Origin of the sequence: Staphylococcus pragensis (assembly GCF_004785665.1) — a bacterium.
Taxonomy (GTDB): Bacteria; Bacillota; Bacilli; order Staphylococcales; family Staphylococcaceae; genus Staphylococcus; species Staphylococcus pragensis.
In genome coordinates, this window is record NZ_SRPJ01000009.1 from 1 (window position 1) to 57,671 (window position 57,671).

Here is a 57,671-nt window from a genome sequence, read left to right on the forward strand (position 1 = left end):
TCGCTCGACTTGCATGTATTAGGCACGCCGCCAGCGTTCATCCTGAGCCAGGATCAAACTCTCCATAAAAAATTTATGATGTTTGATTAGCTCATAAAACTAAATAGTGTTTGTAACTTAAAGTTACATTTATTGGAATTAACGTTGACATATTGTCATTCAGTTTTCAATGTTCATTTCTTCAACACAAGAATTAATTATACTCGCTATTGATATAAAAGTCAACAACTTTTTAAAATTATTTTTTGTGATTTTTAATGTTCGTTGATTTGTTTCGCTCAACAAATACATACTATACAGGCTTTTCCGCGTTTTAACAACGGTAAAAATTACACTTTCAACATCTTTCTAACGAAGATTATCTTTATTTAACGAACATTTTTGAATAAATTTCGTTTATTAATACGTTTATTAGGAGAAAAAAGACTTATTACCCTATTTATCTATTCTACAAACGCACAATACACAAACTTTAAAAAATTTACATTTTCTTATAAAAAAATTAAAAACCGTTATTTAAGTCGTTATCATAATGAATAAAGTGGCTCTTTCTCTTCATTATGACACTCTTAATAACGGTTTAAGAATTTACATTTCTGTTCTACCAGCGATTGCTTTAGATAACGTAACTTCGTCTGCGTACTCTAAGTCTCCGCCTACTGATAATCCTTGAGCTAATCTTGTCACTTTTATGCCTATAGGTTTAACCAACCTTGAAATATACATCGCTGTTGATTCACCTTCTAAGTTAGGATTCATCGCTAATATTAGCTCTTTAACCTCTTCATCTTTAAGTCTTTCGATAAGAGTAGGGATATTGATATCTTCAGGTCCTATTCCATCCATAGGAGAAATAGAACCATGTAATACATGATAAAGTCCTCTGTATTCTCTCATTTTTTCCATTGCGATCACATCTTTATCGTCTTCTACGACGCATATAACTGATCGGTCTCTTTGTTTATCTTCACAAATGTAACAAGGGTCATTCTCAGTAATATGACCACAAACACTACAATAGGTAAGTTCTCGTTTAACATCTACTAAGGCTTTAGCAAATTGAACTACGTCATCTTCTTTCATATCTAATGCATGAAATGCCAGACGTTGAGCCGTCTTAGGACCAATGCCTGGCAATTTCATGAAACTATCTATAAGTTTAGATATAGGTTCAGGATAATGCATCTATACTTACATTCCTGGAATGTTTAAGCCTTGAGTATGCTTACCTAAACGTTCTTGTGTTAAATCATCTGCTTTGTTCATAGCCTCGTTTGTAGCAGCTAATACTAAATCTTGTAACATTTCGATGTCATCTGGATCTACAGCTTCTTCTTTAATTTCAACGTCTACAACTTCTTTATGACCAGTAACTGTTACAGCTACCATACCGCCACCAGCTGTACCTACAATACGTTCTTCTTTAAGTTTTTCTTGTTCTTGAGCCATTTTCTTTTGCATTTTTTGCATTTGTTTCATCATTTGTTGCATATTTCCGCCACCGCGCATAATATCATTTCCTCCTTAAATGTATCGACATTTTTATTAGTTTATAATTTATTATACATGCGTTTATTATCATTGTCATGTATCACTGTTTTAACTATTTTTACCGTTATTAATTAAGATTTCTGGTTATTGTTTAATACTTTTCTTCTATATAATTAGTCATCAATTAAATGGACGGTTTCTTCACCAAACAAGTCACGAGCTTTTTGAGCCACATCCGTTTCTGGTTCTTGTTGTGGTGTATTCGTTGATGTTTCATTATGTTCAGATTGTTTACGATTATTAATGTATTCAGAACGCACTCTCATCCATTGATCGGATGGAACACCTACTACTTCTACATTTTTATTGATAATATTTCTAACTACATTTTCAATATTACTACGTTTTTCTTCATCTCTATTAACAATTTCACAATGAATTTCTTCTTCAAACTGAATAAGGACACGTTTAGCACTGGCTGCCACTGGTACAGAATTTTGTAATAAGCTGACTAATGATTTTTTATCGTTACTTTTAGCGTAATCAATTACTTCTTGCCAATGTTTTTTTAATAACTGAATATCTTCTTTATTAGCCTCATCTAAAACTTTAGCGATTTGAGTCATAGAGAAAGGATTTTTATTTGCACGTTTTCCTCTAGTAGTCGCTTGAGTTGAGTTCGTTTTATTACTTGGCTGTGTGATACCTTGAGCTTTTAACGTTTTTAATTCATTTTCAAGTTGTTCCATTCTTTGTAACAACACTTCATTATGAGGTTCTGAAGCTACTTGAGTTGTAGCTACGTTTTGGACATTTTCTGGTTGGTTTTTTATCATTTCAGCAATTTTCACCAATAAAACCTCAAAATGCACATTCTGGTTAACACTAAAACGAATTGAAACTAACGTATCATTAATAATATCAATTAAATGGTATAACGTTTCTAAATCGAAACGAATTAAGGCATCATATCCCGCTTCACTTTCAACCGTTTTATTCATAATCGTATCACGTACGAAATAAATCATATCATTAATGAGACGGTTAACTTCTTTACCTTCTGCGATAAAACGATGATAACGTGCAAAAGCTTCTTTCACATTGCCATCAACCACTTCTTTAAATAAATCATTTAAGGCCGCTTCATCCACGCTGCCTGTCACGTCTAATACGTCTTGCAGTGTGAGATGCTCGTCACCAAATGCAATGGCTTGATCCATAATACTTAATGCATCACGCATACCACCTTCAGAAGCTTTGGCAATAAATTCAAGCGCAGCGTCATCATATTGCAATTCCTGTTCTTCAGCCACAAAGCGTAATCGATCTACAATTTGTTCAGTACCTATTGCTTTAAAGTCAAAACGTTGTGCACGTGAAATAATAGTTGGAGGAATTTTATGAGGTTCTGTTGTCGCTAATATAAAAATTGCGTGTGCTGGAGGCTCTTCAAGTGTTTTTAATAATGCGTTAAAGGCCCCAGTCGTCAGCATATGTACCTCGTCAATAATATACACTTTATATTTTGATTCACTAGGTGCGTATTTTACTTTATCTCTAATATTTCTAATCTCATCTACACCATTATTACTGGCCGCGTCGATTTCGATAACATCTCCATTTGTGCCTTGTGTAATCCCTTTACATATCGCACATTCATTACACGGCTCCCCATCGTGAGGGTTTAAACAATTAATTGCTTTGGCAAATACTTTGGCGATACTTGTTTTACCTGTACCTCTCGGACCACTAAATATATAGGCATGCGATTGCTTTCCTTTTGAAATAGCATTGCGTAACGTTTTCGTTACATGTTCTTGACCTACGACGTCTTCGAAACTTTGAGGTCTAAACATTCGATATAAAGCTTGATAATTCACATTCGCACCTCCGTTAACAATTACGTTATATTATATCATGCCTTACTTTCCTAGATTCAACTCAATTTTATATTATATCTGCATTACGCACTGTCCCATGTGGATAATCATTTAACTGATCCCATAAGAACTTCACACGCAATTGATCTTGTTCTGTATCTTTCGAGAAAATATGGTGCACATCGGCCGGCTCATATCCCATCTTTTCAAAATAATTCGGACTACATCCCACTATTATTGTAGTGTAATGTTGCGATTTAGCGCGTTCTTCAATAGCTTGAACTAACGCTTTACCTAACCCTTGATTTTGGATACGTTCATCTACAATGAGAGAAACGAGTTCTAAAGCCTTATATTTGTTATCCTCTGTAACAAGGTTAACTTCACTTAACATAATGTGACCGATAATTTCTCCATTTTCATTTTTAGCAATCACTTCTAACTCGTAGTTGTATGTTTCCGCTTGACGTAAGCGTGCTACAAGCTGACGTTGTGCTGCGCCATTTTGAATCGTATGTTGATTATAACTATCTTCAATTTTATCGAGTGTTGCAGCATAGTCCATTTCAGTTAACGTGCTTAAATAGATTTGCATTCGTTATCCCCCTATTTATGTATCTTTCACACTTCTCTATTTTTGAAAAGGTCCCCAATGTTGATAAAAGCCAATGCCTATTTACTTCACATATAAATATGATACTTCTTTATTCTATACAAAAAAGAGGTGACTTTAAATTAAAGTCACCTCAGACTGTATCCAAACCCTTTCACTCTTTGTCAGCTAATGCATGCCTAGGTCATTTACGCATGTTAAATTCCCGTCGTTATGCATTGCGCTTCCTCAATTGCTAAGGGCTTTCTTTCAGTCTTTTCTTATATAATTAATATATCAATAAACCTCAATCAAAATTAATTAAAGTCACCTACAGGTTAATTATATATCTATGTATAAATTGTTAATTGTAAATATAAAAAACCGCGCACCTTCGAATCGAGTGTGTATCATAAACGTTACCGAAGTCGATAGCTAAATCTCGGCTACCCTACGGCACATATGAGGATCCACTTAATGCTGCTTCCGTCAGGACCTGACATGGTTCATGGGTTCATATTGCATAGGACCGAAATCTTCAAACACCTCGTGCTTCGGGCAGACTTCACAAAGACACACCCTCAACGAAGGAATTAAGTCTCGCATAAAGCGGATTTCGAGTACAGGGAACCGCTACCTCCCCACCTAGCACGGTAAGTTTTATAATACTATAAATAATCCTTTAAATGCAAGTATAATGTTCCAAAGAATCTTGCACTCTTAATATAAACTTCTCTCACACTTCTATGACGCCTTTTATTTGGTATACCTTCTTGAAAATTCATTAAATTTAAATTCTGTTGCTAAGTGTTTGGACACATTGTATTGAAATTGCGTTGTGTCTTTTAAATAAACAATACTTCTTACCGTCGCCGTGTAAGGAGGCTGCACTTTTCCAAAAACATCGTATTCCCATTTAGTAAATGGCTCGAACGTAATCGATTTATTGGAATAACTAATTTCTAAATCTAATTCCGCTTCCAAATAATGATAAATTGAGTCTTGTGCTACTTGATCAGTAATAGATGGAACAATCGATGTTAAGAAATAATCTTCATCTAGAATCTTTACTATATCATTCACGCTACGACTTCTAATAATATGAATAAGCGGTTGATTCTGCTTTAAATTGAGTTGTTTCTTAACATGTGGCACATCATCCGCTTCAACCACTTCATTAAGAAGCACTTGCGTCGTATGCTTCAATCCTAATTCTTCTTTCACTTCTTTGAAACTAATGAGATTCGAGAAAGGAAATTCCGTCATGCCTTGATCGATAACGATAGAACCTTTGCCTCTAATCTTTTGAATCATCCCATCATTTGCTAACAGTTCCAGTGCTTTCCTCACTGTTTCACGCGAAGCATGATATTTTTCAACTAATTCATGCTCGGAAGGTAACTGATCACCGTAGCTATAGGTACCCTCGAAGATACCTTGTTTTAATTCATCATAAATCGTTATAAATTTTTGCTGTGCCATATTTTCTCCACCAGTCTGCTTAGCCAATGATTATGACTGCTCAACTACAATTGCGCCAAACGGTGATATTTCACCGTTTTCCACTGTGCCATTTTGAATCACAATATCTCCATTTGTATCGATTTCATCTGGTAGTTTAACTGCTTCTTTTGAAAAGTTAGCAATCACTAGCCAAGATTGATTGTGATAATTACGACGATAAATAAATAATTGAGGGTGTTCCATATACATTGGCTCAATATCGCCATAAGTAATAATATCATGTTCATGACGTAGGGTGATAAGTTGACGATACATTTGTAAAATAGAATGTTCATCTTCCATGGCATCTTCAACGTTCACTTCATTAACATTATGAGGTATGTCTATCCATGGCGTACCCGTTGTGAAACCAGCATGTTGACTTGAAGTCCATTGGATTGGAGTACGTGAATTGTCGCGTGATTTTTGTCCTAAAATAGTTAAAATTTCTTCTTCGTCTATGCCTTTATGCTTTAAATTTTCATAAGCATTTAAAGACTCGACATCGCGATATTGTTGAATAGAATCAAAGTGTGGATCGGTCATACCAATTTCTTCACCTTGGTAAATGTATGGTGTGCCTTGCAACATGTGAAGCGCAATTGCTAACATTTTAGCACTAGCTTGGCGATTCTCTTCAGTTGAATCATCCCCGAAACGTGATACTACACGAGGTTGGTCATGGTTGCACCAAAAGATGGCGTTCCAACCGCCACCTTTATTAATGCCCACTTGCCATTCCATAAGAATCTCTTTTAATTTCAGAAAATCTAATTTCGCATTCGTCCATTTTTCTCCATCTACGTAATCCACTTTCAAATGATGGAAATTAAATACACTACTTAATTCTTGGCGTTTAGGTTGCGTGTACTTAATACAATTATCAATCGTTGTAGATGACATTTCTCCTACTGTCATCATATCTTTATCTCCAAATGTATGACGATTGAGTTCATGAAGATACTCATGAACGCGTGGGCCATCTGTGTAAAATTCTTTACCTATCTTTGGTGAATCTTTAAATTCACCTTTAGATATCAGATTGATAACATCAAAACGGAAACCATCTACACCAAAGTCAATCCAATGATTAACGATATCATATAACGCTTTGCGGACAGTTTCATTATCCCAATTTAAATCTGCTTGTGTAACATCGAATAAATGTAAATAATATTCGTCTGTGTGTTCATCATATTGCCAAGCATTACCACCAAATTTAGATTCCCAATTAGTCGGTGGTCCATCTTGAGATGGTCTGAAGAAATAAAAATCACGGTATGGATTATCTTTTGAACTAATTGCCTCTTTAAACCACTGATGTTCAGTAGATGTATGATTAATCACTATGTCCATCATTACTTTCAAATCACGTTGATGGGCTTCTTTAACTAATGTTTCGAAATCTTCTATCGTGCCAAATTGTTCATTGATTTTTAAATAATTACTAATATCATATCCATTATCGTTCATAGGTGATTCATAAATTGGCGTTAACCAAATATAATCTACCCCTAGATATTGTAGATAGTCTAATTTTTCAATAATGCCATTTAAATCCCCTTGGCCGTTGCCAGTAGTATCATTGAATGATTTAGGATAAATTTGATAAACTACTGATTTTTTCCAGTCTTGTTGAGCCATTTTCATTCCACCTTTATATATAGTAAATAGGATTAAAACGAAAAGACGTCCAAGTACTTATAAAATGATACGTGAACGTCTTTATTGTTGTTAATTACCCTTATTTTGTTTCGTCAGGATTTTCAACCATTTTCTTAGCTTTAATCGTAGTAAACCTTGAGAAAATGATCGTTAAAATTGCTGGGACTATAACAGCAAGCAATGTGATTGGAATATAAAGATACCAGTATTCACTTTTAATTGAGATGAATGCTGGAACACCGCCAACGCCTACGTTTCCTAGTACTCTATTTGCACCGATAATTGCGCCTAAAACGCCTGAAGTACAAATTGCAGCGAAGAACGGTACTTTAAGTGGTAAGTTTACTCCAAACATTGCGGGTTCTGTTACGCCTAAAAATGCTGACACACCTGACGTTAACGCTAAACCTTCTTCTTTCGCCATTTTACGACGTTTATAAATAAACCATGCGCCAAATGCAGCTGAACCTTGGCAAATATTAGAAATAGCAACGATTGGCCATAAGTATGTACCACCTAATTTACTTCCCATTAATTGGAAATCAACTGCTAAGAACATATGATGTAGACCTGTGATAACAAGTGGTGCATAGAAGAAACCATAAATTGCGCCACCTAACCAACCGGCATGTTCAAAGACAAATTGAATCGCACCAGTAATTGCAGTTCCAATGGCTAAAGCAATCGGTCCAATAATGATGAACGCTAAGAATCCAGTGATTAATAATGCTACTGGACCTACCACGAGCATTTTAATAGAATCATGTACGACCTTGTTAAGCGCTTTTTCAATGAGTGAAAGTACATAAGCTGCGATTAATACTGGTAATACTTGTCCTTGATAGTTTAACTGTTTGATCTCTAAACCGAAGAGATTCCAAGTTGGGATGTGCCCTTTCGCAATATCATATTGTGATACTAATTGTGGATGCATTAAAATCAAGCCAAGTACTAAACCTAAGATAGGACTACCGCCGAAGACTTTCATACTACTCCAACCAATTAATGCTGGTAAGAAAATAAATGCGGTACTCGCGATAACATTGATAATATTTGAGATATCTCCTAATTGTGGGAACTGTTCTACTAGTGGTTTAGAACCAAATAGATTTTCCATTGTTAAAAGGTTATTAATTCCCATAAGAAGCCCGGCAGTAACTAAAGCAGGTAAGATAGGAATAAAGATGTCTCCTAATAATTTAATCAATCTTTGTACTGGGTTACCTTTTTTAGCTGCAACTGCTTTCGCTTCATCTTTTGAGGCTTCTTCAGCACCTGTTTCTTTTATAAATTGTTGATATACTTCGTCTACTGTTCCTGGACCAATTACAATTTGGTATTGATTATCCGCTTTAAATTGGCCTTTTACTAACGTATTGTCATCTAAAGCTTCTTTATTAACTTTATTATCGTCTTTTAATACTAAACGCAAACGAGTTACACAATGGGTTGCAGCATCAACATTTTCTTTGCCACCAATTGCTTTAACGATGTCTTGTACATCTTGTCTTTTGACAGCCACGCCTTTCACTCCCTTATCTTTAATACATAAAGTATAACTTGTCTAGACAATTTTTGTAAAGGCTTACATTAAGTGTGATATTTTTTAAAATAGGATATTATTAGTACTGTTTTTACCAATAGTATGCAAAAAAAGACAAGTACTCAATGTAGATTGAGTACTTGTCTTTTTATATTTATTAGTCTTGGATTTTAATTATAATGGCGGAGGAAGAGGGATTCGAACCCCCGCGGCCCGTTAAGGCCCTGTCGGTTTTCAAGACCGATCCCTTCAGCCGGACTTGGGTATTCCTCCAATGAACACAATAACTATCTTATAACATGGTTCATTGGAAGTCAAACATTTTCTTTACTGTATTAAAACTTTTTTAATTATTTCTTTACAAATGAATTCTATTACATGGTCAAAAACAAATGTTTACACCAGCACTTTTTGTTGTAAATAACTATCGACTGACTTAGCAACCGCACGTCCTTCTTTAATTGCCCATACAACTAAACTTTGACCTCGACGTGCATCTCCAGCCGCAAAAATCTTGTCTTGATTTGTACGATAGTCTTTATCATTTGCTACAATTCTATTAAATTTAGTAGCAATATCAAATTCTCTTGGCACTGTAGGTTCAATACCTTCAAATCCAATCGAAAGTAAGACTAAGTCGGCTGGCCAATGTCTTTCAGTACCATCCACAACTACCATGCCTTCAGGCGTTTCTTCTAATATTTGAGTATAAACTCCGCGGATATTACCAATATGATCCACGTCATAACGCATAGTCTGAACGCCATAAGCACGTGGTTCTCTGCCGAAACGTGTTTCATATTCTTTATGCGCATAATCCATTTTGAAGACAGGTAAAGGAAGTGGCCATGATGTATTAGTTTTAAATGTAATTTCTTCTGGTGCTTTAGTATATTTGTTAAATTGTACAATCGACTTACAATTTTCACGTAATGCAGTTGCTACACAATCGGCGCCTGTATCTCCGCACCAATAATGATGACATTTTTATCTTTTGCCGTAATAGTGGCCTCTTTAATTTCACCATTGAGCAGCTGTGTTTGTTCTGTAAGATAATCCATCGCAAAGTGAATGCCTTGTCCCATACGTCCTTCTAAAGGTAAATCGCGTGCTTTTTGAGCACCTGTGCATAAGATAATCGCATCAAATTGCGCTTCTAACTCGTCTTTTGATACATCTACCCCTATGTTCACATTCGTTTTAAATTTTATGCCCGCTTCTTCCATTAAGGCAATACGTCGACGTACAACATCTTTATCTAACTTCATGTTAGGTATGCCATACATGAGTAATCCACCGGGCTCAGTAGCTTTTTCGAACACTGTAACTTGATAGCCTATATAATTAAGTTCTTCAGCGGCCGCGAGTCCAGCCGGACCACTCCCTACAATAGCTACTTTTTGAGGTTTACGTTCTTTTGGATATTTTGGTTTGACCCATCCATGTTCAAACGCTTCATCTATAATTGTACGTTCAATCCCTTTAATTGCAATGGAATCACGGTTAATCTTCATTACACAAGAGTTCTCACATGGAGCCGGACAAACGCGTCCAGTGAAATCTGGAAAATTATTCGTTTCACTTAAACGTTCGTATGCCCCTTTAAAATCTTGATGATACACTAAATCATTCCACTCCGGAATATAGTTACCAATAGGACACCCGATCGTTTCTCGACCAAAAGGAAGACCCGTTTGACAAAAAGGCGTTCCACAATCCATACAACGTGCGCCCTGTATTGAGGCTTCTTCACGTGAAAAGCGCTGTTGAAATGCATCGTGATTTTTTAATCGATCAACAAGCGACAATTCGGATAACGACTGTTTCTCATATTTCATAAACCCTTTAAACTCGCCCATAATTGCTCTTCCTCTCTTTAATAAATAACTGCCGGTTGTAAGTTCTGATCAATTGAAGTACCTTCATCGTAGAAGGCAGCCAATTTCGCTTCCTCTTGTGGCAAACGACGACCTTGTAACTCGATTTTTTGCATCATTAACTCGTAATCTTTTGGAATGACTTTGACTACTTTATCGGCTACATGTTCAAAATCTTGTAAAATAGCCGCTGCTTTAGTGCTTTGAGTAAAGTGATAATGTTCTTCTAACATCGTTTTCAATAAGTTTCTTTCTTCGTCATGACTGATTTTCTTAAAGGCTAATGTCGGCAATGCGTTAACGCGTTTGAATGTCTCAATATCACTTGGGAAAATGTAGCAGACGCCACCGCTCATACCTTGTCCAAAGTTCTTACCAACATCTCCTAGTATGATGACATGGCCCCCAGTCATGTATTCCAAGCCATGGTCGCCAATACCTTCAACTACAACGTCTACACCACTATTACGGATACAGAAACGTTCACCAGCTTTACCATTAATATAGGCTTTACCTTGTGAAGCACCATAGAAACTAACATTCCCTGCAATAATTTCGTTCTCTCGGGCTTTATTAGGTGCTTTTACAAAAACAGTACCACCTGATAGCCCTTTACCTACATAGTCATTTGCATCACCAGTGTGATGAATCAATAATCCTTTAGGGGCAAAGGCTGCCAAGCTTTGACCCGCATGACCTGTTGTTTCACCGATAATTGTATGTTCTGGTAAACCTTTACTACCGTGCTGTTGAGTAATATAACTACCTGTGATAACGCCCACATCACGTTGTTCATTATTTACAACATAATGTCCCTTAAATGCTTCTCCATTTTCAATACTTTGTTTAGCATCTTTATATAGATAATTTAAATCGAAACCAATATCTAAATGATGGTCTTGAGCGATTTGTTTCGAGTTTGGTCCATCTACTAAATGTAATAATTTAGTGACATCGAGTGATGCAGCTTTAGATTTGAAATGAATCTCACTAGAACGTTGTAATAAATCTGTTCGTCCCACTAAATCTTCGACCTTTTTCAAACCAAGAGAAGCTAAAACTTCTCTAAGTTCTTCTGCAATAAAATGCATAAAGTTGACTACATGGTCAGCTTTACCTCTGAATAAAGCTCTTAGGTCTTGGTTCTGAGTTGCAATACCTACCGGGCATGTATCGTTATGACATACGCGCATCATGATACAACCTAAAACGACAAGTGGTGCAGTAGCAAATCCAAATTCTTCTGCGCCTAATGCACAAGCTAAGGCTACATCTCTACCCGTTAGTAATTTACCATCTGTTTCTAAACGTACACGACTGCGCAAATCATTTAACTTCAATGTTTGATGTGTTTCAGCTAACCCTAGCTCCCACGGTAAACCAGCATGTTGAATACTTGTCTTAGGAGACGCACCAGTTCCACCATCATATCCACTTACTACAATTTTATCTGCAAATGCTTTAGCTACCCCTGAAGCAATCGTTCCGATGCCTGTCTTAGATACAAGCTTCACGGCAATATCCGCTTCTTTATTCGCATTCTTCAAATCGTGAATTAATTGTGCTAAGTCTTCAATCGAGTAAATATCATGGTGTGGGGGTGGTGAAATCAACCCGATTCCTGGCGTTGATCCACGTGTTTCAGCAATCCATGGGTAAACTTTAGTGCCTGGCAATTGGCCACCTTCACCTGGTTTAGCACCTTGGGCTACTTTAATTTGTAATTCTTTCGCATGTTGTAAGTAATCACTTGTAACACCGAAACGTCCAGAGGCTACTTGTTTAATCGCACTTGATAAATAACTACCATCCTCTTGAATTTCATAGCGTTTAGGGTTCTCTCCACCTTCACCACTATTACTTTTTCCGCCTAATCGGTTCATAGCTTTCGCTAATGTTTGATGCGCTTCTTCAGAAATTGAGCCATAACTCATTGCTCCTGTATTAAAACGTTTAACGATAGATTCTACAGATTCCACTTCACTAATAGGAATAGAAGGTTGCGTCTTAAATTCTAATAAGTCGCGTAGGTGATCCTTTCTGTTGTCATGAACTGCATTTGAAAAAGCTTTAAACTGTTCGTAATTATTCTCACGACACGCATGTTGTAACAAATGAATCGTTGTCGGATTAAACACATGATGTTGGCCTTGCTGACGCCATTGGAAAAGGCTTCCTGAGTCTAAATATTCACTATGACTACTTTGACGTGCTTTATTTTCTTCATCAATTTGTTCAATACTCAAGCCTGATAATTTAGATTGTGTTCCTGTAAAATAAGCATCAATGACTTCTTGAGAAAGACCTACTGCTTCAAAAATTTGAGCACCTTGATAACTTTGAACAGTAGAAATACCCATTTTAGCCATGACTTTAATGACACCTTCAGATAAAACATTCGTATAGGTTTCTACATTTTCAGAGATAGTACCTGTAAGATGTCCATTCTCCGATAAGTGCGCAATCGTTTGTTGTGCTAAATATGGAATCACCGCATTGGCACCATAGCCTAGTAAACAAGCGACATGATGAACTTCACGTGTTTCACCAGATAAAGCGACTAAACTCGTATTCATACGTAAATCTTCTCTAATCAATAGTTGATGAATATGGCTGATTGCTAATAACATTGGTATCGCATAACGTTGACCTTCAACTTCTGTTTTACTCTCTGTTTCAATGAGATAACTATCATCAAGAACTAGAATCGTGTAACCTTCACGTGTTGCTTGAATGGCGGCTTTACCTAAACGTTGTAATGCCTCTTCAAGACTACCATGATATAACGTTGATAAATGTTTCACGTCAAACTTGCTTTGTTTAATCTTCTCTAATTGACTCAACGTCAACACAGGTTTAGATAATTGAATGCGATTAAGCACAGAAGGATTCGGTTGTAATAAGTTTCCTTCTCCTCCTAAATAAGAAAGTTCACTTGTGACTATCTTTTCACGATACGCATCAATTGGCGGATTAGTTACTTGTGCAAACAATTGCTTAAAGTAATTAAATAATGATTCAGGGCGCTCATTTAGTACTGCGAGTGGTGAATCATAGCCCATCGCACCAATTGGATCCTTTTTGCCTGCCACTAACGCAGTCATATATTTATAAATATCTTCTTTAGTATAACCAAACTGTTTTTGTAATCGAAATAGTGTAGATGGTTCTAATAAACGACGGTGATACTTTACATCATCCAACCCTAAATCAACTTTATAATTTTCAAGCCATGTTTGATATGGGTGCTGACTCGCTATACGTGCTTTCAACTCGTTATTATCGATGACTTTATTAGCTTTGAAATCTACAAGTAGCAATTTTCCTGGATTTAATTGTCCTTTAAAAGCAACATTTTCCTCAGGCACATCGATGACACCCACTTCAGAAGAAAATACAATAAAGTTATCTTTAGTGATCGTGTAACGACCAGGACGTAAACCATTACGGTCAGTTAGCGCACCAATTTTATCACCATTACAGAATGAGATCATTGTCGGTCCATCCCATGGCTCCATTAAATAACTATAGAATTCATAAAACGCACGCACATTTTTATCGTTTGCTTTGTTATATAACCATGGTTCTGGAATTAACAACATTGCTACTTCTTTAGGTTCCATTGCTAATGTTAAGAATTCTAACGCATTATCTACAATGGCTGAGTCACTACCATCCTCATCCACAATCTTTTGAATTTTATAACTTTCTTCTCCAAACAATGTATGAATTAATTTGCGTTGACGCGCACGCATCCAATTGACATTGCCTTTTATCGTATTAATTTCTCCATTATGCATCAACATACGGTTCGGATGGGCACGTTTCCAACTTGGAAATGTATTCGTACTAAATCTTGAATGAACTAACCCTAGCTTTGATTTATAATCTTCATTATTTAGATCTAAATAAAACTTTTTAATTTGATCTGAACGCAGCCATCCTTTATACACAATCGTTTTATGAGATAAACTTGTGAAATAAAGTGTTAACTTTTGTGATTCTGCGTATTGTTCAATTTGCTTTCTTGCTAGGAAAAGCTGTTTCACAGCTGTTTTATGTGAGTTTAAATTGATAAAGATTTGTTGAATATAAGGCATAGTTGCCACAACATGCGGGGCAATAGCTTGAGTATCAACGGGTACATCTCTATAGCCGATAACACTTAGACCTTCTTGATCAATAATTTGATTAAATATTGTTTCATGTGATGTGCCAGCAATTTTTTGATTAGAGAAAAAAAGACCTACCGCATATTCCCCTTCATTAAGTAAGTCAAAGTCGCTATATTTTTTGAAAAATTCAAACGGAATTTCTGTCATAATACCTGCACCATCTCCAGTAACTCCGTCTGCCCCAACGCCCCCACGATGATCTAATCGTCGCAACATTTCTAAAGACTTTTCAATAATGTCATGAGACCTTACATTATTCATATTGGCGTAAAAACCGATACCACATGCATCATGTTCCTCACGGAAATCATACAACCCTCTTTTTAATCTATGTTCAAACACGATGCCCACTCCTTTTGAGAATTTTCAGAAAATTTACTGTTAATAATAATTAATATAATGTAAAATATTTATCTGAACAATATATTAATTAGATGATACCGTTCTAAAAATAGATGAATGATACCACGATAATAAGCACTATTGAAAGCGAGGGAACGTGTTGGAGATTAAACAACTTAAATATTTCGTTGAAGTCGCAAAACGTGAACATATTTCTGAAGCAGCTTTAGAGTTGAATATTGCTCAATCTGCTATAAGTAGACAAATTACCTTATTAGAGCAGGAGTTACAAGTGACCCTATTTAATAGACAAGGACGTAATATCCATCTAACCTCTCAGGGCAAAGCTTTATTAACTCAAGCTACTCAAATTTTAGGACAATTAGATGAAACTGTTGCCCTTTTCCAAAAAGAAAAACTTAAAAATGCACATATTATTAATGTCGGATTTGAAGAAAGTTATATTTCGAAGATGATTACGTCTCTCATTCAATCATTTGAGCAAAATTATGAGAGCATGGTGATGCCATCATTAATGACAACATCAGAAATTATAGAGAAGGTTCATACAGGGGCATTAGATATAGGATTAGTTGAGATAACTCCAGAATTACAACAAGATAGACGTTTATCATTGAAACCTTTATTTGAAGAAACATATCATATATATGTGCCAAAAGATGATGCGGTGGCCTTAGCAACTCAGCCACCTCTCTCTCAATTTGAGAAACACGAGTTATATACATTGACGTCGCTTGCCCCTAGCATAGAGCGTAAATTAAAAAACACTTTAAAAACGTCTCCTATTATTGTAGGAACAGAATTATTAGCGCAATACTTATTAAAGCAAAGACGAGGATATGTCATAGTTCCTGACTATGTAACGCTTAATAATGCTAATCAAGACATATATAATATTTCGCTAGCCCATACAGAGCTAAAACGTTCATTTTGCGCTATCTCAAAAAAAGATAATAAGAAAATAGATGTGCTTAATTTACTGAATTTAATACAACAACTATTAAGTAAAATATCAACCTATCATTAAAGATTAGCCTTAAATAAAGGTATGTTCATCAACCAGAACTGAAGCTGATTAAAAATCTGTAAATCAAAATAGTTACTATTTGAACAATCTTTTATGGAGGCGTATAATCACTCTGTCATAATAAAGGATAGAAATAAAAAATGAACGAGGTTTATGATTTATGAATATAAAGAAACAAACACCATTACAACGGCGCGTTCTTAATTGGATAACGCTTATCATCACTATTGTAATGATAGCTTTGTTTGTCTTTACATTTTTTAACGCGTCTTTTTATCACACACCTATCGGTAAAATCACGCAAGTTGAAACAAGCAAAGCACAAAAAATAACAGACGAACAACACAACTCTGACTTAAAATACAAACAGCATTTAACATTAACCATACTCAACGGTCAATTTAAAAATGCGACCACAACTATTGATAACACATATGTAAAATCTCAAGCAGATACTGAACATTTCAGTAAAAATGACAAAGTATTATTGCATATTCAAAAAAGTCCTAAAGATGCGACCATATTAGAGAAAAAGCGCGATAGTCTGACTGTCGCTATTGTAGGCATTTTTATCATAACGTTGCTTCTAGTAGGAAGACACGTGGGACTTCAATCCATCTTATCATTAATATTTAATACGATTGCAATCATTTCAGCGATAGCAATTCATAACGCACTGACATCTACAAATTTATTTTTATTAATGAGTATTGCGGTCATTCTTTCTACAATCGTTACATTGTTATTAGTGACCGGTTGGCACATGCGTACATGGATTACAGCACTTAGTACGTTATTAGGTACATTTTTATGTATCGGTATTACAGAATTAGTGATTCAACTTACGGGTGGTTCGGGCATAAAATATGAAACAATGAGCTTTTTAACCTTACCTCCTAAAGATGTATTTATGGCTTCCGTATTGATCGGCTCATTAGGCGCTGTTATGGATGTAGCCATTACTATCTCTAGTGGTATGTATGAAATCGTTCAGCGTACACCTGACATCACTACATCTCGTTTAGCATTAGCAGGGCGTAATATCGGCCAAGATATCATGGGGACAATGACCAATATTTTACTTTTCTCTTATTTATCCGGCAGTTTAGCCATGTTTTTAATTTATTTAAAAAATGCTAATACGTTTACCTATACGATTTCAATGAATTGGTCGTTAGAAATAGCCCGCGCGCTAACGGGAGGCATCGGTATAGTATTAACGATTCCAATCACTATTGGCCTTATGGTGCTATGGGTTAAAAGAAGGGGTGTGATGACACGATGAATGCAATTTTTATACTCGCACTTATCTTATTTGCACTAATGATTATCTTCGGAGGTAAAAAAGGGGTAGTTTCTTACTTAACACTGTTTTTAAACTTTATTATTTTAATCATTAGTATTGTGTTCATTATGTTTGGTACCCCTATTTATTTAGTCTCATTCATTTTTTGCCTTATTATAGCAGCTTGCAATCTATTTATTTTAAATAGTTATAATACTAAGACAAAAGCTGCATTTATAGGTACCATTGCTACCACTATTATTTTAATTATCGGTATCTATTTATCGGTTAAACTAGGTCACTTACAAGGTTTTGCGACTGAGCAACAAGATGAAACGTATATTTTTTCAATGAATATTGGCATTGATATGGTCCAATTTTCAGTATTCACTATCATTCTTGCAGTTATTGCTGCAGTTATCGATTTAACGATTACCATCAGTTCACCGATCTATGAACTCAATGCTACGAATCCTAACTTAACTCGTAAGGAATTATTTCAATCAGGTATGCGTGTAGGTCGAGAAATTCTTGCTACTTCGGCAAATACGATTTATTTAGCATTCTTTGGCGGTCAGCTAACTTTATTCTTCTGGTTCTTCCAACTTCATTACTCGTTTGGACATATTATTAACTCGAAGATTTTCGCCCAAGAATTCATTTCTATTTTATTGGGTGGCATTGCCGTAGCCCTCAGTATTCCAATTACAGCGTGGATAACCGCGATGTTGATTAAACACCCTAAGTTTAATCATTCATCATCTTCTGATACGTCTTCTCTTGAAAATGAAGCACCAATTGAACGTGATTAAGATATACAAACGTAAGCATCCTACCATTCTCAAACATTGTAGTGACGCTTACGTTTTATTTATTTTATAGCTCATGATATAGACTGGCCTACCTTCTAAAGAAGCATCACCAGTATAATTGTATCCTGCGTTCTCATATAACCTCATTGCTTTATGATTGTCAGTATTGACTGTAAGTACAATTTCATTCATGATTGGAAATTCTTGTTCGATGAAATGAGGTAATGCGTCAATAATTGATTTTCCAATACCCTGGCCTCTATGTTTCGCATCCACACTAAAAGAACGAAAGAATATCGCCTGGGGATTATCACTATACGGGATAACACCACGACCTTCATGCAAAGTGAAATACGCCACACATCTGTCATTTTGCGTAACAATAATTGGATGCCTTTCACTATCCTCTTGAGCTAATTCAATATTATGCAATGGAGTTTTTGTAAATTTTCTATCTTCCTTAAGTACTTCAAATGATTCAATCCATTTAATATCATTATTTGTAAAACGTCGAATTTGCATTTTTCTCCTACTTTCTTGTCGAAAATGTTTCAATCCATTTAATTACAGCAGGTGCTATTAATGACGTATCAGCTTTATCAAACCACTTAATATCAGTGATTTCATTATCAATTGTCACTTGATCCCAATCAATATCTACGTTAACTTTAAAGCCATTCAATTCAGTTAACATATCGGGTTGAGGATAAGCCTCTCCTACAACTGTACCTATATAAGTGAAATCACTTTGTGATAAGTCTAAACTTAGTTCTTCCCTTACCTCTCTTTGAATAGCATCAAGTAAGGTTTCACCTTCATCAATCTTGCCTCCAGGAAAATAATACTTCTCTCTGTTACGTACTTGCACTAATAAAATTTTGTCCTCTGTTTCTTCAACTAGACACACACATTTAATCATAGGATATTATTCCTCCATTTATAGCTTTACACTTCAAAAAAATAACACAATTTAGTATGATGTTAACATATAATAGTAAAGAAGGTCGGGACAAAAGCGCTTAGGATTTGAGCAGAACCGAACGGTGAGCAAAATTGTTTCTCAAATTTTGTCGAATCGTGAGAGTGTCTGCCGAAAATTCTGCTTTCGGGACGCCGTTAAGCGATTTCCCAGAGCCTCAAAGCTTTTATCCAGATTCTAACGTTTCGGAGGGTATTATTCATGGCAAAAAAATCAAAAACTGCACGTTTATCTAGCTTAGTTAGTACAGCTGGCTTTATCGTTGATGGTTATAAAGGTATTAAATTTAATGCTAAAAATAAAAACTTAGTTTATTTATCTTTAGGATTAAGTGCATTTGGTACATTACTTGATTTCATCGTTTCAATGAGATCACCATATAAATTCCGTAAAGTAACGGCATTTGGTTCATTCATCATTAACGTTACACGTTTAGCTTCAAGCTTCAGAAAAGTTAAAGAAGACTACAATTTCCAATAATAATAAAAGGCTAGCCATACTCAAAAGTTCAACATTGAACTCACGTATGACTAGCCTTTCTATTTATATATTAATGGATAAATTTATAATTACGTACTTGATATGCTGGAATAGTACGATACGTAACAATTCCTGGGCCTGCACTATAGTTCATTTCTGATACTAAAATGCTACCATTACTATTTACTCTTTCCACAAAAGCCACGTGTCCATAATAACCAGCATCTGATTGTGCGATAGCACCTACTGCTGGGCTATAATCAACTCTGTATCCATCTCTTGCTGCTGCATTATCCCAGTTATTAGCGTTCCACCAATATGTACTAATTCCTCTACCTACAGCTGCACGACGATTAAATACATGCCATGTACATTGACCCCAATCATATAAATTACTGTGATGATATGTTGGAGAATTATAACTTGATTGTGACGGTGTTACACTTCTAGTACTTGTATTTTGAGCACTTACTGGTGCTGTACCACTTACTTTTAATTGTTGCCCTGGATAAATGAAGAAGTTATTTAATCCATTTAATCGCATAATATGTTGATACGTTGTGTTATAACGTGATGCAATTAATGATAACGAATCTCCATAACGTACTGTATATGTACTAGTTGATCTATTAGCGTTTGAAGATGAATTGTTATTGTTTGTATATGTATGCGTTGCTGCCGAACCTGAAACTTTTAACTTTTGGCCTGGGAATATCAAGAAACTATTAAGACCATTTAAGTCCATAATATGACGATAAGTCGTACCATAGCGACTAGCAATTAATGATAAACTATCCCCTGCTTTTACAGTATATGTACTTCCTGAATTGCTTTGATATGATTGATTTGAATAATGATTCGTAGATGCAGAGCCAGAAACTTTTAATACTTGGTTTGGAAAGATTAAGTTTGAAGATAAACCATTTAGTGATTTTAGTTTAGCTATTGTAATACCGTAACGATGTGAAATTGACCATACTGATTCTCCACTACGAACTGTATGGGTTGTCGATGCTTCAGCTTGATGTCCGAAGAACGTTGAGCTTAAAGCCCCTGTTCCTATAATAGCTGTCGCAAGATATTTTTTATTCATGAAATAATGCCTCCTTAAATATACGTGAGTTATTTATTCATTAATATTTCGAAACTGAATTAAACGCTTTTGTATTTAATATTTTAATCATTTTAATCCGAACGAGTAGTTTACGTATATTAAATTAATACAAATTGACATAATATTCCATTTCATTTTGATTACAGATGTATGAATTTTTAGTGCGATATATATAAAATGTAAATTTTATATATTATTACGCGTTTTAAAATTTACATTTATACGATAATGTAAAAGACCAATTAAGAATATGAATACTTAATTGGCCTTCCAAACTGATTATCTTTATTTAGTTAAGCTATCTTCAATTTCTTTAATTTCTTTTTGTGATAAATTAACGGCTTTTTCTCCGTCTTTAGTATCTTTTTTCAATGCTTCTTGTGCTTCTTTACCATGATATAACTCTACAATTTTCTTAATTGTTTTATTATCTTTATCTTTAGAGTTCACCGCAACAATGTTGATGTAAGGTTTTACTGAGTCTGAAGAAGATTTTTCTAAATAAATTGGATCTTTCTTAGCATCTAATCCAGCTTTAGTCGCTACCCCATTATTGATAACTGAGATATCTACATCATCTAATGCACGTGCAGTTTGTTGTGCATCAACTGCTTTAATTTTTAAATGTTTTGGATTGTCTTTAATATCTTTTGTTGTGCCACTTAAACCGAAGTTGTCTTTAAGTTTTAATAATCCAGCTGATTCTAATAATTTTAAAGCTCGAGCTTGGTTAGACACATCATTTGGAATAGTGACTTCTGCGCCATCTTTAACATCTTTGATATCTTTAACTTTTTTAGAATAAACGCCTAATGGTGCTAATACAGTTGTACTAATTGCATCAATTTTTGTGTCTTTATGTGCTTTTTTATATTCATTTAAGAATGCGAAATGTTGGAATGCGTTCATATCAATGTCCCCATCACTTAACGCTTTATTGGGCACATTATAGTCTGAGAAGTGTTTGATTTCGACATCGATACCATCTTTTTTAGCTAATTCTTTTACCTTTTCCCAAGCAGCAGTATCATTAGAAGCAACCCCAATCGTTACTTTCTTATCGTTGCCGCCTCCGCCACATGCCGCTAAGACAATTAACGACGCTAATAATAATCCGATAATTTTTTTCATCTGAAAATGCCTCCCTAATTAAAAAATATATATTTAAATAACTAATTTCTTCGAATAACTCTAGAAATAAAGTTACCTAATGATTGAATAATTTGGACGATAATCACTAAAACTACTACTGTAATAATGATGACAAGTGTATCGAAACGTTGATAACCGTACACTAAAGCTAAGTCACCAATACCGCCACCTCCGACAGCTCCAGCCATCGCCGTACTACCAATTAATCCAATAATGGCAGTAGTAATCGCTAAAACGAGTGAGCCTAATGCTTCAGGTAATAAGAAGTGACGGATAATTTGAAACGGTGAAGCTCCCATTGCTTTTGCCGCTTCAATAATACCGTCATCTACTTCTAGTAATGAATTCTCTACTAATCTTGCTATGTAAGGTGCAACGTATACTGTTAGTGGCACAATCGCTGCAGTCGTTCCAATCGATGTACCTACTAACAATTTAGTAAATGGTACAATCGCGATTAATAAAATAATAAATGGAATAGATCTTAAAACATTAATAACTGGATTAAGAATTTGGTGAATAATGACATTTGGCCATATCCCATTTTTTCGTGTAACAACTAATAAAATCCCTAATGGTATACCAATTAACGCACCAATAATCAGTGCGACTGTCACCATATATAACGTTTCGTATAGTGCTTGAAGTAATTGAGATGAATCTATACTTGAACCAAACACCTAACGCACCTCCTCAAATTGAATATGATGTGCATTAAAGTAATCCTCAATCTTATCTCGTTGAAAATGTTGGTCATGTTCAAAACGTAACCACAAATAACACACCGTTTCATCTTGAATATCCGACATAGATGAAAATAAAATCGTCACATTAACCTGATATTGACGAATAAGTTCATTCACTAAAGGTTGTTCAATTTGTTGTTTATCTAAAAACAATTGATAATCTGTGTAATGGTTATCTGCACGTTTAAATGATTTGCGTAACGCTTTCGATGGCTCAGTACTAATTACTGTAGAGACAAAGCTTTTAGCTGTCTTCGTTTTAGGATGGCTAAATACATCTTTAACTGTACCAAGCTCTACTACTTTACCTTGTTCCATCACAGCTACACGATTACAAACTTTTTGAATCACACTCATTTCATGAGTAATCATCATAATTGTGACACCGAAAGTTTGATTTACATTTTTTAATAATTGGAGAATTGAACTCGTAGTTGCAGGGTCTAACGCACTTGTTGCTTCATCACACAATAAAATTTTAGGATTTGTGACGAGTGCTCTCGCAATAGCTACACGTTGTTTTTGACCACCTGATAGTTCATCGGGGAATTGATTCTTTTTGTCGGCTAAACCAACGAACTCTAACATTTCTTCTACCTTTTCTTTAATTTCCGCCTTACTTTTATGACTTAAAATAAGTGGCATTGCAACATTTTTAAAGACTGTTTTAGAATTTAATAAATTAAAGTGTTGGAATATCATACCGATATCTTTTTTTACTTTACGAAGATCTTTTTCACTATATGTATTGATTTCGTGGCCATCTACAATCACTTGGCCTTCTGTAGTATGTTCAAGTTGGTTTACTAATCGAACGAGCGTACTTTTACCAGCGCCACTGTACCCAATGACACCGAATATGTCATTTTTATTTATTTTGAAAGACACATCTTTCAAAGCATGTATTGTTTCTCGCTTTTTCCGAAAAACTTTATTCACATTTCGAAATTCAATCAAACATCTTCACCCTCATCTAATTCTGATTATACATATAAGAATAATTGAATTATAGGGGATACTCAATTAAGCGTCAATACAGTTTTTTAAAAAATTAAAAAATTCTGAAATTTTTAGTGTTTATTTACTTATATAGTAATTTTTAACAATTTTCAATATTAATTGATAAAAAAATAACGAATGCCCTCCGGTGGCGCATTCGTTATTCACTATTCTTTATATCATCAATTTCTATCTACTTACGCGTTTAAAGTATCAATAGCTTGTTTTAAGTCTTCAACTAAATCATCTGTATCTTCAATACCAATAGATAAACGTACTAATCCGTCTGTAATACCTTCTTTAGCACGAACATCAGCTGGGATTGACGCATGTGTCATTAAAGCTGGTACAGAAATTAAACTTTCAACAGCACCCAGACTTTCCGCTAATGTGAAGTAAGTTGTTTTATGGATTAATTGTTTCGCAGCTTCTGTATCTTTCACTTCAAATGCGATAACACCAGTATGACCACTTGATTGTGCTGCATGAATATCATGATTTAAGTGATCTTTAATGCTTGGATGGAAGACTTGTTGTACGGCTGGATGATTTTGTAACATTTCAACGATACCTTCAACGTTACGGTTAATTTGATCCATACGTAAACCTAATGTTTTAATACCTCGAATTAATAAATAACTATCTTGTGGTCCAAGCACGCCACCAGTTGAATTTGAAATAAACGCTAAACGCTCGCCTAACTCATCATCAGCAGTAGCAACTAAACCTGCAACTACGTCACTATGTCCACCTAAATATTTTGTTGCTGAATGTAAGACAATATCGATACCGAAATCTAATGGATTTTGGTAATAAGGTGTCATAAATGTATTATCTACGACAGAAATTAAATGATGCTCTTTCGCAATTTCTGCAGTACGTTTAATATCTGTTACACGTAATAAAGGGTTTGAAGGTGTTTCTACATATAACATTTTAGTTTCTGGTTTAATATAGTCTTTAACCGTTTCAATGTGAGTCGTATCCACGAAATCAACATCGATGCCATAACGTGTGAACACTTTTGTTAATGCACGATAAGTACCACCATACACATCAGAATTTAAGATAATGTGGTCGCCTTTATCTAATAACATAATAACTGCGCTAATCGCCGCCATACCTGAACCAAATGCGAAACCATGTTTACCGTTCTCTAAGTTCGCGATTAAACTTTCTAATGATGTACGCGTAGGATTCGCAGTACGAGAATATTCATAACCTTGTCTTAAATCACCGATATCATCTTGTAAATACGTACTTGTTTGATAAATTGGCGTTGTTACTGCGCCAGTATAGTCATCTGTCGTATGTCCACCATGAATCATTTGTGTTTTTTTCTTCATTTTATTTATCTCCTTTGTATTCAAATATTTTTTTCGACATATAGCGATCGCTTCCATCTGGGAAAATGGTTACAATAACACCTTTATCGATTTGATTTTTAATCTCTAACGCGCCTTGTAACGCAGCGCCTGAAGAACTTCCTACAAGTAAGCCTTCTTGTTTCGCCAACAGTTTCACATTTTCAAAACCATCTTTATCACTCACGGTAATAATGTTATCCACTAACGATCGATCTAAGAAGACGGGCCATTTCTCAGAACCAATACCTTCAATATCATGTGCATGCGCTTCACCGCCATTAAGCACTGAGCCTTCAGGTTCAACGATGACATTCTTTACATCGAACTGTTTCATATGTTGTGCGACGCCAGTGAACGTACCGCCTGAGCCAGCACCTGCCACAAAGTAATCAATGTGCGGTAAAGCATCTGTAAGTTGTTTACCTAGCGAATGTGTATAAGCAGCTGGATTATGTTCTGTTTCGAACTGGTTCATATAAACAGCGCCTGCATCTTCGGCATAAGCTCGTGCCTCTTGTTGCGCACCAATCATCCCGTTTTCTCTCGGCGTACGCTTAATATCTGCACCAAACGCGCGCATAATTGAAATCTTCTCTTCTGAAAAGCCTTCCGGAGCGAAAATAACGCATGTTAAATTGTAGCGATTAGCCGCAATTGCTAATCCAATACCTGTGTTTCCTGCTGTTGCCTCTACAATAGTATCGCCTTCATGAAGTCGTCCTTCTTTGATAGCTGTTTCTACTAAATATTTACCTAAGCGATCTTTCACGCTACCACCAGGATTAAATTGTTCCAATTTAGCATAAATCTGAACGTTGTCATCACTAAAACTTTCTAATAATACTAGTGGTGTTTGTCCTATTAAATCATATGCAATCATGTTGAGTATCCAGTACGTTGATAACCGTCTGAATATAACCTACTTTCTTTTAATAATATTCATTTCCAAAATTTTTACAATCTACAATTCTTACTTAACCACTATGGATTATACGCTATCCTTAGCATTAATGCAAAAAGCTAAATTATATATTAACTAAAAAATTAGACTATTTACTATTACTAATTAATAACTATCGTTCCTATTAACAATCGTGTTACGATTAATGTAATAAACACACAAAGGGCGTATATTTTATAACTAATATGACACAAAGGAGAATTTACTTATGCCTTCAAAAGCAGATTTATCTTTATCCGTATTTTCAAATGAAAATTACAAAAAATTAACTTATACGAATAGTAATTTTAGAAATGCTATGTATGATGAATTGGAAGTGAATAAAAGTCGCTTTAAAAATTGTAATTTCAGCGAAGGTATCTTTAAAAATATCAATACTATTTCTAATTCTAAATTGATAAATTGTGACTTTAGTAGCAGTATCTTTGTAAATACTAATTTCTTCAAAACATTAATTAATAAAATTGATTATAGTGTGACGACGTTTGATGACAGTCAATTCAATTCTTTAACAATAGAGCATACTTACTTTAAAGACTGTAGTTTACGTAATGTAACATTTAAAGATGTCGTGTTTAAAAAAGTAATTTTTGAGAATGTTGCATTAGATTTATGTCATCTTGATAATGTAAAAATGAAAGATTGTACATTTATCAATGTATCAATTAATAATTCTGCTATTCCTGAAAAAGTGATGAATGAATTGCGTAAGCAAGATGTCACTTTTGAAAATATGTAATTCCTTATTTTTGAAATTAAATACAATCCTCTCTTGCCATGTTTTAAATACATCATTTAAAGGAATAATGATTTAGGTATTTAAAACGAGGAGGAATCACTATGTCAGTACATGCAGATGAACATTATGAAGAATTTGAACCTAGTGGCATATCTAGAGAAGAATTAATGGAACTAGATGAATTAAAAGAACTAGTGGAAAAATTTAAAAATAATAGTGACGATCAACAATTAAAAGAACGTATTAATGACGAATTTAGTAAATGGAAAATGTATGTCAAAGATCAATATAAACCTGAAGACACAACTGATAAAGAAAGACTTTCTAATATAGCAGATAAAGTCCATAGTGATATTAATGCAGGATTTGAGTATAACGATGGTGAAAAAGTTTATGATTTCTTAGAAGCTTCTTACCAAAGAGGTAAAGAAGATTTAGTGTACGGACGTACGCTTATCCTTTTCTCAGAAGAAAAAATAATTCATCGTGCAATGACATTCTTTGATTCTACAGAAGAAAATCATGAATTAGTATTATTTATTAACTCTAAAAACATTGAAATCAGTAAAGAAATCATGTCAGATGACTATGTGCATGGTTTAGAAATAGAACGTGACTATTTAGACACTTTATTCAAATAAAAAATGAGGTTGAACTCCTATAAATTTGTAGGAATCAACCTCATTTTTATATATATTAAAATAACTGTACGATAAACACTAATATGATAACAACTGGCATAATATATTTAATTAAGAAATACCATGGCGCAAAGAATTTGAACTTATCGCGTCCAAAGCTTTCTTTTAAAGTATCTTTATCTAATAATTGACCAACTACAAGCGTCGTACCTAAGGCGCCCAATGGCATTAATATATTTGATACGAGAAAGTCCATGTTATCAAAAATAGTACCTGCGCCAAACTTCAATCCACTTAAACTACCGAATGAAAGTGTCGCTGGAATACTTATAATAAATACGAGAATACTTGCCACAAATGCAACTGATTTACGCTTAGTATTATCATTTTTAGTAAAATTAGAAACATTAAGTTCTAATAATGAAATAGATGACGTTAAGGCTGCAAATAAAAACAGGATTAAAAAGATAAAATAAAATACTGTTCCAAAGCCCATTTGGCTAAACACTAGAGGTAACACTTTAAATAATAACCCTGGACCTTCTTGAGGCGCATAGCCAAATGTTTTTAATGCTGGGAAAATTGCTAATCCTGCTAATACTGACACTAAAATATTCATAATAACGATTGAAATCGCAGACGATTTAATTGTCATTGCTTTAGGGGCATAACTCGCATATGTAATCATTCCTGTCGTACCTAAAGATAGCGTGAAGAACGATTGACCTAGTGCGAAAAGCACACCTTTCATAGAAATATCTTCCATTCTAGGTTGTAAGATATAGCGCACGCCGTCTAGCGCACCGTCTAAAGTTAAAGATTTTACTACTACAATAATTAAAAAGATAAACAATAGCGGCATCATTACTTTTGACGCTTTTTCTAAACCTTTTTCAACACCCATCATCACTATAATCATAGTCAACAGAATAAAAATACCTTGTCCCAATACTGTTAACCAAGGATTGCTAATAATTTTTTCAAAGTTAATTTGAGTGAGTGACGCTTTTTCAATAGATAGCATTTGTAAGATGACATTACCAATATAAATAATAATCCAGCCACCGATAACGCTATAAAATCCAAATAAAATAAATACAGCTAAATTACCGTTCCAACCAATGATATTTAGCCATTTCTTACCAGTTAATTTGCTATATATTTGAGTAGTATAAGTTCTTCCCATCTTACCTACTGTAAATTCCATAATTAATAGTGGGAATCCTACAAATATCGTAAATAATAAAAATAAGAGTAGAAAAGCTCCACCACCGTAAATCCCTGCCATATAAGGAAACTTCCACATTGCGCCTAGCCCGATTGCGGATCCAGCGCTTGCTAAAATAAATCCAGTTGAAGTCTTCCATTGCGATTGGCTACTCATTTTACCAACTCCCTTTAACGCGTTAAAGTGTTTATGCACTTAAGTACTACTCTATCACGTCTAGTTAAAGAGTGCAATATACATATATTTTTTATTTATTACTCTATATAGTAACATTTGTATAAAAGAGTCTATAAAGGAGGATTATTTATGTCTTTACTTCATGAAAATATTAAAGCTAATTATTGGAAAGGAAAAGAGGCCGTTGGTGGTCATGTATTATTTGAGGACAATGGTTTCAAATTTACTGCGCACGCTTTGAATATTCAAAAAGAGTCAGTATTTGTGTCTTATGACAATATAAAAGAAGTAAAACCATATAGAAGCCTAGGTATTATTCCTAATGGAGTAAAAGTAATTGATAAAGACGATAATGAACATAAATTAGTAGTCTACCAACAAAAAAATGTTATTCAATTTCTTAACGATACGAAAGCTTAATATATTTAAGAGTGGGACAGAATTCATTACGAACATATTGTCCCACTCTCTTATTCCTAAAGATAGAAGTATTTAACTCACACTTCTTTATACCTTCTACTACTTTTTATCCATTAAAATCATATGCGATGGCTTGTCCTTCAGTGACTTCTTGAATACTTAGACTTTCAATATGGTCAATATTAATATAATGTACTTGCGTATCATTTTTTAGAAATAAATAGGCAAGTTCGTCGAATTCATCAATTAAACGTTGCACACATGTATCATAATCTGGCCCATGTTGAAATGTTTTAAATTCAGTATATGATTTCCCAGAAACTGTTGTATATGTTAATAGAAAAGTACGTTTCATCTTATTCCTCCATTAATTTATGCATTAAAGAATTCAATGATATCAGCTTCTACTTTGTCACTACCATCACCGTGGGTCATCAAATGCTTACATAATGGGTGGCACATTAATTCTTTATCTTCACTCTTAATGTGTTGATAAATGTATTTGGCACCATCTTGATAAGATGCTTCATCTTTACCGCCGTATAAAATTCTTGCTGGTAATTCAATGTTGCTCAAATTTTCTGTTATACCAGTAATAAAGTTTTTAAATGTCGTAATATGAGGTTGATATGCTTGAATACTTTCTAATTGTTGTTGCGATGTTTCTTCGTCGAAATTCAATAATTCGTTCATACGTTGACCGTAGCGTTCCATACGCCATGCAATACCCGCTTCTTCTTTCTCACTTGGCGCAGACATCACTGCGATTTTATCCACTTTAACTGTTTCAGCTAATTTCAATGTAAATAAACCACCTAACGATACGCCAGTGACATAAATCGTTTCAAAGCCCTCATTTTTTAAAAATTGATACGCTTCTTGAACATCATTCCACCAATCGTTAATCGTAAATTGAGTGAATTCATTTAAAGGTAAACCATGCCCACTATAATTAGGTGCATAGCACGTATAACCTGCTTCGTTAAGTACGGTCGCCAAATGTTTAACATCACGAATCGTGCCTGTAAAAGAATGTAATAATAATACTGCTTCTTCTCGTGTCCCTTTAAGATGGATGGGACGTGGTGATTTTACTTTCATTCTAACTCCCCCTAATCAAATGCAAATTAAGTTTTATTAACACTGCCCGCAGGCTTAAATCTAAAAATGTGTTAGTCTACCCATTCCTTATAATGATTTCGAATTTCTTGAGCCAATGCTTGACCTTGTTGATAACCTGTATTACCAATATTTAAGATATTATTTGGATTATAAATATTATCTCCAATTTCTGCTTGGCTATCACTATCAGGACTTATCACTAAGACTTGGCTGTGTGCGCTTAACTTTTCAGCATCATCATAAGCGCTTGGCATCATACTTAAGCCATCAGCTAACGGTGCTAGAATAATAATCGACTTAGCGCCTTCCGCTAGCATCGCATTGGTTGGTGAAATCATGCCACCATCAATCCAGTCATTGTCATTCAAACGAATGTGTGGCCAAATACCAGGCACAGCACCACTCGCTGTGACCGCTTCTTCCAGCGTTATGCCACTTTGCGAATTAAATGTACCAGTTACTCCAGTTTTAGCATTAATCGCAGTAATTTCCAAATTATCTTTCCACTCAACATCACCTAAACGTTGGCGAATCGCTTGTTTACGCTCATTTAAATCTACTTTAGAAGGACGCGTATACACAATATCGCCCATCATTTGTCCGACTTTCTCAGCATCATCGCGTCCTACGATAAAGGCATTTTGCCATAAACGATAAACATCAGACGACATAGAAGCACGATCATTCTCATCACGTCGCTCATCTAATTCATAATAATAATCCTTCATATCATAACCATTCGCCAACACAGCTCCCACAAATGAGCCAGCTGACGTACCTATGATCTTATCCGCTTTATTTAATTTGATACCATTATCTATTAACCCTGCTAACACGCCAGCTTCCCAAGCGATACCCGTAATACCGCCTCCGCCTAATACTAATGTACGTTCATTTGTCATTGATATCTCTCCTTTATTTAACGACGTTGAACAACCTTTCTTTTAGCTCTTGGAAAATTAAGATAAAACAATGGAACAACCATTAAAAACAACGCTATCCATAGCACACCTAACGACACACCGCCCACGACATCCGTAATATAATGAGCATGGAAATATAGACGACAACCTAAAATGCCCATCCATATTATGATAGTAAGCACACTGCTTATGATTCTTATAGCCATCACCTTAATCATAGGCAAGATGACGATAAGTAAAGCTAAGGCTAATAATGTACTCGCATTTGAGTGTCCACTTGGAAACGAATAGCCATGATCCCTCATTAAATGATTATATGGACGTGGTCTTTCAATCAGTTGTTTAATCAAATAATTCATTAACGTGCCTGTATAGATACTCAATATGAGCCATATCGAAACTTTATAATTTTTAAATAATAAAATAAGCGCTAAAAATGCAGTTATGTACATGACCGATTTCACTTCGCCAATTTCAGCGCAAAAAGTCATAAAGTCCTGCCAAAGATTGTCTCCAAATTGTCTTTGAGGTTCTCCAAATCGTTCAGTGAGCCAATGTAGTGAACCTAAGTCAATGTTTTGAACAAACAATGTATTCATGCTCACATTTATCGCTAAAAATATAAAAATAATTAACCCAATCATGAACATAGGTACCGTTATCGCAGATGTAAATTCTTTCTTTTGTCTCGTCATGCCACTTTCACCAGTTCCTAATTTCATATATTTCCTTGTGTAAATTGTACACTAATTCGCTCTATTTAGCTTATAAAACAAATAACAGGACAGAAATCCATCTCGTTTCGAAAGATTCTTATCCTGTTTATGCACGTTATTATTTATTTTTGGAGTGTTTTTTCTAAATTATCATCTAATTTAAAGACAATCACGCGTTCTCCAGTGATTGTACTCAAGTCACTATGAAAGCTATTCACGCTCACGCCTGTAATATCTAATATTAATTGCATTAAATCATCTTGTCCGGATTCAACAAGTTCAGAACGTGTACGCTTAATATTAAGTAAGCCTTCTTGTGTTTCACATACACGGTATTCTGCTGGAGTTAAGACACCTTGTAAATTGACGATAATCATATCTCTTAAAATATCTGTTTTAACTGAAAGCGAACCTCTCCCAAGAAAGTCCTTTTCCCACTGAGTGATTGCTTTACTAATTTCCGCTTCATACGCACCTTTAGTTTTAGCCATGGTTAATCCTAACTCTCCTATTGATTGATTAACCTTATTTTATCACTTTTTCGTGAAAAACCGAACTCCCTACCAGTCTTTCCAACTGCCATCTTCATCGATACTTGCTAGACGTACCCAACGATGATCTACTTTCTGCTTAAATTTAATATTATTCTCAAGTAACGCTTCAATATAACTATCAGGCGCTTGAATGACCACTAATAAACGAATCGGAGAATGATAAATTTTATTATCCGCTGCCATCACCGATTGCCATGGTAAGCCCGCTAACAAGTCACTTGAATTACCTTGCATGATGCCAACGCCTGACGTTACAGATTGTGTTGTTTTATTCCCACTTCCATAAAAATGAGGTGCTACCGTTGAAGCGTAATATTGTAAATTAATCCATTGCGCAACTAGCGCTGGGCCAGAAATAATCGTATTAAGAATCTGACCGTCTGCATCCTTTTTCCAATCGTAATTATGTAAAAATGCACGACCTTCTAAATTGGTACCTTCTGTGATACTACGTTGCCCAATAATAAACTCTGCATTACGAGCAAGACCCCATTCTGGACGGATTTCACTCCAGTCACTCGCATAGCGACGCGCTTCCGCAATCGGATTTTTCACTTTGCCTTGATCTAAACTAGGTAAGTTAGCTAAACGTTCAGTATTGGCTTTATAACTTACACGTGGCATCGCTTCTTCTAACATATCAAATGCTTTTTGAGCTGACGCTGTTAACTCTGGCATATAAATATATTCTAATTCGTCTACAGACGTTTTATGTTCTGCTGCAATAAATACCGTTTCTTCCGGAATATGAATACCTTCTGCTTTTAAGCTTTGACGCACATGCGGTAAGTTACACATCATCGCAAGTAACTTAGCATTAAAGCCACTTGATGCCCCACCACAAGCACCACATTCTAATGAAGCGTGGTATGGGTTATTGTTCGATTCACTGCCGTGTCCACCTAAAACGACAAGTGGCGCGAAATCAGTGGTTAAATCCATAAGTTGTAATGCTTGTCTCGTGAAAGCGACTTGTTCTTCTTCAGTGAAGCCAATTGGTAAATCGCTATATACTTCATGTTCACGATTGATTGTTAACTTAGCTTCTGGCTTCTTCAACCAATTCTTCGTGAAGTTACGAACAAAGTTGCGTGTGCTCTTTGGTATCAGCGTGCTTGCTAATGTATTCAAACTTAAGAATGGGCCACTTAATTCTGGTAAAAGTAAACTTGGTAGCACGTTATGTTTCATCAATTTAAATGTGTAAAACATTGATGTGACTGAATGTTGCTGTTGATTATACGTATTTAAAGCATGTCGATCTGCGTATTCTTTAATTGTATATGCAGGTGGTACCATGACTGGCAATGAATTATGACTAAATTGTTCATCTAATACTTCTTTACGAATCGGTAAGCCGAAGAATCCTGCGATACCAATTGTTTCAAATGGACCTTCGCTTTCTAAGTGACGACGAAATGGTTCAGAACGTACGTCAATACAGAATGCTAATTGAACTTGCGTTTGTGGTGTATCTTGTTTCGTCGATTTATCATAAATACTATCTACTAATTCACGTTCATGTGTTTCTTCCCATGCTTCAAGCCATAATTTTTTAAAATAAAGCGGATTAAAATCATGTGCAAATCTCAAATGAGCAATTTGTTCTTCAATCGACATCGCTGCCCATTCATCAATAGACATTTCACCATAATACAACCATTTACTCACTAATTCTTTAATACGTCTTTCCACATTTAAGACTGCCGGGCGACTCATTTTTTCAGTATCTAAAAAGATACATTCCATTGTTAAACGAATCGCAAGATATTGTGTGAGTAAGTCTTCTTCGTGTTCATTCTGTTCTGCGCGATAATACATCATTCCTGCCCATCCAGGCAATGATAGGAAATGTCCTGTTAAATAGAATTCGCGTTCATCTTCTGCGATATCCAAATGATTTAATGCCATAACAAGTGCTTCTCTATAGTCATGAGGCAAGGTTTTAATCATTTTGCGTTGTGTTTTCGTCAACATAGGATCATGTTGAGCTAAGTGTAACCATGCCACATAGAATCCTTCTTCACGTTTAGGCATTGTCCAACTTGATTGGAAATTATCAAGATAAAGTTTTGACCACTTGATAATATGTGTATTTAGCTCATCCATTAGGGATTCGCCTTTAGCATTAAAGGCATTGGCACTTTTAGAACGCGCATATTTAAATGGTTCATTCTCAAAGACGCCTTTAAGTTTGGATACTTCCAGTTTTAAGTATGCTTCTTTCGTGATTAAATCTTGCGGTACATCTTGTATGCGCATTGCATTTTTGCAATAAGTGTCGATATGTTGTTGAGGTACAGTTGTCTCGTATGTACGCACAGCTTGTTTGACTTCTTCTTCAACGATAGATTGGTCTATCTCGCCCTTTTCCAAAGCAGTCATCACAGAGGCGTGGCTAGGGTATAAATCAATATCTCGTACGTGTTTAAACCACTGTGCGACTTGGTCGAAGGTTTGATGTTCCATTTCTTCCCAAGGGTTGCGTGCTGCAAAAATTGAGATAGGTGAAAGTGGCGTTATCACACGACGTGCTGATTTAACTGTTTCATCTATATTATGTTTGGTAATAGTCATGTCAGGTTTCACCTCTTATAAATATTTCTTCAAATAGTTAGGATGGCTTTCGACGGATTTAAATTTAGCTTCACCGATCTTAATGAGCCATAAATAAACTTTGGCAAAAGCAGTCGATGTACGACGGCGTGCGACCCAAATACTGAAGACACTACCTAATACTAGAATTGCGATACAAAGAATGGCACTGAATAATGGTGGATGAGATGGCACCATGTAAACACTATCTAAAATGTCCACAAATACTTGATGTGTGATGACATAAACGAATGCTACGATAACGAGCATAGCAATACCGATAATACGTCCCATAACGCCTCGATTTAATGCTACCATTTGGTTCCAAGATACAGATAATGACCAAGCTAAAATGAATGCACTAATTAAAGTGTAAGCATTGTGCTTACTTGTCATGAAAAAGATAATTGCAATAATAATCGCAAGTGCGCGTCCTAATACTGTCCAAGCATATGAGCGCTTAACGTTAGGCGGCGTAGGAATGTTAAAGCGTTTCACAATTGAACCTGATTGTAAGAATAAAGTTGCTTTAAATACACCGTGTAAAATTAAGTGAATAATCGCAGCTGAATAAACACCTAGCGCACATTGCACAAGCATAAAGCCCATTTGGCTCATCGTAGAACCTACGAGTTGGCGTTTATAGTCTACATGGACCAAACTAATTCCTGAACCAATTAATACGGAAATACTTGAGATAATTAGCAATACTGTTAACGCAATATGGTTATCAAATACTGGTGAAAAACGAGTTAAAATAATACCACCAGCGTTTACAATACCTGCATGCATAATGGCAGATACAGGTGTCGGCGCTACTACTGATTCAATTAACCAACTTTGGAATGGATATTGCGCTGCTGGAATAATGACGGCAAGCACAAGCAATAAGTCTATTAGCAACTTCATGCCATAACCTATTGCGAAATCGTAATTTTGCGTTGGATTAATCGCCCATTCTCCAGTTCCTACATACAATAAGATCACTGCTAATAATAAAGCGAGCCAACCGATAATAAATGAACGCGCAGAAACTTTGGCTGCCTCTGCAGGCACTTTCCATGAGCGGTTAAGACGAATCAATTGAGTTAAGCAAAATAACGTAAGTCCCCAACATAATGTCATTAATCGTAAATCATTACTTAGCCAACCAATTGAAGCAAATACTGTCGTAAAGGTGTAGAGTGTGAAATATTTACGATAGTTACGATCTCCTAGTAAATAACGCATTGAGAACTTTTGAATGATAAATCCTAAGGCTAATACAAAAGCACCTACTAACCAAGCAAGTTTATCTAATGCAAATATGCCTACCACTTCTCTATCTTGAATGGTAATTAAACCAATCACTCCTACGATGACAGGTAATAAGAGTAAAATTAAATGTAAACGTATGTATTGTACAGGGACCGAAGGAATTAAAAAAATCAGTCCACTTAGCACTGCAATGACAAGCGTTATAAAAAATAATGTTAATAATAAACTTGAACTTAACATTGCTAATCCTCCATTTTTCAAACTAATTTAATATTTAAATTTATATACGAAAATACCTGCAACAGACTAGTTTGGTTCCTATCATTTAAGGTTTCAACTAACTATCGCAGGCTTCTTTAGAACTCATTTGAATATATTATAAATGTTTTTTATAAGCTACCTTCTGATTATGTATATAAGACTATCTAGTGTTATCTATTATTTTAATTTAGTCTTTTAGAATTTGTGGTTGTGCCGATAATTTCTATATAACATATTTCTTATCCTTCAATTAAACAATGGATGTATTATAGTATGAAACATCCTTGCATAATTGCTTGATAAAGACTTATGTAAAAAAATTCGCGTAATACCTACAATATATGAAAATAATACCTAAATGTCAAACATTTATCGTGGCTAGGCTGAGTAATATTAAGGTTTTGACGTTATTGATGAATATAATAGAGTGTAAACCTTAAATTCTTAAACTATTACACTTAGGCATGAATCACTGTCGTAAGTTATCAGAAAATGGTCGGTTATGAAGCGCTTTCCACAACTTAGGGATTATCACCCTTTTATTTAAAAGCGCACGTTATACTGTATTTAACATTTAATAAGGAGGTACTCAAAATGGGAATCATTTCTGGTATTATTGATCTTGTTAAATTCATCATCGACTTAACTAAAAAATAAGTCCTAAATAACGCACATAGAATCTATTAAAAGTAAGTTAGTTTTTTTAAGAAGCTAACTTACTTTTTTATTGCTGAAGAAAAAACGTTTAACCGAGAAATAACTCGATTAAACGTTAGTGGATAAAATGAATTTTTTAGTTATCTATAAAATAACACATTTTTGAGTGTGTGCATGTAACAATTCTGTGAAAACGCTTAAATCTTTTAAAAAAAGTGCTTAATTCTACATAAATGATACTTAACCTTTAATTAAAGGTTGTAAATCTAATCACTCTCACTGATAATATACTTTGTAACACTTTATTGCAATAGACCAACAACATTTTAGAGAAAAGTTATATTAAAAAATATAACTAAACAACATCACAGAGAGGACATCTATATGCAGCACCACACACGCTTTACTTTTATTTCTGTAGTGATGACAATTGTGAACGTCTTTATTGTCTACACTACCCTTTTTACCAATTTATATAATCAAACTATCTTCAATTTTTGGTATTGGCCTGGCGCCTTAATCATTTTCCTTACACTTATTTTCAATACATTATGTTTATTATTAGGTATGCGCCTTATACTTAATATCATTTTGTTTATTTGTAACATTATTTTATTAATTATATTTACCTCACCATTTTTATTGAGTTAAATTTTCATAATTATAACAAGCGCGTGGTATGTCTTCTATTATAGAAATTTACTGCGCGCTTTATTTTCACTAATAATGAAATGCGTTGTTTTATAGTCCTCAATTATTTTCATTAATTAATGTATGTTCTATTTATTTACCTATGAAAAAGGGTATTTGTCTAATGAAGACTTTATATTGATCGCATATACATACCCATACGTTCGAAATTCATACATATTATAAAGTAGGTGTTAATATTGATAGAACATTTAGAAAAGAAAAAGCGGAAAACCTTGAAAGTATTAGCTAATATCTGGTTAAACGCAAATATAGATTCTCATACTTTTATAAATAGTCGTTATTGGATTGATAACTATAGCAATATGTTGAAGTCAGTAAAAGAAGCCAATATATACGTCTATAAGAAGAATAATCTTATTGTAGCTTTTTGCGGATTAGAAGGTAATTACATTAAAGGATTATTTGTCAAAACTGAACATAGAAATGAAGGCATTGGCACAGCGTTAATGCATCATTTAATGACAATACATGCAGAATTAACATTAAAGGTATTCGCCGAGAATAAAAAAGCCGTTCATTTTTATGAAAAACTCGGTTTCGTTACGGTTGATACCAATATTGACACCCTAGATAATAAAGAACTTTTAATGAAATGGACCAAACCTACAACTGAATAAAACCAAAATAAACCCTCTAACCGCAACGGCTAGAGGGTTTCATCATTCTTATCTCTTATTCCCACTCAATCATAGATTTAATTTTATAATACATCAGAAACTATCAAAAGACTATCATATCGCTTATTATAGCTGATTATTCATTAGATTTAATTTCATAACCTTGCCTTTTGTTTCAGAATTATGCCCTTTTTTTGCCCTCTGTTTTTTAAATAAATTTGATTTTAAATATTACATTATTTGCATTCTCATTTAAACTAAAAAAAACACATCAATTAAGATGTGGCGAAAGGGGTTTGGAAAGTATCTTTCAAGGAGAATGTTTTCAAAAGATTGTAATTGCACTTACACCTTTTTTAAGAAACTTATCTAAAAGACAAAACTCTCATTTCGAGAGTAGATAAATTATAACATAAAAATTGAAGCAATCACTAAGATTTGCCTCAATAAAAGGAAAAGTTTAAAATGTCTTAAGATAAACATTTCAATATGTTGAAGGGAATTTCAACGTGTATATACTTTACCACATAATCATATTTTTAAAAACCAATTTTTTATATTTCAATCAATGTATACTCACCATCATAGTCAATATTCATAGTATAAAAAAGGGGCACTCAGCCCCTCGAGTCTTATGCCGTATACTTAACAAAGTTAGAGATTACCTAAGTAAGAATGAATTGTATCAATAGACGAAAAGGATATAATGTAAGAAAAGTCTATTACAAAGGTAACCTCATTTGTTAATTATTACATATTCATTATTGTTTTTCTACTATTAATATTTGATTACATATAGTGATTTTACATGTAAAATTCCACTCTTGTATTTGTAGCGATCAATATATTTGTACGTATTCCTATTTCTCGCTGCATTAGAATACGTCTCTCAGCGTCTTTAAAAAATGTGTTTCGTCATGAATAATCACAGAATAACAAGATAAAACATGTTTATATTAATTTAAGCATGGGTATAATAGATTATGCTCATAAAATAAACTCTCCTCATTAGTCAATTGATTAATGAGGTTTTTTGTATATATAAAAGAGACCAACCATTAAGGTTAGCCTCTTTTAACCATTACATATCCACGTATAGCTAAGGGTTTCATTTAATAAAATAGGACAGCTGAGGCTTTATATTAGCCTCTGGAAATTATTATCTCTTTTTTTGTAGATAATGTCTATTAAATAATTGTTAAAAGTTTTTACTAGTATGTAAAGATGAATTTACAATGTATTTCCCACTGCAACACAGGACGCTTCTCAGAATTATAAAACTGGTATTAGTATTTCACAATACTTATCTTTTCCCTCTTCTTCCTTATAACGCTCTAATATAGGTTCATTTTTTACTCTTAACTTATTGTTATCTATAATGTCTGGTAAATTAGAATAGAAGTCTTTCACGTCTTTTGTTGTATGAGGTATTGCAAAAACAACATATTTTCCTCCCGTAAAACTTCGAGAATTTATAAAATCATTTATCTTTACATCTTCGTCTATTTTTAATACTAAATCATATCTACATGATTCTTCTTCGACAATTTGCGGATCGTCTAATGCTACACCTAATATTCCGTTAGTTTCAACATATCTCCAATAACTATTTTCTTTAATCCACTCTTTAAAATTTTTCATCATTTCATAATTCCTATTACTACCATACTTACCTTTATTTCTAACATAAATCACATTACAATCATCTAAAACTTCGATTTTATAGTTCATTTTAGCACCTCCAACAATAGGCTAACCCGAGTTAAAATTTATTACAATATGTATTTAAAAAGTATTTTATCAATACAAAAACGCCACTTAATAAGTGACGTTTGAACTATCTCATTATTTATTGTTTTTTATTATCTTTAATCTTGAAAACATCTCTTATCAATTCGTTACTTCCTATCCAATTAGAAATAGTACTCATAATAAAGTTTACTAATTTTCCTATCAATTCCATAGACATATCCCCTTTAATATCTCTACTTCACTTATACCACTATTCAACTTTTTTAATTATAAATAAATATCCTATCATCATTCAATTTTATAGATGGTACTATGCGCCTATCTGCACCATTTCTAGCAATCATTAAGTTAAACGGTAGTATTACTCCTAATCCTTTTTGCGTTTTACTCAATGTATGCCACACTGTACGCTCTTTATCATTCATCAGATCATCGTAATAGATGACGGAACATTTCTTTATCGACATCGCTCTGTTATACATATCTTCAATGCTTATCATATTTAATTTATCGGCAGTATCACTCATGGTTATCAGTCCTCTAATGGTAAATCATTAATAATCATTGTTCTGTTAGGGTGTTGCTCATGTAATTCATCTAATGCTTTCCGTTTTTCTTCTCCCTCATCTTCCGGCCACTCACCTATATTAATAAAAATCGGTGTGTCCGTAGATAATTCTTTCTTATCAATAAATAGCTTATGATACTTACCTAACATATCTCTAGCCCGTAAACGGTCACTAGGCTTAATAGGTACTTCTACCATTTCTACATGTTCGTTATAAACTAGGTTCATTCTGTCAGTATCGGGGTTGCGTTGAAACTCACCACGTTTAACGACAACCTCTCTCACTTCACTCTCATCACCTACTGCTGCATTACTTAGAATATGAAGTAGTTCGTTAGCTGATAGTACGCCCTCATCAATCACTTTCTTACGTTGCTCATCAATGTACTTAGCCACTTTCTCATTCTTTAGCAATCTACTACCTTGTACACTTGCAGTATGAGGACTATAACCAGCCTTAATTGCACTTTGTGTTACATTCAACGTCTTTAGGTATTCAGATATAAACTTTTCTTGTCTAGGGTTTAAATCACTCATGTTATCCCTCCTCTAATTTGTCTAATAAACCATTCAATAGCTGACGTATTCTTTCCCTACTTAAATTGAATATCTTTGCAATTTCATTCATTGATTTTCCTTCACATAGTAAGAAAAATATGTAGTATTCCCTTCTAGTTCCTACTGCATAAATAAGTTGATCTAATTCATTAAAAAACACTTGGTTTCCAGTATTCTCGTTTAGTGCAAAGGGTTCGACTTCATCACTCAGTGAAAAGAAATCATCTATATTGGTATTTTCATCATTATATGTAGTATCATGGTTCTCTTTTGAGTAGTCACTTATAAACTGCTTGATAGCCTCTCTATCGTAACTCATGCCCTTACACTTACTTTCGTCTTATCTTATATAAGTCACGTTGTAGGCGTTCTATGAGGTCATAATCTATTGTCGAACCATTGGACTGCATATAATACATGATTTCCTTTTGTTCACCTGGTGTATATCGCTTAATAACTTGTTTTAATTGCTGCATATTGCTATTAGATTTCATTTTGAAATACTTTAACTTTTCCTTTTCTTCTATAATAGTAATTGCTAACTTCTCTAAGGGATATGAGATAGTTATAACGCCATGAACTTCACTAGTAGTCATGTGGGAGATGTTTAGGTGATACATCATCTCTATTTGCATAGTGATAGCCTTAATTTTAGTATTGATAAACTTAGGGTTATATTCCGTTAGCAATGTGTACTCAGATATTTTATTTTCATGATAGATTAGTGGATATTTCACTCTTTTAAGGTTCATGTATGCACCTCACAAATAAAATGAGCCTACCGCTAAGGATAGGCAAGATATTTATTATTTAACTATTCGATTTTCTTCGAACATTTTCATAAGGTTTCTGTCTCTTTGTGACTGTTGAGTTAGTTCATCTTTTCGTTGTTGCTGAATATTTTGGGAAAATTGTTCTTCTACTACATCTAATACTTTGTGACATTCATCTGCCGATAATGTTGTTTCAGTTAAAAGATAATTACTAACCTTATCTAAATTGTATTTTCTAGCCATTATTTAGCACCTCTTAATTTCATTTTATTTCTAATATCAATGATTGGTAGCTCATTTCCGCTCACATAATTTGAATACTTAATAGGACTGAAATAGTTTTTAATTTCTGCTCTTACTTCTTTATCTTCTTCAAAGTTTTCTTTATCATAAACTCGAACAAATCTATCAAATTCTATTTCATATTCATCATTTAATGCTGCGATTTCATCTACTACTTTGTTATATTCCTCAACGATTGGCTCAAATTTTGCTAATATACGTTCTTTGTCTTTTTTGTACAAATGAGGTAAATCTGCTTGATGTTTAATAAGTTCAATTGCCTTTTTACGTCTAGCTTCATCAAATACTTCTTTTTTAGTCGATAAGCGTTTCTCTAAGGCTTTCAATTTCTTCTCATTACTATCAAATGTAGTATAGAGTGCGTCAGCCTCGTCATCTTGTGAGTTAGCAATTAATTCTTTATATTTTGCTTTATCTTCTTTAATTCGTTGCGATAACTCTTGACGCTCATTTTCAATTTTATTGATATTCTCTCTTTGACCTGTGACATATTCGTTGTATTCATCAAAATATTTTGCAGTTTTCAATTAAGTCCCTCGTTTCAATTAGTTTTTAAGCCTATTTCTCTTATGTAGTTATATGGCTTTTTAATCTCTTTTTGTGGTAATCGTTTCGGTATAGTTTGCAGTAATATTAAGACTTTCTCAAAGTCGATATTATTTTCATTTCTGTTATAAATAAATTCTTTAAATGATTTCTTATCTAGATCATTCAACTTTGCTACAAACTCATCATTATTCATATTCTTTTCAGTAGCACCATCTTCTTTTTCCCTGAGTGCTTTCTCTTGGTTAAGCGTCAACTTATGAGGATAAGTCTTTAATTTTTGATGCTTGTCATTTAGATATGAATAATTGTTTTCTATACCTTTATTACGCTCATTTCTATTTGTTTGAATATATTTGTATAGTTCAATCTTAAAACGCTCTATCACATTCATATGAGCCTCTGAGTGTGTATTAACATAGTTTTTTATATACTTTTGTTCTTTAGTAGAGAAACGCCCTAGAACAGTATAAAAGGCGTTTAAATCTCTTTGACTTCTACTCTTATACCGTTCCAATTTCTGACGTTCTTCTAATATAGCGATTGCTAGATTTTCAACGGAATAACTCTCATAGTAAATACTTTCTGATACAGTATCACTACATAAACTAGGTGTAGTTCGGCCATACATATCTTCTATATCGCTTTCTATGAGTGCTATTCTTGATTGAATGTAGTAAGTATTAAATCTAGTGAACAATTCGTAATCGCTAACTTTCTCTTGAATAATTTCAATCGCTGCACTCACTACATCACCTTAAATCTCAGTTTTCTTTAACGCCTCATATCGCTTTAAACTACCTTCGATATGACGCTTGATACTTCTTAAGGCTAATTCTTTCTGTTCCTCAGATTTAACCATGAAATAACCTCTTGCATCCTTTTTATAGCTATATCCGATTGGATAACCATAATCAACTACTAAACTATTAATCGTATTTCTTAACCATCTGTCGTTGTTTCGGTTAAATTCCATATTCAATTGATTAAATATATTTTGCTTAGTAATAATCTCGTGCTTAGTGTTGCGTAATACGTTTAATACTCTGATATGATCGTTCGTTAATTCTTTTTCAATTGTTATTGTCATTGTTTTATCCTCATTTCATTCTTAATTGAGCAGACCTAATTAAATGAGGAGGTAATAAATGAAAATCTAGTGAATTTGCATTTTTTAACTATTGTATTCGTAATTTCAGAGAACAAGAAACTAACCAATCTACATAAAAGTATAATTACTTCTATAACACTATTATACTAAATTTACACCTAAATAACAAACAAATGTTCTTATTTTAGTAACGTTTATATAACTTCTTAACATTCCATTTAACACTATAAATAAAGCGTTTATACTACTTTTCATACAATTTCACACACTTTCTTTTATAGAACTAATGTTCGTTTTTACCTAAACTCAATTCGAAATCATTAACAAATCTTAACAATTACGATTTACATATAAAAAAGCCATGCACCTACTAAGTGCATGACCTAAAAATTTACGCTTTCACACCATCATAATAAGACTGTTTCAATTCATTCAATCGCTTAATCAATGCCTTACTATCATCTTCATTCGCTTTCTCATTCTGGATAAACTCAGTAATGATTTTCAAACCCTCAACTAATTCTGGTGCTGGTTCATTAATTCCAGTAGCTAACTGATACAATGCCTCCATATTACCTATAACATCAGCATTACTAGATTGAACGCCCTCAAGTTCATCTATATTGAAATCTTTACTCATGTAGTCGAACATATCAGTATTATTACTTTCTGCAAAGGTTTCTAGGCCATACATGAAATACTCATTATCAAACATGAAACTAGCCATCATATCGCTTATAGTGTCATGTGTACCATCATGTAAATCATAACCAGCATAATATCCCTCAATGCTCTCTATAAGCTTCTCAGTATGCTTTTCTGAGGCAATCTCAAAAGTTTTTCTCACTTCACAATCTTTTATTAACACATGAGCGTACATCTTCCCTTTGCTTACTAGATACACAGTATTAAATGGATCATTATAAATCTTAAATGCAAAAGGTAATTTATAACTACTTTCACATAAGCCCGTAAAATATCTTAATAATGTTGCTGCCCTAGTTTCAAATTCATTTGCTATAATTTCAACGTTCATATTAGACACACTCCATTTCTTTTTTACAAATATTAAATGCAATGGGCAACCAATGATCTGTTTTAATATATTTAGACTTCACTATCGGTAAGTCCAACCCTTTACCATCAACTAGATAAATAATTGGTGGACAAATATCCATCTCAATTAATCCATCTCGTTTAAGTTCAGCAATTATATTAAATGCTTCTTGGTTCCATCCAATCCAAAACACCACATTTGGATGTTGGCCGCTTGTATATGCCCCATCACCTTTATAATTAAAGTTATTTTCTTCGAATACATTTTCTATTTCTACAAAAGTAGTTCCATCGTGTGATTCTATATATTCTAAAATTTTTGATTTTAATTCATTCTTATTCATTGTATTCCTCCTAAAATTGTATAGGTGTCCTACCGTCCTATTATTAGTAAGTTGCAGGACGCATTTAGTACACTTGTTATTGCTACTCTCCCAATGTATTAAGGTTCTTTGTCCCGTTGTCCCACCGGTTTAGGTCTACACTTATATATATTTTTTGGGTTCTTGATATATATATTTTATAAAACTTTAACTTAAAGTTAGCAGGACACAGGGACACTTGTAGCATGGCACTTACTGTCACAATAGCTTGAATGTGTCCTACAACTGTCCTATTACTGTCCCGTTGTCCCTTTATCGTCATTTTCATTTTTTAAATCTCGATAATAAGAGGACAAATCAATTTGAAAACCATATTGTCTGCCTATACCTTCACCGAATCTATAACGCGACTTGCTTTGTCCACAATATCGTGTATTTCTTAATGCTTTATCAATCTTCCTTAAATTATGTGGTTGTGGTTGGTCATCTCGTTTCATCATCACTTTCCAAATTTCCATACTACATACTTTGTCACGCCATACATGAGCACCTGGTTTTGTATTTGGTAATTCAATCAATTTACCGTCACCATATAATTTAATATAATCTTGGTCTATAACATCGTGAGCATATCTTCTTTTTTCTTCTAATGTTCTATACCAATAGTCAGATGGAATAGGACGCTCAAGAAACTCTTCAATTTCACCGACTAAAGCATCTTTTTCAGAATGCTCTTCTTGGACTTTCAATGCTGTTTCACTAGCTTCTTTATCTAATAACAATACTTTATCGGTTGGATCATCATCAAAATAAACTTTAGCTTCAGCAAACATTTGTTGAACAATGTCTTGTGTTAAATCGTCAAATGGACTTTTAGTTGCTTTATTTTTATCTGTCGTAATAGGAAAGAAACGACGGTTACCTGTTTGGTCTTTTAGAAATTCATAATTATTTGTCGTACCTATAAACACACATTGGCGTGGATGTCGCTCAATACGTTTACCATATGAAGCTCTATAAATATCTACAATCGCACTAATGAAACTTTTAATATCTTCAATAGTAGACTTTTGAAATGCTGCGAGCTCTTCTATCTCACACAACCAGGAACCTTGTATTTTTTTATAGGACTCATCACCTTTAAACGTTTTTAAACTTTGGTTATACCAATGACCACCTAACTTACTTACTGTCGTAGACTTGCCATCACCTTGCCCGCCATATAGAATAATCATGGAATCGTATTTGATACCAGGATGATAAATTCTAGCAACCGCACCCATCATCCATTTTTTAGTCACTTCACGATTATAATGATTATCTTCTGCACCTAAATAATCAATAAATAATGTTTCAATTCTTTCAATGCCGTCCCATGATTTAGATTCAATCATCGACTTAATAGGATGGAATTTATTATGATAAGCTTCTTTTTCAATGACACTATCCATAATGTCACGACTAAATTGCACATTATAATATCTATCTATATGAGAAATGACATGAGTTGTATCAATATCAGCCCAATAATAATTATTATCATCGTTGGTACGCCAATATGGTAGACGTTTTAGTTTAGTAATTTTTTCAAAGGAATCGTATTGTACTAACCCTTTTAAACTTTCATCATTTTCCATTATCAATTCTGCGTTTGCAGTGGTCTTTTTAAGGGCTTGTGTTGTGGCTGATCGTCTTAATTTACTACGCCAATCATCACTATTGGCCAAATAATTATTTTCATCAATCAACTCAAATACTTCTTCGTTGGTTACATCTTCCAAATAAAAACCTCCCTACTTGTTCTTACTATCTTTCTTCAAAATGCTTTTAAACGTACGATTAACTTCCTTTTGTTCAATTGGTGGCCTGCAAGTCATCGCCCATGCACTTACCAATCCGTAAACAAGATTAGCGTCTACATAACGACGCAATAGGTACCCTGTTAAAGAAGCTAATGTTTGGTTGCGTTCACCTTCACCTACTCCAAATGCAATTTCGCGCCAATATGAACTATCACGTTTATTAAATTGATTTGAATACTTCACTGTTACAGGTTCATCATTAACTACCATCTTGTTTAATTCTTCTTTTTTTATTGCTGGTGCGTCATTATATTTAAAAATGTAAATTGAATCCTTTGATTTTTTGACTGGTAACGCCATAGATTGTGATGGTACAAAACTAGATTCATCTACTGGATAACCAATATAACGTGCTAATCCATTTGAATATTTCCGATAGTCTGATGCACTCACTGGCTCATTTAAAGGTACTATAAGGCGAATACGAGGCTTTTCGGCAGTATATGAATACGTTGTATGAAATACCCAAGATACATGTTCCAATTTAGCTTTCAGCACTTCATATAGACCTCTAAAATCTTTGATTTCATCATAATCTAATGTGATTGCACTTCGGTTAATTAAAGTAGCATCACTACGATATTTACTAATGTTTTGATTGTCTTTTTCTATATCTTCAAAATCACCGTATACGCATAGGCCACGTTTATATTTATCTTCATTAATCATTGGTATTTGAAGCTTATTCAACCAATCTGACCAATTATATAAATCAAAACTACTACACGAATTTGAATACAAGTTTTTATATTGAACAATATGAATATTAAAGTTATTGTTTAACTTAACTTTTTGAAAATCCAATTTTTGACCTCCAATGTATTAAAACAAGAGCAAAGATGTTATAATACAAATGGAGTATTTTCTTATTGCTCTTGTATTTAATAAAATTTATATATTATGCGTTACTTTCGCTTTGGTCAGTTGGAAGTGACGCATTTTTTAATTCTTCTATTGCATTGTTATAGTGATGTTCCACTTGTTCAATCATTGAACTCACATCAGTAAAGATTGAATTGATTACTGCAAGATAAACAAAATGATTTTGAATGCTTTCATTTGCAGTATATGCTGCTACTTGATCGTTAGACGCAACTAGCATTTTTTTATATTCCTCAGCACGTTCCTTTTCATCTGCTACTAAGTTTCTGAGTGCGTTGAGTTTAGAAGTTAAATCTGCACTTATTACCCCATCTTTGATTTCATGAATTTGATATTTTAAATTTTTCATTTATTAATCCTCCCACTCAAAATTGTTTTCTATTTGCTGCATAACCCACTCACAGATGAATTGTAGTTGCTGTTCACGATTAAGTGTTTCTTTCCATTCTTGGTTGCCTTCTTCTACTATGTGAGTGTATTTTGTACGTTTATCTTTTAATGCATAATCAAGTGTTTTATAAATACTTTTTATTACTTCAATATTATTGTTCATTTACTACTCCTCCATTTTCTTCAATATTTAATGCAGCAACCACACTACCTAACATGTGAATAGCAAAAGCTACATGTATTCCTAATAGCCAACCACTAAGGAATGAGATTGCTGAAATTAATATTAATTTGAATATAAATTTAGCCATTTTAACACCTCCAACGTTTTTATAAATATTTTTTGTGTTTTGCTTTTAAATACTTTTCAAACTGTTCTACGTTCACAAGCGTTAGCGTGCTGCTAATGTCGATATACATATCTTCAATTCCTAAATTGTCATCTTCATAAGACTTTAGAAGTCGGTAGCAAGTTGAGTAACTAATGTTGAAAATTTCACAGATTAGTTTCGGCTTTGCATACTTAACTGGGAATACTATTTGTTTTTCTTCAAGTGCTGTATTCTGCTTAGTCGGTAAATCTTGCAGCTTTACATGTGGCATAGTTTAGGCCTCCTCTTTTTCTTTAATTCCAAAAAACTCATTAGGTGTAACTTTGAAATAGTCACACAACTTCATGACAATTTGCATATCTGGGCTTTTAGTTCTTTCATGATATAAACCATGAATTGTAGTTCTTGAAATTCCAGTTTCTTTGCTTAATTTCAAAGCACTAACTCTATCTCTACCCATTAACATGCTTAAATTGTTGTTCATATAAACACCACCTTTGTTAATGATAACTGTGTACTGTTAAAGAGTACAATATAAAGTTAACACCTTACATATATTATTGTCAATAGTTTTAAAAGGTTTGTTATAACTTATTTTTGTTTGTATTCAAATACAATGTGTTTTATTATAAAGTAGAGGTGAAAAAATGAAATTTTCAAAACTTTTAAAAGATATTAGATTAGAAGAGAATATTTCAGTAAATAATCTTTCAAAGCTATCTGGTGTATCAAATGCTTATATAAGTAAATTAGAAAATGACAAAAGAAATTTCCCTACCATAAGAACTTTATACTTATTATTAGCTGGTTTAAAAAACTCAAAATTTAATGATCAATCAAAGTCATCTGAAGAAATAAATGACGAAATTAAGAAAATTCTATATAAGTTTTTATCTGCTGAAGATAGTGAATTTGATAAAAAAGAATTTGAAAGTATCTATGAAAACTTCATTACTTTCTATGAAGATATGCATAAGAAAATTGACAATAAAGATGAGAAAAATAGAAAAAAGAACTTTTTTGAATATGAAGATAATGAAAATAAAAAACAATCTTTAAATTTAGAAAAACCTATAAATGATTTAGCTTTTCATCTAAATGATGATTTAAACGAAAAGTTTTTCAATGGTGTATTATTAGATGATTATGACAAAAATACGATAAATGAAATTCTTCATTCCTTTTTAATTAATAAACTAAATCGTGAAAAAGATTATTTAAGTGAAGATATTGAACAGTTACAAAAACAATTCAACGATTTCAGAAAAGACGCTATGCTAAATGAAAAACAATTAAACTTATTTGCCAATCATAACAGTATTCAATCTCTCAAAGAAAACGATAAAAAATAACTAAAAGAGGTTTACATATGATATGCATTTATTAATAAAAGTTAAACTTATCATTTAAGGTGATGGTTCTATCGAACAATGTCTAATACACCATAATATATATAAGAAAATAATAAATTTTGGGAGTCACATACTGGTATAAAAATCTTTAAATTAAAAAGGGGTTATATCATGAAAATTTTAAACTATAAAATAAATTATGAATATGATAGTGATTTATATACCGTTACTGCAAAAACAAATAATGGGAAAACTTTTACTTATACATTTTCAGAAAATCGTACGTTAAAAGAAATTAGATACACATTAGAAAAAGTTGCAAAACAACTAGATAAATAGTTACTAAAATTCTTTTCTTATCAACTACAATCATTCAAAAAGGAGTTTGTTATGCTAATATTTATCATAATTTTATTTTTAATTAGCATTATATTATATGGACTAAGTTTCTTTTTAGCACAAAACGAAGGTTTGTATTATAAGAAGAATTGTAGGACTATCTCGGTGCTTATATTAGCCATCGGAGTACTTTGTTTGATGGGCTATCTTATAAATTATATATCTTCAAACTATTTAGGAATTTAATATAGCATTACAATATTTGAATAACTACACTTGAACCATTAAGTGTTTATGAATTGGACTATTTTAATTAGCATCATCTTAATGGTTCTAAATATACGGGAGGCATAAAAAGTGATTTTCGTTATAAGCTTTCTTATGATTTTATGGTGCATATGCTTAATATTGTTCTTATATAACGTTTATATGTTTATAAAAACAGATGGTAGCATCATTACAAAAACTTATTCTACCTGGAGTATATTGTATGGTATATGTATAATAATCATCTTAATATTGCTATATAACTTTAAATAGAAGACGAAAATTTTATTAAGGAGAATATATTTGAGAATTTTAAATTGCAAAATAAAACTAAATAAAATTACTTTAGATGGAGTATAGTACTTAAATAAACATCTTCCTAATCGATTAGAACTCAATGTTAATAGAACAAATACTTAATACTAGGGTGTCTCACGTACTTTTTAAAATTTTTGGAGGTGATCATATGTGGCATGAGAAATTTACTAATAAGCATGGCGAAGTTAAATATCGCTATTATGAGAAGTACAAAGATCCACTCACTAACAAATGGCGACGTACTAGCGTTGTGCTTAATAAAAATGGTAAGCAATCACAGAAAGAGGCTCAGAAACGCTTAAATGAGCGTATAGAGGCAAAGTTAAATGACAAGACACCTACTACACTTAAGACGCTAACTTTTCATGCTGCATGTGCTGAGTGGTTTGAACGTTATAAATTAGTATCTGGATCTAAACAATCAACTATTACTACTAAAAGCTATAAAGTGGCTCACATCAAAAGAAATATTGATAAAGATATTCTTGTTAAGAATATGAATGCTGATGTTATACAAGATTTAATTAACTCCTCGTTAAAAGATGGATTAAGCCATAAATTAGTTAAAGATGATTTAAGTATTATTAAAAATATACTCCGTTTTGCTCAAAAGAAATATAACATCACTGATATATCATACATAGATAATGTTGTAATGCCTAAAAAAGCGACTACAAGAGAAGAAGTTAAAGCTAAACGTGAGAATTATTTAGAAATGACTGAAGTTCTAGCTATTGTTGAAGAATTAAAACGTATAGCAAATAAAAAGCGTGCTAGTTATATGAAAAGATCATACTTATTTACTGCTTACATAGTTGAATTTCAAGCATTAAATGGTATGAGAATTGGTGAACTCTTAGCAATTCAACCCGATAATATTGATTTTGAAAATAAGAAACTTGTTATAGATGGCACTATACACTGGCTCAAAGATGGTAACAAAATAGGTTTCAAAGATACCACAAAAACAGCATCATCTTACCGTACTATATCTTTAACTACTAGAAGTTGTGATATTTTACGTAAGGTTATGTTAGAGAATAAGAAAGCAGTTCAATGGGAAAATATGTATGTGGATAGGGGCTTTATTTTCACAAGTCATAGAGGCAATCCCTTACCTCTTACATCCATTAATAGAAACATACAACTAGCTACACAAAATATAGGGGTAGAAAAGCACGTGACAAGCCACACCATGCGTCACAGTCACATATCCTTATTATCACAATTAGGCGTGTCACTGCGTGCAATAATGGATCGTGTAGGGCATACAGACCATAAAACTACATTACAGATATACAGCCATGTTACTGAACAAATGGATAAAGATATGATGAATAAATTAGAAAAGGTAGGAAAATAGAAAGCGAATAAGAAACCTGAATCTACGGAGTGTACTTGAGGTCAACTGTTGCGACGGTTGACCTATTTTTTATGCCTAAATCTCAAAAACTTCCACCTTATGCCCTTATTCTGCCCTTTTTTCTCAATTCAAAGCATAAAAACAACCCTCTAACCATTGCGGTTAAAGGGTTTTGTCATTCGTATATTCTATTCCCACTCAATTGTGCTAGGTGGCTTAGAAGTAATATCATAGACAACGCGGTTAACGTGGTCTACTTCGTTTACGATACGACTAGAAATCTTTTGTAAGACTTCCCAATCGATACGCGCAAAGTCACTTGTCATACCGTCAATTGATGTTACTGCACGAATACCAATCGTATGATCATACGTACGGTAATCACCCATCACACCTACTGATTGAATGCCTGGTAACACTGTAAAGTATTGCCAAATCTCTCTTTCAAGACCTTCCTCACGGATAACTTCACGTAAAATCGCATCTGATTCACGCACGATTTCTAATTTATCTTCAGTAATTTCACCTAATACACGAATACCTAAACCTGGACCTGGGAATGGTTGTCTCCATACTAAATGTTCAGGAATGCCAAGTTCGATACCTAATGCACGTACTTCATCTTTAAATAATGTATTAATCGGTTCGATTAATTCAAACTCCATATCTTCTGGTAAACCACCAACATTATGGTGAGATTTAATCGTTTGTGCTGTTTTAGTACCTGATTCGATCACGTCAGTATAAAGTGTACCTTGTGCTAAGAAATCTACGTCTGTTAACTTAGCCGCTTCATCATCGAACACATACACAAATTCGTTACCGATAATCTTACGTTTTTGTTCAGGGTCAGAAACACCTTTTAATTTCTCCATAAAACGATCTTTAGCGTTCACACGAATGATATTCATATCGAAACCTTCGCCGAACTGCTCCATTACCATGTCTCCTTCACCTTTACGAAGTAAACCATGGTCTACAAAGATACATGTAAGTTGATCGCCTATTGCTTTATGCAATAACACAGCAACTACAGAAGAATCTACGCCTCCACTCATGGCACATAGCACTTTACGGTCTCCAACACGTTCACGAATCTTCTCAATTTCGATTTCGATAAAGTTTTCCATCGTCCATTCGCCTGTACAATTACAAACGCGACGTACGAAGTTTCTTAATAAGTCATTACCATATTCAGTGTGACGTACTTCTGGGTGGAATTGTACGCCATAAATACGACGTTCTTTATCTTCAATCGCTGCATAATTTGTACTTGGACTATCTGCAATCACTTCGAAACCTTCTGGAATTTCAATAACTTTATCCGAGTGACTCATCCATACCGTTTGTTCCTCTGGTAAACCGAAGAATAACTCATCAGATTTAGCATTAATGATTGCTTTACCATATTCACGCTCGTTTGCGCGTTCTACTTTTCCGCCTAAAAGTTTAGTCGTTAATTGCATACCGTAACAAATACCAAGCACAGGAATGCCTAGATTATAAATCTCAGGATCAATTGTAAATGAACCTTCCTCATAAACTGAATTAGGTCCGCCTGAAAGGATAATACCTTTAGGATTCATACGCTTGATTTCTTCGATAGAAATTTCATGATCATGCAATTCACTGTAAACGCCCATTTCACGAATACGACGCGTAATAAGTTGGTTATATTGACTACCGAAGTCTAAGACAAGAATCAACTCTTGCTCTTTAGCCATTTCCATAATTGTGAAGCTCCTTTTAATTGATTTTTATGTAAATAATAGAGAAACGCTTTCCCCCACGCGCGTTTTTTAGTTATTTTGAAAAATGAACAACCTATTTTACAGACGCATGAGAAGAGAAAAGCGTTCTCTTAATGTTATCTAACAAGACTACCTAGATATTTCACTTTAAACTAGAATGAATAGTTAGGTGATTCTTTAGTAATTTGTACATTATGTGGATGACTTTCTGCTAAACCAGCAGTACCCATACGTGTGAATTGTGCTTCTTCACGTAATGCTTTTAAGTCTGGTGAGCCAGTGTAACCCATACCAGCTCTTACGCCACCCATAAGTTGATAAATTGTATCTTGTAATGGTCCTTTATAAGCAGTACGTCCTTCGATACCTTCAGGAACAAATTTTCTTGGAGATTTATCTTCTTGGAAATAACGATCGTTTGAACCTTTTTCCATAGCACCTAAAGAACCCATACCACGATAAACTTTATATTGTCTACCTTGGAACACTTCAGTCGCACCTGGACTTTCTTCAGTACCAGCTAAAAGGCTACCTAACATTACTGCATGTCCACCAGCAGCTAATGCTTTGATAATATCACCAGAGAATTTAATACCGCCATCAGCGATAATAGCTTTACCGTGTTTACGTGCTTCAGTCGCACAATCATAGACAGCTGTAATTTGAGGCACACCTACACCTGCTACGACACGTGTTGTACAAATTGAACCAGGACCAATACCTACTTTAACTACGTCAGCGCCCGCTTCAAATAATGCGCGTGTCGCTTCAGCAGTAGCAACGTTACCTGCCACGATTGTAATTTCAGGATATTTTTCTTTCATTTTCTTAACTTGTTCGATTACGCCTTTAGAGTGTCCATGAGCAGTATCAATAATTAGAGCATCTACACCTGCTTCAACTAATTTTTGCGCACGAATTTCAGTATCTTTAGACGTACCGATAGCAGCCGCAGCTAATAGACGACCATGTGCATCTTTTGCTGCATGAGGGAATTCAAGTACTTTTTCAATATCTTTAATCGTAATTAAACCTTCTAAACGACCATTTTCCACTAAAGGTAATTTTTCGATTTTATGTTCTTGTAGAATCGCTTCTGCTTCATCTAATGTTGTACCAACTGGAGCTGTAATTAAATTTTCTTTTGTCATAACATCAGAAATCTTGATTGAAAAGTCTTCAATAAAGCGTAAATCACGATTCGTTATAATACCTACAAGTTTTCTTGATTCTTCATCACTAACAATAGGTACACCTGAAATACGATATTTACCCATTAATGCTTCTGCTTCATACACGCTTTCTTCTGGAGTTAAGAAGAATGGGTTTGTAATAACGCCATTTTCTGAACGTTTAACTTTTTGTACTTCATCAGCTTGCTCTTCAATACCCATATTTTTATGAATAACACCTAATCCACCTTGACGTGCCATAGCAATTGCCATTTTAGATTCAGTTACTGTATCCATCCCAGCTGAAATCACTGGAATATTTAATTTAATTCTATCTGATAATTCAACACTTAAATCAACATCGCTCGGTAATACGTCTGATGCAGCTGGAATTAATAAAACATCATCAAACGTTAATGATTCTTTAGCAAACTTATTTTCCCACATTTGTAATACAGCCTCCATTTTTGTATAGTTAGTCCTATTATTTCACATTTTCTTCGTTTTGTTTATATTTTATACCGTTAAAAAAGAAATTAAGAATGATTGCAGAAATTGCGCCTAATACAATACCGTTTTGAGTTAACCAAGCAAATTGCTCACCTAATGCTTTAAAAGCTTGAGGTACTGCACTTATACCCGTTCCTAAACCAACAGATACGGCAATAATTAATAAATTATTTTGATTTTTAAAATCAATATGACCTAAGATACTTACTCCATAAGCCATTACCATGCCAAACATAGCTATCATTGCGCCACCTAATACAGGTAAAGGAATGATATTAGCTAAGGCACCTAATTTAGGTATACAACCACAAATTAAGAGTAAAACCACCATGCCATAAATAATATTATTTTTCTTAGCACCTGATAAAGATACTAAGCCTACATTTTGAGAATAGGCAGTATAAGGAAACGAGTTAAAAATCGATCCTAAGATAATCGCTAGACCTTCCGCAGTGTAACCCTTACGGAAATCTTTGCGTTCAAGTTGTTTACCAGTAATCTCACTTAACGCATGATACACCCCTGTAGATTCTATCAAGCTGACAATAGCCACAATAGTGAACACTAATGTCGCTCCTAAATCAAATCCAAATCCTGAAAAACGGAATGGTCGAGGAATACCAAACCAATGTGCTTGGCCTACTTGATTAATATCTACTAATCCAAACACACTAGCTAAAATAGTACCTATCACTAAGCCGATAAGGATAGCAATAGATTTTAAAAAGCCAGTCGTAAATCGTTGTAATAAGAGAATGACGACTAACGTTACGCCACCTAAAATTAAATTTTTAGGATTGCCGTAATCTTTTGCACCTTCTCCTCCAGCTAAATAATTCATAGCTACAGGCATTAAATTAATACCTATAATCGTAACCACACTTCCTGTCACAACAGGAGGAAAGAATTTAACTAGATATGAAAAGAAAGGTGCAATAATAACTACTAAAATACCTGATAAAAATAATGAACCGTAAAGGACGCCTAATCCTTTAGTTTGTCCAATTAATATCATTGGTGCTACCGCTGTAAAAGTACAACCCAGAACAATAGGTAAACCTGTTCCAGTTACTTTATTCGCTTGTAAAAAAGTAGCGACCCCACACATAAAAATATCTACAGTGACTAAGTAAGCAATTTCTTCAGGTGTAAATTTAAGACTAGTTCCTACGATAATAGGTACTAGAATCGCCCCTGCATACATTGCCAATAAATGTTGAAGGCTTAAAATAAAATTTTTCATTCGTCGTCACCTAGTAAAGTAACTTTATTCCCTTTAAGAGAAGCCACTTTACATAATGAAGAAACTGTTAAACCTGCTTCTTCTAATCTTTGTCGTCCATCTTGGAAACTCTTTTCAACAACAATGCCCACACCTACTGTTTCAGCTTTGGCTTGTTGTGCAATATCATATAAACCTAAAGAGGCATCACCATTTGCTAAAAAGTCATCGATAATTAAGACTTTATCATTTTCACCTAAAAATTCTTCAGAAACGATAACCGTACTCG

At 33.8% G+C, this 57,671-nt stretch carries 58 protein-coding genes, 1 tRNA gene, 1 rRNA gene, 1 other RNA gene and 1 pseudogene (1 of these 62 running past the window's edge); 12 read left to right on the forward strand and 50 right to left on the reverse strand.

All coding sequences use genetic code 11. From position 1 onward, the window contains the following. The 12 genes and pseudogenes from E2558_RS10960 to gltB form a co-directional block, all read right to left on the reverse strand. A 16S ribosomal RNA gene (locus tag E2558_RS10960) occupies nt 1-69 on the reverse strand; the annotation flags it as partial. A 519-nt stretch (nt 70-588) separates the two neighbouring features. Beyond that, nucleotides 589-1,185 carry a recombination mediator RecR gene (gene recR, locus E2558_RS10965; protein ID WP_126566371.1) on the reverse strand — a complete coding sequence of 199 codons (597 nt, stop codon included), beginning with the start codon at nt 1,183-1,185 and terminating at the stop codon, nt 589-591. 6 nt (nt 1,186-1,191) lie between these two features. After that, on the reverse strand, nt 1,192-1,509 hold the full coding sequence (locus E2558_RS10970) for a YbaB/EbfC family nucleoid-associated protein (protein WP_031916187.1): 318 nt from the start codon (nt 1,507-1,509) through the stop codon (nt 1,192-1,194). 155 nt (nt 1,510-1,664) lie between these two features. Continuing rightward, complete coding sequence (gene dnaX, locus E2558_RS10975) at nt 1,665-3,371, reverse strand: DNA polymerase III subunit gamma/tau (protein ID WP_126566369.1); 1,707 nt, start codon at nt 3,369-3,371, stop codon at nt 1,665-1,667. Nucleotides 3,372-3,438: 67 nt separating this feature from the next. Then, nucleotides 3,439-3,966 carry a GNAT family N-acetyltransferase gene (locus E2558_RS10980; protein ID WP_126566367.1) on the reverse strand — a complete coding sequence of 176 codons (528 nt, stop codon included), beginning with the start codon at nt 3,964-3,966 and terminating at the stop codon, nt 3,439-3,441. 381 nt (nt 3,967-4,347) lie between these two features. Then, an RNA gene (gene ffs, locus E2558_RS10985) (signal recognition particle sRNA large type) lies at nt 4,348-4,617 on the reverse strand. Between the two features lie 102 nt (nt 4,618-4,719). Continuing rightward, nucleotides 4,720-5,445 (reverse strand): trehalose operon repressor, encoded by a 726-nt coding sequence (treR, locus tag E2558_RS10990; RefSeq protein WP_126566364.1) that lies wholly within the window; start codon nt 5,443-5,445, stop codon nt 4,720-4,722. Nucleotides 5,446-5,475: 30 nt separating this feature from the next. Further along, the gene (treC, locus tag E2558_RS10995; RefSeq protein WP_126566361.1) at nt 5,476-7,110 is read right to left on the reverse strand and encodes an alpha,alpha-phosphotrehalase; all 1,635 of its coding nucleotides are present in this window, start codon (nt 7,108-7,110) and stop codon (nt 5,476-5,478) included. Nucleotides 7,111-7,210: 100 nt separating this feature from the next. Next, nucleotides 7,211-8,653 (reverse strand): PTS system trehalose-specific EIIBC component, encoded by a 1,443-nt coding sequence (gene treP, locus E2558_RS11000; protein ID WP_135789031.1) that lies wholly within the window; start codon nt 8,651-8,653, stop codon nt 7,211-7,213. Between the two features lie 201 nt (nt 8,654-8,854). Continuing rightward, nucleotides 8,855-8,947, reverse strand: a tRNA-Ser gene (locus E2558_RS11005). Between the two features lie 123 nt (nt 8,948-9,070). Further along, nucleotides 9,071-10,533 (reverse strand): annotated as a pseudogene (locus E2558_RS11010) (glutamate synthase subunit beta). Nucleotides 10,534-10,550: 17 nt separating this feature from the next. Next, nucleotides 10,551-15,068, reverse strand: coding sequence for a glutamate synthase large subunit (gene gltB / locus E2558_RS11015; RefSeq protein ID WP_126564824.1), 4,518 nt, complete (start codon nt 15,066-15,068; stop codon nt 10,551-10,553). Between the two features lie 160 nt (nt 15,069-15,228). Here gltB and gltC point away from each other — a divergent pair, with 160 nt between their 5' ends. From gltC to E2558_RS11030, 3 genes are all read left to right on the forward strand, one after another. Further along, a complete protein-coding gene (gene gltC, locus E2558_RS11020; RefSeq protein WP_126564825.1) occupies nt 15,229-16,116 on the forward strand; it encodes a glutamate biosynthesis transcriptional regulator GltC in 888 nt (295 codons plus the stop codon). Nucleotides 16,117-16,276: 160 nt separating this feature from the next. Continuing rightward, nucleotides 16,277-17,401: a YibE/F family protein gene (locus E2558_RS11025; protein ID WP_126564826.1), complete on the forward strand. Its 1,125-nt coding sequence runs from the start codon at nt 16,277-16,279 to the stop codon at nt 17,399-17,401. Continuing rightward, on the forward strand, nt 17,398-18,213 hold the full coding sequence (locus tag E2558_RS11030) for a YibE/F family protein (RefSeq protein ID WP_126564827.1): 816 nt from the start codon (nt 17,398-17,400) through the stop codon (nt 18,211-18,213). The genes E2558_RS11025 and E2558_RS11030 overlap by 4 nt, the downstream gene beginning before the upstream one ends. Nucleotides 18,214-18,261: 48 nt before the next feature. Here the strand turns inward: E2558_RS11030 and E2558_RS11035 are convergent, their stop codons facing one another. Together E2558_RS11035 and E2558_RS11040 are read right to left on the reverse strand one after the other, a co-directional pair. Next, a complete protein-coding gene (locus E2558_RS11035; RefSeq protein WP_126564828.1) occupies nt 18,262-18,735 on the reverse strand; it encodes a GNAT family N-acetyltransferase in 474 nt (157 codons plus the stop codon). Between the two features lie 7 nt (nt 18,736-18,742). Further along, the gene (locus E2558_RS11040; RefSeq protein ID WP_126564829.1) at nt 18,743-19,132 is read right to left on the reverse strand and encodes an NUDIX hydrolase; all 390 of its coding nucleotides are present in this window, start codon (nt 19,130-19,132) and stop codon (nt 18,743-18,745) included. 261 nt (nt 19,133-19,393) lie between these two features. On the opposite strand from E2558_RS11040, the gene E2558_RS11045 reads away from it, so the two are divergent. Then, nucleotides 19,394-19,672 carry a hypothetical protein gene (locus E2558_RS11045; protein WP_126564830.1) on the forward strand — a complete coding sequence of 93 codons (279 nt, stop codon included), beginning with the start codon at nt 19,394-19,396 and terminating at the stop codon, nt 19,670-19,672. Nucleotides 19,673-19,742: 70 nt separating this feature from the next. Here the strand turns inward: E2558_RS11045 and E2558_RS11050 are convergent, their stop codons facing one another. The 6 genes from E2558_RS11050 to E2558_RS11075 form a co-directional block, all read right to left on the reverse strand. Further along, nucleotides 19,743-20,765 carry a LysM peptidoglycan-binding domain-containing protein gene (locus E2558_RS11050; RefSeq protein WP_126564831.1) on the reverse strand — a complete coding sequence of 341 codons (1,023 nt, stop codon included), beginning with the start codon at nt 20,763-20,765 and terminating at the stop codon, nt 19,743-19,745. A gap of 306 nt (nt 20,766-21,071) precedes the next feature. Continuing rightward, on the reverse strand, nt 21,072-21,917 hold the full coding sequence (gmpC, locus tag E2558_RS11055) for a dipeptide ABC transporter glycylmethionine-binding lipoprotein (protein ID WP_126564832.1): 846 nt from the start codon (nt 21,915-21,917) through the stop codon (nt 21,072-21,074). A 41-nt stretch (nt 21,918-21,958) separates the two neighbouring features. Then, nucleotides 21,959-22,618, reverse strand: a complete 660-nt coding sequence (locus E2558_RS11060) for a methionine ABC transporter permease (protein WP_126564833.1) — start codon at nt 22,616-22,618, stop codon at nt 21,959-21,961. Beyond that, nucleotides 22,619-23,641 carry a methionine ABC transporter ATP-binding protein gene (locus E2558_RS11065; RefSeq protein WP_126564834.1) on the reverse strand — a complete coding sequence of 341 codons (1,023 nt, stop codon included), beginning with the start codon at nt 23,639-23,641 and terminating at the stop codon, nt 22,619-22,621. A gap of 239 nt (nt 23,642-23,880) precedes the next feature. After that, nucleotides 23,881-25,029 (reverse strand): bifunctional cystathionine gamma-lyase/homocysteine desulfhydrase, encoded by a 1,149-nt coding sequence (locus tag E2558_RS11070; protein WP_126564835.1) that lies wholly within the window; start codon nt 25,027-25,029, stop codon nt 23,881-23,883. A 1-nt stretch (nt 25,030) separates the two neighbouring features. Then, on the reverse strand, nt 25,031-25,930 hold the full coding sequence (locus E2558_RS11075) for a PLP-dependent cysteine synthase family protein (protein WP_126564836.1): 900 nt from the start codon (nt 25,928-25,930) through the stop codon (nt 25,031-25,033). A 289-nt stretch (nt 25,931-26,219) separates the two neighbouring features. On the opposite strand from E2558_RS11075, the gene E2558_RS11080 reads away from it, so the two are divergent. Further along, nucleotides 26,220-26,750, forward strand: coding sequence for a pentapeptide repeat-containing protein (locus tag E2558_RS11080; RefSeq protein ID WP_126564837.1), 531 nt, complete (start codon nt 26,220-26,222; stop codon nt 26,748-26,750). A 101-nt stretch (nt 26,751-26,851) separates the two neighbouring features. Then, a complete protein-coding gene (locus E2558_RS11085) occupies nt 26,852-27,391 on the forward strand; it encodes a hypothetical protein (RefSeq protein WP_126564838.1) in 540 nt (179 codons plus the stop codon). Nucleotides 27,392-27,446: 55 nt separating this feature from the next. Here E2558_RS11085 and E2558_RS11090 read toward each other — a convergent pair whose 3' ends face one another. Beyond that, nucleotides 27,447-28,775: a sodium-dependent transporter gene (locus E2558_RS11090; RefSeq protein ID WP_126564839.1), complete on the reverse strand. Its 1,329-nt coding sequence runs from the start codon at nt 28,773-28,775 to the stop codon at nt 27,447-27,449. 150 nt (nt 28,776-28,925) lie between these two features. Here E2558_RS11090 and E2558_RS11095 point away from each other — a divergent pair, with 150 nt between their 5' ends. Beyond that, complete coding sequence (locus E2558_RS11095; protein WP_126564840.1) at nt 28,926-29,216, forward strand: hypothetical protein; 291 nt, start codon at nt 28,926-28,928, stop codon at nt 29,214-29,216. Nucleotides 29,217-29,322: 106 nt separating this feature from the next. Here the strand turns inward: E2558_RS11095 and E2558_RS11100 are convergent, their stop codons facing one another. The 7 genes from E2558_RS11100 to E2558_RS11130 all read right to left on the reverse strand — a co-directional run bounded on the left by E2558_RS11100 (nt 29,323) and on the right by E2558_RS11130 (nt 36,623). Continuing rightward, nucleotides 29,323-29,571 (reverse strand): hypothetical protein, encoded by a 249-nt coding sequence (locus E2558_RS11100; RefSeq protein WP_126564841.1) that lies wholly within the window; start codon nt 29,569-29,571, stop codon nt 29,323-29,325. A gap of 17 nt (nt 29,572-29,588) precedes the next feature. Continuing rightward, complete coding sequence (locus E2558_RS11105; protein ID WP_126564842.1) at nt 29,589-30,317, reverse strand: alpha/beta hydrolase; 729 nt, start codon at nt 30,315-30,317, stop codon at nt 29,589-29,591. Between the two features lie 71 nt (nt 30,318-30,388). After that, nucleotides 30,389-31,240, reverse strand: a complete 852-nt coding sequence (locus E2558_RS11110) for a patatin-like phospholipase family protein (RefSeq protein ID WP_188349598.1) — start codon at nt 31,238-31,240, stop codon at nt 30,389-30,391. Nucleotides 31,241-31,257: 17 nt separating this feature from the next. Continuing rightward, a complete protein-coding gene (locus tag E2558_RS11115) occupies nt 31,258-31,956 on the reverse strand; it encodes a phosphatase PAP2 family protein (RefSeq protein ID WP_126564844.1) in 699 nt (232 codons plus the stop codon). A gap of 143 nt (nt 31,957-32,099) precedes the next feature. Beyond that, the gene (locus E2558_RS11120) at nt 32,100-32,468 is read right to left on the reverse strand and encodes a Na-translocating system protein MpsC family protein (RefSeq protein ID WP_126564845.1); all 369 of its coding nucleotides are present in this window, start codon (nt 32,466-32,468) and stop codon (nt 32,100-32,102) included. 69 nt (nt 32,469-32,537) lie between these two features. Beyond that, nucleotides 32,538-35,108 (reverse strand): DUF2309 domain-containing protein, encoded by a 2,571-nt coding sequence (locus E2558_RS11125; protein ID WP_135789032.1) that lies wholly within the window; start codon nt 35,106-35,108, stop codon nt 32,538-32,540. Between the two features lie 15 nt (nt 35,109-35,123). Further along, nucleotides 35,124-36,623: an NADH dehydrogenase subunit 5 gene (locus E2558_RS11130; protein WP_126564657.1), complete on the reverse strand. Its 1,500-nt coding sequence runs from the start codon at nt 36,621-36,623 to the stop codon at nt 35,124-35,126. A 615-nt stretch (nt 36,624-37,238) separates the two neighbouring features. Here E2558_RS11130 and E2558_RS12625 point away from each other — a divergent pair. Further along, complete coding sequence (locus tag E2558_RS12625; RefSeq protein WP_103329523.1) at nt 37,239-37,301, forward strand: alpha family phenol-soluble modulin; 63 nt, start codon at nt 37,239-37,241, stop codon at nt 37,299-37,301. A gap of 890 nt (nt 37,302-38,191) precedes the next feature. Next, complete coding sequence (locus E2558_RS11145) at nt 38,192-38,632, forward strand: GNAT family N-acetyltransferase (protein WP_126564655.1); 441 nt, start codon at nt 38,192-38,194, stop codon at nt 38,630-38,632. Between the two features lie 1,272 nt (nt 38,633-39,904). Here E2558_RS11145 and E2558_RS11150 read toward each other — a convergent pair. From E2558_RS11150 to E2558_RS11235, 18 genes are all read right to left on the reverse strand, one after another. Beyond that, entirely contained in the window at nt 39,905-40,363 is a 459-nt protein-coding gene (locus E2558_RS11150) for a GyrI-like domain-containing protein (RefSeq protein ID WP_002488641.1), read from the reverse strand. Between the two features lie 284 nt (nt 40,364-40,647). After that, complete coding sequence (locus E2558_RS11155) at nt 40,648-40,911, reverse strand: hypothetical protein (protein WP_126564654.1); 264 nt, start codon at nt 40,909-40,911, stop codon at nt 40,648-40,650. 5 nt (nt 40,912-40,916) lie between these two features. After that, nucleotides 40,917-41,489, reverse strand: coding sequence for a terminase small subunit (locus E2558_RS11160; protein WP_126564653.1), 573 nt, complete (start codon nt 41,487-41,489; stop codon nt 40,917-40,919). Nucleotide 41,490: 1 nt separating this feature from the next. Beyond that, a complete protein-coding gene (locus E2558_RS11165) occupies nt 41,491-41,829 on the reverse strand; it encodes a sigma factor-like helix-turn-helix DNA-binding protein (protein WP_126564652.1) in 339 nt (112 codons plus the stop codon). 10 nt (nt 41,830-41,839) lie between these two features. Next, nucleotides 41,840-42,262, reverse strand: a complete 423-nt coding sequence (locus E2558_RS11170; protein ID WP_126564651.1) for a pathogenicity island protein — start codon at nt 42,260-42,262, stop codon at nt 41,840-41,842. Nucleotides 42,263-42,316: 54 nt separating this feature from the next. After that, on the reverse strand, nt 42,317-42,526 hold the full coding sequence (locus tag E2558_RS11175; protein ID WP_126564650.1) for a hypothetical protein: 210 nt from the start codon (nt 42,524-42,526) through the stop codon (nt 42,317-42,319). After that, the gene (locus E2558_RS11180; protein WP_126564649.1) at nt 42,526-43,113 is read right to left on the reverse strand and encodes a BAR domain-containing protein; all 588 of its coding nucleotides are present in this window, start codon (nt 43,111-43,113) and stop codon (nt 42,526-42,528) included. Before E2558_RS11180 ends, E2558_RS11175 begins: the two co-directional genes overlap by 1 nt. 14 nt (nt 43,114-43,127) lie before the next feature. Beyond that, entirely contained in the window at nt 43,128-43,880 is a 753-nt protein-coding gene (locus E2558_RS11185; protein WP_070687832.1) for a hypothetical protein, read from the reverse strand. Nucleotides 43,881-43,889: 9 nt separating this feature from the next. Beyond that, nucleotides 43,890-44,222, reverse strand: coding sequence for a hypothetical protein (locus E2558_RS11190; protein WP_002476284.1), 333 nt, complete (start codon nt 44,220-44,222; stop codon nt 43,890-43,892). 412 nt (nt 44,223-44,634) lie between these two features. Next, nucleotides 44,635-45,279 carry a pathogenicity island protein gene (locus tag E2558_RS11195; RefSeq protein ID WP_126564648.1) on the reverse strand — a complete coding sequence of 215 codons (645 nt, stop codon included), beginning with the start codon at nt 45,277-45,279 and terminating at the stop codon, nt 44,635-44,637. Between the two features lies 1 nt (nt 45,280). Beyond that, a complete protein-coding gene (locus E2558_RS11200; RefSeq protein WP_126564647.1) occupies nt 45,281-45,643 on the reverse strand; it encodes a pathogenicity island protein in 363 nt (120 codons plus the stop codon). A 272-nt stretch (nt 45,644-45,915) separates the two neighbouring features. Then, on the reverse strand, nt 45,916-47,403 hold the full coding sequence (locus E2558_RS11210) for a virulence-associated E family protein (RefSeq protein ID WP_126564645.1): 1,488 nt from the start codon (nt 47,401-47,403) through the stop codon (nt 45,916-45,918). A 12-nt stretch (nt 47,404-47,415) separates the two neighbouring features. Beyond that, the gene (locus tag E2558_RS11215; protein WP_126564644.1) at nt 47,416-48,288 is read right to left on the reverse strand and encodes a primase alpha helix C-terminal domain-containing protein; all 873 of its coding nucleotides are present in this window, start codon (nt 48,286-48,288) and stop codon (nt 47,416-47,418) included. Nucleotides 48,289-48,382: 94 nt separating this feature from the next. Continuing rightward, entirely contained in the window at nt 48,383-48,715 is a 333-nt protein-coding gene (locus E2558_RS11220) for a hypothetical protein (RefSeq protein WP_126564643.1), read from the reverse strand. A 3-nt stretch (nt 48,716-48,718) separates the two neighbouring features. After that, complete coding sequence (locus E2558_RS11225; protein WP_126564642.1) at nt 48,719-48,919, reverse strand: TscA family type II toxin-antitoxin system antitoxin; 201 nt, start codon at nt 48,917-48,919, stop codon at nt 48,719-48,721. Next, nucleotides 48,909-49,067, reverse strand: a complete 159-nt coding sequence (locus E2558_RS12390) for a hypothetical protein (protein WP_168210252.1) — start codon at nt 49,065-49,067, stop codon at nt 48,909-48,911. The genes E2558_RS11225 and E2558_RS12390 overlap by 11 nt, the downstream gene beginning before the upstream one ends. Nucleotides 49,068-49,086: 19 nt before the next feature. Next, nucleotides 49,087-49,359: a helix-turn-helix domain-containing protein gene (locus tag E2558_RS11230; protein ID WP_053026841.1), complete on the reverse strand. Its 273-nt coding sequence runs from the start codon at nt 49,357-49,359 to the stop codon at nt 49,087-49,089. A gap of 3 nt (nt 49,360-49,362) precedes the next feature. Next, nucleotides 49,363-49,572 carry a helix-turn-helix domain-containing protein gene (locus tag E2558_RS11235; RefSeq protein ID WP_054105605.1) on the reverse strand — a complete coding sequence of 70 codons (210 nt, stop codon included), beginning with the start codon at nt 49,570-49,572 and terminating at the stop codon, nt 49,363-49,365. 163 nt (nt 49,573-49,735) lie between these two features. Here E2558_RS11235 and E2558_RS11240 point away from each other — a divergent pair, with 163 nt between their 5' ends. The 3 genes from E2558_RS11240 to E2558_RS11250 all read left to right on the forward strand — a co-directional run bounded on the left by E2558_RS11240 (nt 49,736) and on the right by E2558_RS11250 (nt 52,727). After that, nucleotides 49,736-50,440 carry a helix-turn-helix domain-containing protein gene (locus E2558_RS11240; protein ID WP_126564641.1) on the forward strand — a complete coding sequence of 235 codons (705 nt, stop codon included), beginning with the start codon at nt 49,736-49,738 and terminating at the stop codon, nt 50,438-50,440. A gap of 171 nt (nt 50,441-50,611) precedes the next feature. Next, nucleotides 50,612-50,779 (forward strand): hypothetical protein, encoded by a 168-nt coding sequence (locus tag E2558_RS12395; protein ID WP_168210253.1) that lies wholly within the window; start codon nt 50,612-50,614, stop codon nt 50,777-50,779. A gap of 733 nt (nt 50,780-51,512) precedes the next feature. Beyond that, the gene (locus tag E2558_RS11250; protein WP_126564639.1) at nt 51,513-52,727 is read left to right on the forward strand and encodes a tyrosine-type recombinase/integrase; all 1,215 of its coding nucleotides are present in this window, start codon (nt 51,513-51,515) and stop codon (nt 52,725-52,727) included. Nucleotides 52,728-52,915: 188 nt separating this feature from the next. Here E2558_RS11250 and guaA read toward each other — a convergent pair whose 3' ends face one another. From guaA to xpt, 4 genes are all read right to left on the reverse strand, one after another. After that, nucleotides 52,916-54,457: a glutamine-hydrolyzing GMP synthase gene (guaA, locus tag E2558_RS11255; RefSeq protein ID WP_126564638.1), complete on the reverse strand. Its 1,542-nt coding sequence runs from the start codon at nt 54,455-54,457 to the stop codon at nt 52,916-52,918. Between the two features lie 173 nt (nt 54,458-54,630). Further along, on the reverse strand, nt 54,631-56,097 hold the full coding sequence (guaB, locus tag E2558_RS11260) for an IMP dehydrogenase (protein WP_126564637.1): 1,467 nt from the start codon (nt 56,095-56,097) through the stop codon (nt 54,631-54,633). Nucleotides 56,098-56,134: 37 nt separating this feature from the next. Beyond that, entirely contained in the window at nt 56,135-57,403 is a 1,269-nt protein-coding gene (gene pbuX, locus E2558_RS11265; protein WP_126564636.1) for a xanthine permease PbuX, read from the reverse strand. Continuing rightward, a protein-coding gene (xpt, locus tag E2558_RS11270; RefSeq protein ID WP_103297766.1) for a xanthine phosphoribosyltransferase crosses the window boundary here: on the reverse strand, nt 57,400-57,671 show its 3' end. 310 nt of this gene lie beyond the right edge of the window; only the last 272 of its 582 coding nucleotides appear in the window; its start codon lies beyond the right edge, outside the window; its stop codon occupies nt 57,400-57,402. The genes pbuX and xpt overlap by 4 nt, the downstream gene beginning before the upstream one ends.

Coding starts and splice junctions, on each gene's coding strand:
- E2558_RS11170 (WP_126564651.1), bottom strand. CDS start 42,262: ATGAACCTTAAAAGAGTGAAATATCCACTAATCTATCATGAAAATAAA.
- E2558_RS11220 (WP_126564643.1), bottom strand. CDS start 48,715: ATGAAAAATTTAAAATATCAAATTCATGAAATCAAAGATGGGGTAATA.
- E2558_RS11250 (WP_126564639.1), top strand. CDS start 51,513: ATGTGGCATGAGAAATTTACTAATAAGCATGGCGAAGTTAAATATCGC.
- E2558_RS11100 (WP_126564841.1), bottom strand. CDS start 29,571: ATGAAACGTACTTTTCTATTAACATATACAACAGTTTCTGGGAAATCA.
- E2558_RS11225 (WP_126564642.1), bottom strand. CDS start 48,919: ATGAACAATAATATTGAAGTAATAAAAAGTATTTATAAAACACTTGAT.
- E2558_RS11190 (WP_002476284.1), bottom strand. CDS start 44,222: ATGACAATAACAATTGAAAAAGAATTAACGAACGATCATATCAGAGTA.
- E2558_RS11085 (WP_126564838.1), top strand. CDS start 26,852: ATGTCAGTACATGCAGATGAACATTATGAAGAATTTGAACCTAGTGGC.
- E2558_RS10980 (WP_126566367.1), bottom strand. CDS start 3,966: ATGCAAATCTATTTAAGCACGTTAACTGAAATGGACTATGCTGCAACA.
- E2558_RS11130 (WP_126564657.1), bottom strand. CDS start 36,623: ATGTTAAGTTCAAGTTTATTATTAACATTATTTTTTATAACGCTTGTC.
- E2558_RS11040 (WP_126564829.1), bottom strand. CDS start 19,132: ATGATTAAATGTGTGTGTCTAGTTGAAGAAACAGAGGACAAAATTTTA.
- E2558_RS11115 (WP_126564844.1), bottom strand. CDS start 31,956: ATGACGAGACAAAAGAAAGAATTTACATCTGCGATAACGGTACCTATG.
- E2558_RS11150 (WP_002488641.1), bottom strand. CDS start 40,363: ATGAACTATAAAATCGAAGTTTTAGATGATTGTAATGTGATTTATGTT.
- E2558_RS11230 (WP_053026841.1), bottom strand. CDS start 49,359: ATGCCACATGTAAAGCTGCAAGATTTACCGACTAAGCAGAATACAGCA.
- E2558_RS11030 (WP_126564827.1), top strand. CDS start 17,398: ATGAATGCAATTTTTATACTCGCACTTATCTTATTTGCACTAATGATT.
- E2558_RS11050 (WP_126564831.1), bottom strand. CDS start 20,765: ATGAATAAAAAATATCTTGCGACAGCTATTATAGGAACAGGGGCTTTA.
- E2558_RS11160 (WP_126564653.1), bottom strand. CDS start 41,489: ATGAGTGATTTAAACCCTAGACAAGAAAAGTTTATATCTGAATACCTA.
- E2558_RS11165 (WP_126564652.1), bottom strand. CDS start 41,829: ATGAGTTACGATAGAGAGGCTATCAAGCAGTTTATAAGTGACTACTCA.
- E2558_RS10970 (WP_031916187.1), bottom strand. CDS start 1,509: ATGCGCGGTGGCGGAAATATGCAACAAATGATGAAACAAATGCAAAAA.
- gmpC (WP_126564832.1), bottom strand. CDS start 21,917: ATGAAAAAAATTATCGGATTATTATTAGCGTCGTTAATTGTCTTAGCG.
- E2558_RS11110 (WP_188349598.1), bottom strand. CDS start 31,240: ATGACAAATGAACGTACATTAGTATTAGGCGGAGGCGGTATTACGGGT.
- E2558_RS11075 (WP_126564836.1), bottom strand. CDS start 25,930: ATGATTGCATATGATTTAATAGGACAAACACCACTAGTATTATTAGAA.
- E2558_RS11105 (WP_126564842.1), bottom strand. CDS start 30,317: ATGAAAGTAAAATCACCACGTCCCATCCATCTTAAAGGGACACGAGAA.
- E2558_RS11025 (WP_126564826.1), top strand. CDS start 16,277: ATGAATATAAAGAAACAAACACCATTACAACGGCGCGTTCTTAATTGG.
- E2558_RS11090 (WP_126564839.1), bottom strand. CDS start 28,775: ATGAGTAGCCAATCGCAATGGAAGACTTCAACTGGATTTATTTTAGCA.
- E2558_RS12395 (WP_168210253.1), top strand. CDS start 50,612: ATGAAAATTTTAAACTATAAAATAAATTATGAATATGATAGTGATTTA.
- treC (WP_126566361.1), bottom strand. CDS start 7,110: ATGGCTCAACAAGACTGGAAAAAATCAGTAGTTTATCAAATTTATCCT.
- E2558_RS11035 (WP_126564828.1), bottom strand. CDS start 18,735: ATGCAAATTCGACGTTTTACAAATAATGATATTAAATGGATTGAATCA.
- recR (WP_126566371.1), bottom strand. CDS start 1,185: ATGCATTATCCTGAACCTATATCTAAACTTATAGATAGTTTCATGAAA.
- E2558_RS11045 (WP_126564830.1), top strand. CDS start 19,394: ATGGCAAAAAAATCAAAAACTGCACGTTTATCTAGCTTAGTTAGTACA.
- guaB (WP_126564637.1), bottom strand. CDS start 56,097: ATGTGGGAAAATAAGTTTGCTAAAGAATCATTAACGTTTGATGATGTT.
- E2558_RS11155 (WP_126564654.1), bottom strand. CDS start 40,911: ATGAGTGATACTGCCGATAAATTAAATATGATAAGCATTGAAGATATG.
- E2558_RS11080 (WP_126564837.1), top strand. CDS start 26,220: ATGCCTTCAAAAGCAGATTTATCTTTATCCGTATTTTCAAATGAAAAT.
- pbuX (WP_126564636.1), bottom strand. CDS start 57,403: ATGAAAAATTTTATTTTAAGCCTTCAACATTTATTGGCAATGTATGCA.
- E2558_RS11120 (WP_126564845.1), bottom strand. CDS start 32,468: ATGGCTAAAACTAAAGGTGCGTATGAAGCGGAAATTAGTAAAGCAATC.
- guaA (WP_126564638.1), bottom strand. CDS start 54,457: ATGGAAATGGCTAAAGAGCAAGAGTTGATTCTTGTCTTAGACTTCGGT.
- E2558_RS11125 (WP_135789032.1), bottom strand. CDS start 35,108: ATGACTATTACCAAACATAATATAGATGAAACAGTTAAATCAGCACGT.
- E2558_RS11175 (WP_126564650.1), bottom strand. CDS start 42,526: ATGGCTAGAAAATACAATTTAGATAAGGTTAGTAATTATCTTTTAACT.
- E2558_RS11095 (WP_126564840.1), top strand. CDS start 28,926: ATGTCTTTACTTCATGAAAATATTAAAGCTAATTATTGGAAAGGAAAA.
- E2558_RS11070 (WP_126564835.1), bottom strand. CDS start 25,029: ATGAAGAAAAAAACACAAATGATTCATGGTGGACATACGACAGATGAC.
- treR (WP_126566364.1), bottom strand. CDS start 5,445: ATGGCACAGCAAAAATTTATAACGATTTATGATGAATTAAAACAAGGT.
- E2558_RS11195 (WP_126564648.1), bottom strand. CDS start 45,279: ATGAACGTTGAAATTATAGCAAATGAATTTGAAACTAGGGCAGCAACA.
- E2558_RS11200 (WP_126564647.1), bottom strand. CDS start 45,643: ATGAATAAGAATGAATTAAAATCAAAAATTTTAGAATATATAGAATCA.
- E2558_RS11240 (WP_126564641.1), top strand. CDS start 49,736: ATGAAATTTTCAAAACTTTTAAAAGATATTAGATTAGAAGAGAATATT.
- E2558_RS12390 (WP_168210252.1), bottom strand. CDS start 49,067: ATGGCTAAATTTATATTCAAATTAATATTAATTTCAGCAATCTCATTC.
- E2558_RS11235 (WP_054105605.1), bottom strand. CDS start 49,572: ATGAACAACAATTTAAGCATGTTAATGGGTAGAGATAGAGTTAGTGCT.